The sequence below is a fragment of the Burkholderia sp. AcTa6-5 genome, from assembly GCF_017815075.1.
GTDB classification, from domain to species: Bacteria; Pseudomonadota; Gammaproteobacteria; order Burkholderiales; family Burkholderiaceae; genus Burkholderia; species Burkholderia sola.
Genome location: NZ_JAGIQE010000016.1, coordinates 122604 through 177522, shown reverse-complemented (window position 1 = coordinate 177522; position 54919 = coordinate 122604). Strand labels below are relative to the sequence as shown.

General features: G+C 64.3%; 58 protein-coding genes and 1 tRNA gene (2 of these 59 only partly in view). 24 read left to right on the top strand and 35 right to left on the bottom strand.

Annotated features, from left to right (window positions below):
* Positions 1 to 2024, top strand: partial view of a S8 family serine peptidase gene (locus J8I33_RS22015; protein ID WP_209939073.1) — the 3' portion only. The gene continues 211 nt to the left of window position 1, outside the view; only the last 2024 of its 2235 coding nucleotides appear in the window; its start codon lies off the left edge, out of view; it ends in the stop codon at positions 2022 to 2024.
* 196 nt (positions 2025 to 2220) lie between these two features.
* Complete coding sequence (locus tag J8I33_RS22010; RefSeq protein ID WP_185641117.1) at positions 2221 to 2388, top strand: hypothetical protein; 168 nt, start codon at positions 2221 to 2223, stop codon at positions 2386 to 2388.
* 9 nt (positions 2389 to 2397) lie between these two features.
* Here J8I33_RS22010 and J8I33_RS22005 read toward each other — a convergent pair whose 3' ends face one another.
* Genes J8I33_RS22005 through J8I33_RS21985 form a run of 5 tightly spaced genes read right to left on the bottom strand, consistent with a single transcriptional unit; the run spans position 2398 to position 7834 of the window.
* Entirely contained in the window at positions 2398 to 3504 is a 1107-nt protein-coding gene (locus J8I33_RS22005; RefSeq protein WP_124593951.1) for a glycosyltransferase, read from the bottom strand.
* A gap of 27 nt (positions 3505 to 3531) precedes the next feature.
* On the bottom strand, positions 3532 to 4554 hold the full coding sequence (galE, locus tag J8I33_RS22000; protein WP_209939072.1) for a UDP-glucose 4-epimerase GalE: 1023 nt from the start codon (positions 4552 to 4554) through the stop codon (positions 3532 to 3534).
* A 14-nt stretch (positions 4555 to 4568) separates the two neighbouring features.
* Positions 4569 to 5705, bottom strand: coding sequence for a glycosyltransferase family 4 protein (locus J8I33_RS21995; protein WP_209939071.1), 1137 nt, complete (start codon positions 5703 to 5705; stop codon positions 4569 to 4571).
* Between the two features lie 51 nt (positions 5706 to 5756).
* A complete protein-coding gene (locus J8I33_RS21990; protein ID WP_209939070.1) occupies positions 5757 to 6581 on the bottom strand; it encodes a glycosyltransferase in 825 nt (274 codons plus the stop codon).
* The gene (locus J8I33_RS21985) at positions 6578 to 7834 is read right to left on the bottom strand and encodes an oligosaccharide flippase family protein (RefSeq protein ID WP_209939069.1); all 1257 of its coding nucleotides are present in this window, start codon (positions 7832 to 7834) and stop codon (positions 6578 to 6580) included. The genes J8I33_RS21990 and J8I33_RS21985 overlap by 4 nt, the downstream gene beginning before the upstream one ends.
* Positions 7835 to 8081: 247 nt before the next feature.
* Between J8I33_RS21985 and J8I33_RS21980 the strand changes: the two genes are divergently transcribed.
* The 4 genes from J8I33_RS21980 to waaA all read left to right on the top strand — a co-directional run bounded on the left by J8I33_RS21980 (position 8082) and on the right by waaA (position 12954).
* Positions 8082 to 9476: a phosphomannomutase/phosphoglucomutase gene (locus J8I33_RS21980; RefSeq protein ID WP_089488217.1), complete on the top strand. Its 1395-nt coding sequence runs from the start codon at positions 8082 to 8084 to the stop codon at positions 9474 to 9476.
* Positions 9477 to 9603: 127 nt separating this feature from the next.
* Positions 9604 to 10647 carry a lipopolysaccharide heptosyltransferase I gene (gene waaC / locus J8I33_RS21975; protein WP_306427004.1) on the top strand — a complete coding sequence of 348 codons (1044 nt, stop codon included), beginning with the start codon at positions 9604 to 9606 and terminating at the stop codon, positions 10645 to 10647.
* 23 nt (positions 10648 to 10670) lie between these two features.
* Positions 10671 to 11555 (top strand): Kdo hydroxylase family protein, encoded by an 885-nt coding sequence (locus J8I33_RS21970; protein WP_006485119.1) that lies wholly within the window; start codon positions 10671 to 10673, stop codon positions 11553 to 11555.
* 37 nt (positions 11556 to 11592) lie between these two features.
* The gene (waaA, locus tag J8I33_RS21965; protein ID WP_089488218.1) at positions 11593 to 12954 is read left to right on the top strand and encodes a lipid IV(A) 3-deoxy-D-manno-octulosonic acid transferase; all 1362 of its coding nucleotides are present in this window, start codon (positions 11593 to 11595) and stop codon (positions 12952 to 12954) included.
* 63 nt (positions 12955 to 13017) lie between these two features.
* On the opposite strand, the gene ureG is transcribed toward waaA, so the two are convergent.
* From ureG to hemN, 16 genes are all read right to left on the bottom strand, one after another.
* Complete coding sequence (gene ureG, locus J8I33_RS21960; protein WP_050011650.1) at positions 13018 to 13665, bottom strand: urease accessory protein UreG; 648 nt, start codon at positions 13663 to 13665, stop codon at positions 13018 to 13020.
* Between the two features lie 16 nt (positions 13666 to 13681).
* On the bottom strand, positions 13682 to 14362 hold the full coding sequence (locus tag J8I33_RS21955) for an urease accessory UreF family protein (RefSeq protein WP_209926546.1): 681 nt from the start codon (positions 14360 to 14362) through the stop codon (positions 13682 to 13684).
* A complete protein-coding gene (ureE, locus tag J8I33_RS21950; protein WP_124593956.1) occupies positions 14349 to 14963 on the bottom strand; it encodes an urease accessory protein UreE in 615 nt (204 codons plus the stop codon). The genes J8I33_RS21955 and ureE overlap by 14 nt, the downstream gene beginning before the upstream one ends.
* A gap of 18 nt (positions 14964 to 14981) precedes the next feature.
* On the bottom strand, positions 14982 to 16688 hold the full coding sequence (gene ureC, locus J8I33_RS21945) for an urease subunit alpha (RefSeq protein ID WP_209939068.1): 1707 nt from the start codon (positions 16686 to 16688) through the stop codon (positions 14982 to 14984).
* 27 nt (positions 16689 to 16715) lie between these two features.
* Positions 16716 to 17021, bottom strand: a complete 306-nt coding sequence (locus J8I33_RS21940; protein WP_124638652.1) for an urease subunit beta — start codon at positions 17019 to 17021, stop codon at positions 16716 to 16718.
* An 8-nt stretch (positions 17022 to 17029) separates the two neighbouring features.
* Positions 17030 to 17332, bottom strand: a complete 303-nt coding sequence (ureA, locus tag J8I33_RS21935) for an urease subunit gamma (RefSeq protein ID WP_006406310.1) — start codon at positions 17330 to 17332, stop codon at positions 17030 to 17032.
* Between the two features lie 235 nt (positions 17333 to 17567).
* Positions 17568 to 18443, bottom strand: coding sequence for an urease accessory protein UreD (locus J8I33_RS21930; protein ID WP_209939067.1), 876 nt, complete (start codon positions 18441 to 18443; stop codon positions 17568 to 17570).
* 167 nt (positions 18444 to 18610) lie between these two features.
* Positions 18611 to 19303, bottom strand: a complete 693-nt coding sequence (gene urtE / locus J8I33_RS21925; protein WP_209939066.1) for an urea ABC transporter ATP-binding subunit UrtE — start codon at positions 19301 to 19303, stop codon at positions 18611 to 18613.
* A gap of 4 nt (positions 19304 to 19307) precedes the next feature.
* Positions 19308 to 20165 carry an urea ABC transporter ATP-binding protein UrtD gene (gene urtD, locus J8I33_RS21920; RefSeq protein WP_089488221.1) on the bottom strand — a complete coding sequence of 286 codons (858 nt, stop codon included), beginning with the start codon at positions 20163 to 20165 and terminating at the stop codon, positions 19308 to 19310.
* A complete protein-coding gene (gene urtC / locus J8I33_RS21915; protein WP_209939065.1) occupies positions 20162 to 21349 on the bottom strand; it encodes an urea ABC transporter permease subunit UrtC in 1188 nt (395 codons plus the stop codon). The genes urtD and urtC overlap by 4 nt, the downstream gene beginning before the upstream one ends.
* 1 nt (position 21350) lies before the next feature.
* A complete protein-coding gene (urtB, locus tag J8I33_RS21910) occupies positions 21351 to 22970 on the bottom strand; it encodes an urea ABC transporter permease subunit UrtB (RefSeq protein WP_124593960.1) in 1620 nt (539 codons plus the stop codon).
* 148 nt (positions 22971 to 23118) lie between these two features.
* Positions 23119 to 24426, bottom strand: a complete 1308-nt coding sequence (gene urtA / locus J8I33_RS21905) for an urea ABC transporter substrate-binding protein (RefSeq protein WP_050011640.1) — start codon at positions 24424 to 24426, stop codon at positions 23119 to 23121.
* 357 nt (positions 24427 to 24783) lie between these two features.
* Entirely contained in the window at positions 24784 to 25107 is a 324-nt protein-coding gene (locus J8I33_RS21900; protein ID WP_006476692.1) for a rhodanese-like domain-containing protein, read from the bottom strand.
* Between the two features lie 14 nt (positions 25108 to 25121).
* The gene (locus J8I33_RS21895; RefSeq protein WP_089488224.1) at positions 25122 to 25778 is read right to left on the bottom strand and encodes a protein-L-isoaspartate O-methyltransferase; all 657 of its coding nucleotides are present in this window, start codon (positions 25776 to 25778) and stop codon (positions 25122 to 25124) included.
* A 104-nt stretch (positions 25779 to 25882) separates the two neighbouring features.
* Complete coding sequence (locus tag J8I33_RS21890) at positions 25883 to 26140, bottom strand: hypothetical protein (RefSeq protein WP_006488573.1); 258 nt, start codon at positions 26138 to 26140, stop codon at positions 25883 to 25885.
* An 83-nt stretch (positions 26141 to 26223) separates the two neighbouring features.
* Positions 26224 to 27615: an oxygen-independent coproporphyrinogen III oxidase gene (gene hemN, locus J8I33_RS21885; protein ID WP_209939064.1), complete on the bottom strand. Its 1392-nt coding sequence runs from the start codon at positions 27613 to 27615 to the stop codon at positions 26224 to 26226.
* Positions 27616 to 27795: 180 nt separating this feature from the next.
* Here hemN and J8I33_RS21880 point away from each other — a divergent pair, with 180 nt between their 5' ends.
* The 3 genes from J8I33_RS21880 to J8I33_RS21870 all read left to right on the top strand — a co-directional run bounded on the left by J8I33_RS21880 (position 27796) and on the right by J8I33_RS21870 (position 29601).
* Positions 27796 to 28113: a YkgJ family cysteine cluster protein gene (locus J8I33_RS21880; RefSeq protein WP_050011805.1), complete on the top strand. Its 318-nt coding sequence runs from the start codon at positions 27796 to 27798 to the stop codon at positions 28111 to 28113.
* Positions 28110 to 28691, top strand: coding sequence for a DUF1439 domain-containing protein (locus J8I33_RS21875; RefSeq protein ID WP_209939063.1), 582 nt, complete (start codon positions 28110 to 28112; stop codon positions 28689 to 28691). Before J8I33_RS21880 ends, J8I33_RS21875 begins: the two co-directional genes overlap by 4 nt.
* Before the next feature lie 79 nt (positions 28692 to 28770).
* Positions 28771 to 29601 carry an undecaprenyl-diphosphate phosphatase gene (locus J8I33_RS21870; protein WP_124556089.1) on the top strand — a complete coding sequence of 277 codons (831 nt, stop codon included), beginning with the start codon at positions 28771 to 28773 and terminating at the stop codon, positions 29599 to 29601.
* A 106-nt stretch (positions 29602 to 29707) separates the two neighbouring features.
* Here the strand turns inward: J8I33_RS21870 and trmB are convergent, their stop codons facing one another.
* On the bottom strand, positions 29708 to 30484 hold the full coding sequence (gene trmB, locus J8I33_RS21865; RefSeq protein WP_209939062.1) for a tRNA (guanosine(46)-N7)-methyltransferase TrmB: 777 nt from the start codon (positions 30482 to 30484) through the stop codon (positions 29708 to 29710).
* A 138-nt stretch (positions 30485 to 30622) separates the two neighbouring features.
* Positions 30623 to 30697, bottom strand: a tRNA-Gly gene (locus J8I33_RS21860).
* A gap of 312 nt (positions 30698 to 31009) precedes the next feature.
* On the opposite strand from J8I33_RS21860, the gene J8I33_RS21855 reads away from it, so the two are divergent.
* Complete coding sequence (locus tag J8I33_RS21855; RefSeq protein ID WP_209939061.1) at positions 31010 to 32260, top strand: STAS-like domain-containing protein; 1251 nt, start codon at positions 31010 to 31012, stop codon at positions 32258 to 32260.
* 191 nt (positions 32261 to 32451) lie between these two features.
* Positions 32452 to 32991 (top strand): hypothetical protein, encoded by a 540-nt coding sequence (locus tag J8I33_RS21850; RefSeq protein ID WP_147956015.1) that lies wholly within the window; start codon positions 32452 to 32454, stop codon positions 32989 to 32991.
* A gap of 30 nt (positions 32992 to 33021) precedes the next feature.
* Here the strand turns inward: J8I33_RS21850 and J8I33_RS21845 are convergent, their stop codons facing one another.
* A complete protein-coding gene (locus J8I33_RS21845; RefSeq protein WP_209939060.1) occupies positions 33022 to 33873 on the bottom strand; it encodes a hypothetical protein in 852 nt (283 codons plus the stop codon).
* A 105-nt stretch (positions 33874 to 33978) separates the two neighbouring features.
* Here J8I33_RS21845 and J8I33_RS21840 point away from each other — a divergent pair, with 105 nt between their 5' ends.
* Positions 33979 to 34248, top strand: coding sequence for a hypothetical protein (locus J8I33_RS21840; RefSeq protein ID WP_209939059.1), 270 nt, complete (start codon positions 33979 to 33981; stop codon positions 34246 to 34248).
* Here the strand turns inward: J8I33_RS21840 and J8I33_RS34875 are convergent.
* Positions 34215 to 35435, bottom strand: a complete 1221-nt coding sequence (locus tag J8I33_RS34875; protein WP_348636023.1) for an HNH endonuclease signature motif containing protein — start codon at positions 35433 to 35435, stop codon at positions 34215 to 34217. The genes J8I33_RS21840 and J8I33_RS34875 overlap by 34 nt on opposite strands.
* A 29-nt stretch (positions 35436 to 35464) precedes the next feature.
* Positions 35465 to 35863 (bottom strand): helix-turn-helix transcriptional regulator, encoded by a 399-nt coding sequence (locus J8I33_RS21830; RefSeq protein ID WP_071810496.1) that lies wholly within the window; start codon positions 35861 to 35863, stop codon positions 35465 to 35467.
* Positions 35864 to 36077: 214 nt separating this feature from the next.
* On the opposite strand from J8I33_RS21830, the gene J8I33_RS21825 reads away from it, so the two are divergent.
* Genes J8I33_RS21825 through J8I33_RS21815 form a run of 3 tightly spaced genes read left to right on the top strand, consistent with a single transcriptional unit; the run spans position 36078 to position 37281 of the window.
* Positions 36078 to 36518 carry a MarR family transcriptional regulator gene (locus J8I33_RS21825; protein ID WP_245172280.1) on the top strand — a complete coding sequence of 147 codons (441 nt, stop codon included), beginning with the start codon at positions 36078 to 36080 and terminating at the stop codon, positions 36516 to 36518.
* Between the two features lie 53 nt (positions 36519 to 36571).
* Positions 36572 to 36922 (top strand): hypothetical protein, encoded by a 351-nt coding sequence (locus J8I33_RS21820; protein ID WP_209939057.1) that lies wholly within the window; start codon positions 36572 to 36574, stop codon positions 36920 to 36922.
* Positions 36922 to 37281: a hypothetical protein gene (locus J8I33_RS21815; RefSeq protein WP_209939056.1), complete on the top strand. Its 360-nt coding sequence runs from the start codon at positions 36922 to 36924 to the stop codon at positions 37279 to 37281. The genes J8I33_RS21820 and J8I33_RS21815 overlap by 1 nt, the downstream gene beginning before the upstream one ends.
* A gap of 115 nt (positions 37282 to 37396) precedes the next feature.
* On the opposite strand, the gene J8I33_RS21810 is transcribed toward J8I33_RS21815, so the two are convergent.
* On the bottom strand, positions 37397 to 38545 hold the full coding sequence (locus J8I33_RS21810) for a site-specific integrase (RefSeq protein ID WP_209939055.1): 1149 nt from the start codon (positions 38543 to 38545) through the stop codon (positions 37397 to 37399).
* Between the two features lie 762 nt (positions 38546 to 39307).
* Between J8I33_RS21810 and J8I33_RS21805 the strand changes: the two genes are divergently transcribed.
* Complete coding sequence (locus J8I33_RS21805) at positions 39308 to 42529, top strand: plasmid replication protein, CyRepA1 family (RefSeq protein ID WP_209939054.1); 3222 nt, start codon at positions 39308 to 39310, stop codon at positions 42527 to 42529.
* Between the two features lie 334 nt (positions 42530 to 42863).
* On the top strand, positions 42864 to 43172 hold the full coding sequence (locus J8I33_RS21800) for a hypothetical protein (protein WP_209939053.1): 309 nt from the start codon (positions 42864 to 42866) through the stop codon (positions 43170 to 43172).
* Between the two features lie 61 nt (positions 43173 to 43233).
* Here J8I33_RS21800 and J8I33_RS34770 read toward each other — a convergent pair whose 3' ends face one another.
* Entirely contained in the window at positions 43234 to 43368 is a 135-nt protein-coding gene (locus tag J8I33_RS34770; RefSeq protein ID WP_256100556.1) for a hypothetical protein, read from the bottom strand.
* 238 nt (positions 43369 to 43606) lie between these two features.
* Positions 43607 to 44335, bottom strand: coding sequence for a DUF5343 domain-containing protein (locus J8I33_RS21790; RefSeq protein WP_186068987.1), 729 nt, complete (start codon positions 44333 to 44335; stop codon positions 43607 to 43609).
* Between the two features lie 788 nt (positions 44336 to 45123).
* Between J8I33_RS21790 and J8I33_RS21785 the strand changes: the two genes are divergently transcribed.
* Both J8I33_RS21785 and J8I33_RS21780 read left to right on the top strand, forming a co-directional pair.
* Positions 45124 to 45468 (top strand): cupin domain-containing protein, encoded by a 345-nt coding sequence (locus J8I33_RS21785; RefSeq protein WP_027783759.1) that lies wholly within the window; start codon positions 45124 to 45126, stop codon positions 45466 to 45468.
* Between the two features lie 339 nt (positions 45469 to 45807).
* Positions 45808 to 46989 carry an enolase C-terminal domain-like protein gene (locus J8I33_RS21780; RefSeq protein WP_209939052.1) on the top strand — a complete coding sequence of 394 codons (1182 nt, stop codon included), beginning with the start codon at positions 45808 to 45810 and terminating at the stop codon, positions 46987 to 46989.
* A gap of 54 nt (positions 46990 to 47043) precedes the next feature.
* Here the strand turns inward: J8I33_RS21780 and J8I33_RS21775 are convergent, their stop codons facing one another.
* The 3 genes from J8I33_RS21775 to J8I33_RS21765 form a co-directional block, all read right to left on the bottom strand.
* Positions 47044 to 47586 (bottom strand): chromate transporter, encoded by a 543-nt coding sequence (locus J8I33_RS21775; protein WP_124556083.1) that lies wholly within the window; start codon positions 47584 to 47586, stop codon positions 47044 to 47046.
* Entirely contained in the window at positions 47583 to 48194 is a 612-nt protein-coding gene (locus tag J8I33_RS21770; RefSeq protein ID WP_209939051.1) for a chromate transporter, read from the bottom strand. Before J8I33_RS21770 ends, J8I33_RS21775 begins: the two co-directional genes overlap by 4 nt.
* A 127-nt stretch (positions 48195 to 48321) precedes the next feature.
* A complete protein-coding gene (locus J8I33_RS21765; protein WP_209939050.1) occupies positions 48322 to 49077 on the bottom strand; it encodes a DeoR/GlpR family DNA-binding transcription regulator in 756 nt (251 codons plus the stop codon).
* Between the two features lie 81 nt (positions 49078 to 49158).
* Here J8I33_RS21765 and J8I33_RS21760 point away from each other — a divergent pair, with 81 nt between their 5' ends.
* From J8I33_RS21760 to J8I33_RS21750, 3 genes are all read left to right on the top strand, one after another.
* A complete protein-coding gene (locus tag J8I33_RS21760; protein ID WP_089488230.1) occupies positions 49159 to 49758 on the top strand; it encodes an NUDIX domain-containing protein in 600 nt (199 codons plus the stop codon).
* Positions 49755 to 50135, top strand: a complete 381-nt coding sequence (locus tag J8I33_RS21755; RefSeq protein WP_209939049.1) for a DUF4406 domain-containing protein — start codon at positions 49755 to 49757, stop codon at positions 50133 to 50135. The genes J8I33_RS21760 and J8I33_RS21755 overlap by 4 nt, the downstream gene beginning before the upstream one ends.
* Positions 50136 to 50326: 191 nt before the next feature.
* Positions 50327 to 51196: a Sir2 family NAD-dependent protein deacetylase gene (locus J8I33_RS21750; protein WP_209939048.1), complete on the top strand. Its 870-nt coding sequence runs from the start codon at positions 50327 to 50329 to the stop codon at positions 51194 to 51196.
* Positions 51197 to 51239: 43 nt separating this feature from the next.
* Here the strand turns inward: J8I33_RS21750 and J8I33_RS21745 are convergent, their stop codons facing one another.
* Complete coding sequence (locus J8I33_RS21745; protein ID WP_209939047.1) at positions 51240 to 52451, bottom strand: S53 family peptidase; 1212 nt, start codon at positions 52449 to 52451, stop codon at positions 51240 to 51242.
* Positions 52452 to 52867: 416 nt separating this feature from the next.
* Here J8I33_RS21745 and crcB point away from each other — a divergent pair, with 416 nt between their 5' ends.
* Together crcB and J8I33_RS21735 are read left to right on the top strand one after the other, a co-directional pair.
* Positions 52868 to 53254, top strand: a complete 387-nt coding sequence (gene crcB, locus J8I33_RS21740) for a fluoride efflux transporter CrcB (protein ID WP_050011623.1) — start codon at positions 52868 to 52870, stop codon at positions 53252 to 53254.
* Between the two features lie 23 nt (positions 53255 to 53277).
* Entirely contained in the window at positions 53278 to 53628 is a 351-nt protein-coding gene (locus tag J8I33_RS21735; protein WP_050011622.1) for a DUF190 domain-containing protein, read from the top strand.
* Positions 53629 to 53641: 13 nt separating this feature from the next.
* Here J8I33_RS21735 and J8I33_RS21730 read toward each other — a convergent pair whose 3' ends face one another.
* Both J8I33_RS21730 and J8I33_RS21725 read right to left on the bottom strand, forming a co-directional pair.
* Positions 53642 to 54205, bottom strand: a complete 564-nt coding sequence (locus tag J8I33_RS21730; RefSeq protein WP_006488584.1) for a YggT family protein — start codon at positions 54203 to 54205, stop codon at positions 53642 to 53644.
* A 75-nt stretch (positions 54206 to 54280) separates the two neighbouring features.
* A protein-coding gene (locus J8I33_RS21725) for a DUF2520 domain-containing protein (RefSeq protein ID WP_209939046.1) crosses the window boundary here: on the bottom strand, positions 54281 to 54919 show its 3' portion. It continues 303 nt past the right edge of the window; 639 of the gene's 942 nt are visible here — the last part of the coding sequence; its start codon lies beyond the right edge, outside the window; the stop codon is at positions 54281 to 54283.

The window sequence follows — 54919 nt, the reverse complement described above, 5'->3', positions numbered from 1 at the left end:
TCCAGGCGCTGCCGGAAACTGCCGAGACTGACCGCTTCATCGTCAAATACAAGGAAGACTCGCGACTGCGTCGCGATGCAGCCAGCGTCGATGCACGCGTGAACGAACGCACGCGTTCGATGCGAATGCATGCACGCCACTCCCTCCGCCTGGCAACGGGTGCTGATGTGATCGTCACCGATCGCAAGCTGACTCGTGAGCAGGCAAAGTCATATATGCAGCAGATTCATACTGACCCGGAGGTGGAATATATCGAGCCGGATGTACGAATCTTCCCGCAAATGGCCCCCAACGACCCTGGGTACTCCAGGCAATTTGGTTACTGGGGCTCGCAAAGATCAGCAGGAGGAATCAATGCGGAAGAAGCCTGGGATATCGCCAACGGTGCTGGCATCACAATAGCTGAGCTCGATACTGGCATTGCCTTTCATGGAGACCTTGATGGCAATATCCTGGCCGGTACCGAAATCAGCCGGGGGCGCTTCAGCGGTGATGGGCGGGATCGCGGAGTCACGACGGAAAGCTGCCAGCCAAATTGGCATGGTACCCATGTCGCAGGAACACTGGCTGCCTCGACGAATAACGGGGCGGGTGTGGCCGGAACAGCGTGGGGCGCCAAAATTGTACCGGTGAAAGTTTTGCCTACATGCGGCTACGGCTATCTTTCAGATACGGCTACTGGTGTTATTTGGGCTTCTGGTGGCGTCGTTCCTGGCGCACCAGCCAATCAGCTTCCCGCTCAAGTCTTGAATTTGAGTCTTGGGGGCGTGGGCGTTTGCTCCCGTACCATGCAGGATGCTATCGATAGCGCGCTCAGCCGCGGCACCATTGCAGTTGTTGCCGCAGGGAATGCCGGAGCAGACGCGATGAGCCAAACGCCGGCAAACTGCAACGATGTGATCACTGTTGCAGCGCATAAATCAGATGGCGCTGTTGCATCGTTCTCTAACTGGGGCAATCGGATCGACATTTCTGCACCCGGACAGAACGTCTATTCAACGTGGAAAAGTGGAAGAGATGCTTCCGCAACCGATAGCTACGCGACGATGGATGGGACTTCCATGGCAACCCCTCACGTGGCAGGCGTGGTGGCACTGATGCAGTCGGTAGCGGCTCCCAGGCGCCTCACGGTCAACGAAGTCAAGAACATATTCAGAAGCACAGCCAGACCGTTCGCCGTGCAACCTCATAACCCCCAGGGCCCAGGAATTCTTGACGCAAGAATGGCGGTATTGGTCGCAAGGGATGCAGGCGCGTCTCAGAGTGGGGTTTTGAGTATTAACCAATCAGCATGCTCGCCATCTGGCAAGGTCTGCTTGGTTATGCAGGGTGATGGCAATCTCGTGCTCTACCCATCGACGGGGGGGCAGGCGCTTTGGGCGACTGGGACGCAAGGAACGGGAGCCACTCGCGCCGTAATGCAAGCCGATGGAAATCTTGCGCTGTACACCGCAGCGAACAAAGCTGTCTGGTCCACCCAGACGAACAACCCCGGCACTTTTCTTGCCGTACAAGATGATGGGAATGTTGTCGCCTACTGGCCTCGACCGATTTGGCATAGCCAGACCTCGGACCTTGCATCTGCCACAGGCGAAAACGCGGTCATTTTTGGTCCGGGAACTCAACTGACCGTGGGCCAATGCTATGCCGTCGGCGCATTCTGCTTGGTCTTCCAAGCGGACGGCAACCTTGTCTTGTACAAGAATCGCGCAAACGCTGTTTGGAATTCAGGCACATATGGAAGAGGGGCCGTTCGCGCAATCCTGCAACCGGATGGCAATCTGGTGATCTACAACAGCAGCGGCGTAGCGCTCTGGGCCACACACACGGCTGGAAATCCCAATGCATATCTTGCGTTGCAGGCCGATGGCAATTTGGTGATGTACTCCAATACGCCAGTATGGAGTCGCATGACCGGAAGCATGTCACCTGGGCCCGCCGCGCAACCATTGCCTCGCCCTGCGCGTTGCTATGATATTGGACAGTGCAACTCATCGACAATTTCCCCGTATGCGAGCCGTTAGCGGCGTCCTTGCCTAGCGATCGCTGCACCCTGACGCTACGTGTCCGCGTGGGCACGTAGCCATTTGCACAGGTGACGCCACTTGTGATCCGCTCTAGCAATCCTGGACACAAACGCGTGTTGGTGTTTGGGGGGCAATTGTCCCAATAGGAACGGAAGGTTGGCAATGAGCCGGCGAACAGCCGGTTCTGGAGACGATGGCCGCACTGGCGAATCATCATCCGGAGATTCGGGTGAATCCCGCATTGGTTCGTGCCAGCGAGGTACGCAAACCGATGGGTTCGACCGAACGGTTGAGCGGTGCGATAGGCGTACTTCAGATCGTTCCGCTCGAAGACACGCATCCGCTGGACGCGCCGGCATGACGGCGTCGCTCAGTGACTGTCCCGTTGCTTCCTCACCACCATCCACCGCGGCGCCCTGAACCTGACGATGCTGAGATAAAGCCACACATACGTCAGCGCGAACACCACGACAAAAACGAACAGATGCACGGTATGCCGCCAGAACAGCGTCGCCGGTATCACCGCGACGAGGCACAGCAACCACAGATAAGGTGACGTGAGCGAATTCCGCCGCGTCAGATCATGCGCGTGCTTCGTCCCGACGGCCCACCGCATCAGCCGCTTGTACACGAGCATATGCAGATGCACGCCATCCGGAATCCCCGGTGACATCCCGCGGATGAACTTCTTCCGGTAGATCGAGAAGCAGGTCTCGAAGATCGGATACATGAACAACAGCACCGGATACCAAGCGGACACTTCGCGATTGCGCATCACCAGCATGATCGCAAGCTCGGCAAGCATGAACCCGATGAAATACGCGCCGCCGTCGCCAAGAAAGATCAGCCCCGCCGGGAAATTCCACAGGAAGAAGCCGAGCACCGCGCCCATCATGATGATCGACGCGGACATCACGACCGGGTCGTTCACATGGAACGCGACATACGCGAGCGACGCGAACATCATGAAGCTGACCATCGACGCGAGCCCGTTGAACCCGTCGATGATGTTGATCGCGTTCGCGAGCGCCGCGACCGCGAGCACGGTGATGAATGCCGAGATGGCCACGTAGCCGAGCAGGAAATCGAGCGGCGGCACGCTGATGCGCTTGACCGCGATGCCCAGCAGCCAGAACGCCAGCGCGGCCGCGCCCATCGTGCAGAGCAGCCGTGCGCGCGGCGACACGCGCTTGGTCAGGTCTTCGACGAGGCCCGACAGGAACGCCGGCATCCCGCATGCGACGATCCCGAGAATGCTGCCGGCGATCGTCGGATAGCGCCGCGACACGAGCAGCGCGGCCACGACGACCCCGGCGAGGATCCCGATGCCCCCGACGCGCGGCACGGGCCGCACGTGGAATTTCTGCACGCCGGCCAGGTCGCTGTCGATCGAGAATTTCTCGTGAAGGTGCGCGTAGCGCACGATGAACAGCGTGACGAGCAAGGAGACGATGAAGCCGGACGCGAAGCTGAGCATGGGATCGCTCGAAAAATGGACAGCGGATTATACAAAACCGCGCGGGTTCCCCTCCTGCCATCGCCAGTGGTCGGCACACATTTCCTCGATGCCGAGCGTCGCGCGCCAGCCGATGATGTCGGCCGCGGCCTGCGGGTTCGCATAGCACTCGGCGATGTCGCCCGGGCGGCGCGCGACGAGTTCGTACGGCACCGGGCGGCCCGACGCGTTCTCGAACGCACGCACGACTTCCAGCACGCTGTAGCCCTGCCCGGTGCCGAGGTTCACGACGAAGCTCGCGTCGCGCTTCGCCAGTGCGTCGAGCGCGGCGATGTGCCCCTTCGCGAGATCGACGACGTGGATGTAGTCGCGCACGCCGGTGCCGTCCGGCGTCGGGTAATCCGAACCGAATACACGGAGCTTGTCCAGCTTGCCGACCGCGACCTGCGCGACGTACGGCATCAGGTTGTTCGGGATGCCGGCCGGATCCTCGCCGATCAGCCCGCTCGCGTGTGCGCCGACCGGGTTGAAGTAGCGCAGCGTCGCGATCCGCCACGACGGGTCCGAGACTTCGAGATCGCGCAGGATCTGCTCGGCGATCAGCTTCGACTGTCCGTACGGGTTCGTCGCGGACAGCGGGAACGATTCGTCGATCGGCGAGCGTTCGGGCACGCCGTACACGGTCGCGGACGAGCTGAACACGAACTGCCTGACGTTGCGCTCGCGCATGACCTTGAGCACGGCGAGCAGGCCGCCGATGTTGTTCTGGTAGTACTCGAGCGGCTTCGCGACCGATTCGCCGACGGCCTTGAGCGCCGCGAAGTGAATCGTGCCGGTGATCGGGTGCGCGTCGAATACCTTCGCGAGCGCGGCTTCGTCGCACACGTCGACCTGGTGGAACGCGGGCGTCTTGCCCGTGATCCGCTCGATGCGGCGCACGGATTCGGCCTTGCTGTTCACGAGGTTGTCGACGATCACGACGTCGTAGCCGTTGTCGAGCAGCTCGACGGCCGTGTGCGAGCCGATATAGCCCGCGCCGCCGGTAACGAGGATGGTGCCTTTAGCGGTCATGCTGATGCGCTCCTTCAGAGTGTGAATCCCGTCAACGAATGGATGGTCTCCCGGTAGCGTTCGACGACCTGCTGTTCGTCGAATTCCGCCGCGACCTTGTGCCGGCCGCTTGCGCCCATCGTCGCCCGGCCTTGCGGCCCGAGCGCGATCATGCGATTCATTTGCTCCGCGAGGCTCGCGCTGTCCCGCACGCGACACAGGAAGCCCGTTTCGCCGTCGGCGACGACGTCGCGGCAACCCGGCACGTCGGTCGCGACGATCGGGCGGCCCATCGCCGATGCTTCCATCAACGTGCGCGGCACGCCCTCTCGGTACGACGGCAGCACGACGCAATCGGCCGCCGCGATGTGCGGGCGCACGTCGTGCGCTTCGCCGAGATACTCGACGATGCCTTCGTCGACCCATGCGTCGACGTCCGCGCGACCGATCGCGCTCGGATTGTCGACGCCGAGCGGCCCGAGCAGCTGGAAGCGCGCGTTCGGAAAGCGTTCGCGCACGAGACGCGCGGCTTCCACGTATTCGCGTACGCCCTTGTCCCACAGCAGCCGGCCGATCAGGATGAAGACGGGCGCGTCGCCGCCCGGCAGCGGCACGGGCGAGAACTGTTCGAGATCGACGCCTTCGCCGTGCAGCAGCCGCGCGCGCTCGGGATGCGCGAGCAAGCGCTCGTCGGTGAAGGTCGCGAGATCGTCGCGATTGAGGAACCACACCTCGCGCGGGAAGCGGAACGCGAACCGGTACAGGCGCTTCGCGACGCTCGCCGCGCGGCTCTTCTGGATGAACACGTAGCCGAGGCCCGTCGTCACCGCGATCGACGGCACGCGCGCGAGCCACGCGGCCACCGAGCCGTAGATGTTCGGCTTGATCGTGTAGTGGAACACGAGATCGGGCCGCAGCGCGCGGTAGTGGCGCGCGAGCGCGGCGAGCGTGCCGAGATCCTCGCGCGGGCTCGTGCCTTTCGACGCGACGGCAAGCGCGACGTAACGGCAGCCCATCTGCTCGAGCAGCGGCACCGTGCGGTCGTGCGGCGCGATCACGACGACCTCGGCGCCGCGCGCGACGAGCGCACGGATCAGCCCGTGGCGATACGTATGGATCGCCCAGGCCGTGTTGCAGACGAGCGCGATGCGCAGCGGGGACGTGGTGGACATGAAAAAAAGAAAAAATAAAGCGTCGTAATTGCCGGGCGGGCCGGATGCGCGTCAGGCGGACGGCCGCGCGGCGAACAGCGTCTGCTTGATGCGCTGCAGCGTACGGTACGGCGTCACGAAATGCAGCAGGTTCTTGGCGAGGCCGGCCCAGTCGTACGGGTTCAGCACGTTGAAGTGGCGCAGCAGCAGCGTGAGCGTCGACACCAGCTGGCGTCGGCGTTTGGTCGCGCTGATCCCGCCCTCGTTAAGCTCGTAATACAGGCCGAGTTCCGGCAGGTTCGCGCAATCGTAGCGTTGCATTAACCGTAAAAAAAGATCGAGATCCTCGGCCGCGCGGTACTTCGCCCGATAGTTGCCGACTTCGCGCACGGCGTCGATGCGCAACATGACCGACGGATGCACGAGCGGCGAGCGCACGAAGCGCGTGCGGCGCAGCGTGCGCGGGTCGGCGGGCGGCGTCAGCATGAAGCGTGGCTCGCCGGCGCGCGACACGACCTGCGTCCACATGCCGACGCAGGCCACGCGCGGGTGGGCGCCGAGATAGGCGCGCTCTTTCGCCAAGCGCTGCGGCGCGGCGAGATCGCCCGCGTCGATGCGGGCCGCATAACGAAAGCCGCGTGCGGCGAGCGCGTCGATGCCGGCCGCCAGTGCGCGCTCGATGCCGCCGTTTTGCGGCATGCGCAGCACGTCGATCGACAGGCCCGGCAGGTCGGGCGCGACGATCGGCGGCGTGCTGCCGTCGTCAACGATCAGCACGTGCACGCGCGCATCCTCGCGAAACGACGCGAGGGTCCGGACGACGTCGTCGTGCCCGTTGTAGGCCGGCATCAGCACGGCCACGTCGTCGAGCAGGGGCGGGCAATCAGGGGACGTCATGTTCGCAGCTTGAAACGGATGTAATAAAAGTTGACGGCGGCAGCAGCCAGGTAGCCGGCCGCCAGTCCGACGAGCGCGCCGTACAGGCCGAGCCGCGGGATCGCGAACAGGTTGACGAGCGCGGCGATCGCCAGCGCGAGCAGCCATTTTGTGAGCAACACGAATTTTGCTTGATATTTGAGAACGATAAGATTGCCTATCGCCTCGATGCCGGCCGGCACGGACAACCAGACGGCCCAGCGGAAGATGTCGACCGATGCCTCGTAGCCGCGGCCGAACACCTTGCCGACGATCAGCGGGGCGGCCGCGTCGAGCACAAGCGCGCCGGCCGTCATCAGGCCGGCGGTCATCGCGATCAGCCGGACGATGTTGCGGCGCAGCCGCGCGACGTCCTGCACGCGGTAGACGAACGCGGGCGCGATGGTTTGCGCGAGCATCAGCGCGAGCGTGATCCAGTTCTCGTTGAGCTGCTGCGCGGCCGAATAGCGGCCGAGATCGGCGAACGACACGTGGCGCTCGAGCATCAGGCGGTCGAGTTTCAGGAACAGGTACATGCAGATGAGGCCGAGCCAGAACACGGTGCCGGCCGTTGCAAAGTGCCGGAACAGCGGTGTGTCGAACGTCCAGCCGAGCGTGCCGCCGTTACGATGGCGGTAGTACAGCAGCAGCGCGAGGCCGATCGCGGCGGCTTCCAGCGCCCACAGCCACGCGAAGCGGGCGGGGCCGGCGGCCGCGCGCACCAGCAGCCAGACGAGCAGCGCCTTCGCGAGCGCGGTGACCATGCTGGTGACGAGCTGCGGCTTGCTGTAGGTCATGCTCTGCAGCCACGCGTTGATCACGCCGACGAACGGCTCGCGAAACACCATCGTGACCGCGAGGCCCGCGAGCATCGCGCCGACCAGCGGGTCGAAGGCGCCCGCGGCGATCGCGATCCAGGTCGCGGCGAGCGCGGCGACCGACACGGCGATGCGCAGCACGAACGCGCTGCCGAGCACCGCGCCGAGCTGGGCGGGCGGGCGCTGGACGATGGTCGGGACGAGGATTTCCGCGCCGCACACCCAGGTGAGCGGCGCCAGTACCAGGAGAAGCGTATTCGCATACTGCCATTTGCCGAACACATCTGGCCCGAAATAACGGGCCAGCAGGCCGCTGATCGCGATCGCGACGCCGATCTGCGTGAGCCGTTCGAGCCCCAGCCAGACGAGGTTCGCGACGGCTTTCGCGACATCCGGGTTGCCGAAGCGCTTCAGCATGCGCGGCAGCGGCGGCGCGCGCGGGGGGCGGCCGGAAGCGGCGGGTGGGCGGCGGCGGGACGGCTAGGCATTAAAATGGGCGGTATGCGCGTCATCAAAACCCGCGATTATAAGTGGGATCGCGACCGCTCCAGCCGTTCCCGTTCCTTGTTTTGCGGGGCCGCCTGTATCATGCGCGGCACCGGCGAGAGGCGGCCAGCCAAGCCAGACAATTTTCCATGCACGCAACTGAGAGAGAAGAGAATCGATGATCTCCCAATCCATCTTCAAGGCATATGACATCCGTGGCGTGGTCGGCAAGACGCTCGACGTCGACACGGCGCGCGGGATCGGCCGCGCATTCGGCAGCGAAGTGCGTGCGCAGGGCGGCGATGCGGTCGTCGTCGCGCGCGACGGCCGCCTGTCCGGGCCGGAACTCGTCGGCGCGCTGGCCGACGGCCTGCGTGCGGCCGGGGTCGACGTCGTGGACGTCGGCATGGTGCCGACGCCGGTCGGCTATTTCGCGGCGAACGTGCCGCTCGCGCTGAAGGGCGGCGAGCGCCGCGTCGATTCGTGTATCGTCGTCACGGGCAGCCACAATCCGCCCGACTACAACGGCTTCAAGATGGTGCTGCGCGGCGCCGCGATCTACGGCGAGCAGATCCAGGCGCTGTATCGCCGCATCGTCGACGAGCGCTTCGAGACGGGCAGCGGCACCTATGAGGAAATCGACGTCGCCGATCAATACATCGCGCGCATCGTCGGCGACGTGAAGCTCGCGCGGCCGCTGAAGCTCGTGGTCGACGCCGGCAACGGCGTCGCCGGCCCGCTCGCGACGCGCCTGTTCAAGGCGCTCGGCTGCGAGCTCGTCGAGCGCTTCACCGACATCGACGGCACGTTCCCGAACCACCACCCCGATCCCGCCCACCCGGAAAACCTGCAGGACGTGATCCAGGCGCTGAAGGACACCGATGCGGAGCTCGGCTTCGCGTTCGACGGCGACGGCGACCGTCTGGGCGTCGTCACGAAGGACGGCCAGATCATCTATCCGGACCGCCAGCTGATGCTGTTCGCGGAAGAAGTGCTGTCGCGCAACCCGGGCGCCCAGATCATCTACGACGTGAAGTGCACGCGCCACCTCGCGCAGTGGGTGAAGTCGAAGGGCGGCGAGCCGCTGATGTGGAAGACGGGGCACTCGCTCGTGAAGGCGAAGCTGCGCGAGACGGGTGCGCCGCTCGCCGGCGAAATGAGCGGCCACGTGTTCTTCAAGGATCGCTGGTACGGCTTCGACGACGGCCTGTACACCGGCGCGCGCCTGCTCGAGATTCTCGCGAAGACGGCCGATCCGAGCGCGTTGCTCAACAGCCTGCCGGACGCGATGAGCACGCCCGAACTGCAGCTCTGGCTCGACGAAGGCGAGAATTTCCGCCTGATCGAGCAGTTGCAGAAAGAGGCGAAGTTCGACGGCGCCGACGAAGTCGTGACGATCGACGGCCTGCGTGTCGAGTACCCGGACGGCTTCGGCCTCGCGCGTTCGTCGAACACGACGCCGGTCGTCGTGATGCGCTTCGAAGCCGAGACGCAGGAAGGGCTCAAGCGTATCCAGGACGACTTCCGCCGCGTGCTGACGGCCGCGAAGCCGGACGTCAAACTGCCGTTCTGAGCGTTGGCGGCCAGCGGGCCGCCTCTCATGCGACGGCCCGTTCCTCGGCCGTGCTGGTCCCGAAAAGCGGCGCGCGCCCCAGGCGCGCGGCCGCTTTTTGTCTGTCCGGCCCTTCGGCCGGGATAAAATCCCCCCTTTATGTCTGTCGCCGGCTGTCAGCCGGCGTTTTTTCAGCGTGCAAAAGATCCTGATCGTGCGCGTGTCGTCGCTGGGCGACGTCGTGCACAACATGCCGGTGATCGCCGATATCCGGCGCCGCCATCCCGATGCGCAGATCGACTGGCTCGTCGAGGAAAGCTTCGTCGACCTCGTGCGGCTCGTCGACGGCGTGCGCAACGTGCTGCCGTTCTCGCTGCGCCGCTGGCGCAAGAAGCCGTTCTCGGGCGCGACGTGGCGCGAGATCCGCGCGTTTCGCCGGCGCCTCGCCGCCGAGCAGTACGACCTCGTGATCGACTGCCAGGGCCTCATCAAGACGGCGTGGGTCGCGAGCTGGGCGCGCGGCCCGCTCGTCGGGCTCGGCAACCGGACCGACGGCGCCGGCTACGAATGGCCGGTGCGCTTCTTCTACCGCAAGCGCGTGCCGATCGCGCCGCGCACGCACGTGGTCGAGCGCTCGCGTCAGCTCGTCGCGGCCGCGCTGGACGACCCGGCGCCGACCCCGGCCGATCCGGTCGAGTTCGGCCTCGACACGCGGGCGGCGGCGCTCGCGGTGGCCGCGCTCGGCCTGAACCTGCCGGTGCCGTACGTCGTGTTCGTCCACGCGACGTCGCGCGCCGACAAGCAGTGGCCGGACGCCGCATGGATCGAGCTCGGCCAGGCGCTCGTGCGGCGCGGCGCGTCGCTCGTGCTGCCGTGGGGCAACGACGCGGAACGCGCGACCAGCGAGCGGCTCGCGAAGGAATTCGGCGCGGCGGCGATCGTGCCGCCGAAGCTGTCGCTGCCGGCCGTGGTCGGGCTGATCGACGGCGCGGCCGCGACGGTCGGGGTTGATACAGGTCTGGTTCACATCGCGGCCGCGCTGAAGCGTCCGACGGTCGAACTGTACAATTTCGCGACGGCCTGGCGGACCGGCGGCTACTGGTCGCCGAACGTCGTCAATCTCGGCACGGCGGGGCAGCCCCCGTCGATCGCGCAGGTGAAGTCGACGCTCGCGGGCTTCGGTCTCCTGTAACGCTGTCCACACGCGAACCGATCATGAGCGAATCCCAGATCATCGAAGTCCCGTCCGCCGACTGGAGCGGACACAACCTGTCGGCGCCGCGCGAGCAGTTGCTCGCCGCGGTCGAGGAAGGCAAGGTGCTGTATTTCCCGCACCTGCGCTTCGCGATCGAAGGCGGCGAGGAAGCGCTGCTCGATCCGGCGCTCGCCGATCCGAAACGCAAGAACATCAGCCTCGCGCCGAACGGCGGCGCGCTCGCCGGCGTGCTCGGCGACAGCGTCACGCAGTCGGCCGTGCGCGCGCTCGTCGCGCGCTTCCAGCAGCAGGCCGGCACGCTCGTCGACGGCCTCTTTCCCGAATATCGCGGCAAGCTGCGCGTCGCGCCGACGAGCCTGCGGCTGATGCAGGTCGAAACGCGCCAGACGTCGTGGCGCAAGGACGACAGCCGCCTGCACGTCGACGCATTCCCGTCGCGGCCGAACTACGGCGAGCGGATCCTGCGCGTGTTCACGAACGTGAACCCGGCCGGCGCGCCGCGCGTGTGGCGCGTCGGCGAGCCGTTCGAGGACGTCGCGAAGCGCTTCCTGCCGAAGATCCGGCCGCAGTTCCCGGGCTCGGCGTGGTTGCTGAACCTGCTGCACGTGACGAAGTCGCCGCGCAGCGCATACGACCACCTGATGCTGAACCTGCACGACGGGATGAAGGCCGACCTCGATTACCAGAAGACGTGTCCACAGCAAACGATGCCGTTTCCGCCGGGCAGCGTGTGGATATGTTTCTCCGATCAGACTTCGCACGCTGTGATGTCCGGCCAGTTCATGCTCGAGCAGACCTTCTTCCTGCCGGTCGATGCGATGGTGCGCCGCGAGTGCGCGCCGCTCGGCATTCTCGAACGCCTGACGGGCAGGGCGCTGGTTTGAGCGCGCACCTGCTTCGACGTCACTCGAGGGCGGCCGCATGCTGAGGGCGATCTATCGCGCGCTGTGGTGGCTCGTCGCGCCGGCCGCCGTGATCCGGCTCTATGTGCGTTCGCGCAAGGAGCGCGGCTATCGCGAGCATATCGGCGAGCGCTTCGGCCACGTCGCGGGCCGTTCGCCGGACGATCGCGCGCCGCTGATCTGGGTGCATGCGGTGTCGGTCGGCGAGACGCGCGCCGCGCAGCCGCTGATCGATGCGCTGATGCACGCGCGCCCCGATGCGCGCATCCTGCTCACGCACATGACGCCGAGCGGCCGGGCGACGGGCGAACAGATCTTCGGCGATCGCGTGCTGCGCTGTTATCTGCCGTACGACATGCCGGGCGCGGTGCGGCGCTTCCTGCGCGCATGGCGGCCGACGCTCGGCCTCGTGATGGAAACCGAGGTGTGGCCGACGCTGATCGACGAGTGCCGCCGCGCGGACGTGCCGCTCGTGCTGACCAATGCGCGGATGTCCGCGCGTTCGTTCCGGCGCGCGGCGAAGTTCGGCACGGCGACGCGCGACGTGTTCGGCGGCTTCTCGCGCGTGCTCGCGCAGAGCCCGGCCGATGCGGAACGGCTGACGTCGCTCGGCGCCCGCAACGTGACCGTGCTCGGCAACCTGAAATTCGACATGACGACGCCGCCGGAACTCGCGGCGCGCGGCCATGCATGGCGCGACGCGATCGGCGCGCGGCCGGTGTGGGTCGCCGCCAGCACGCGCGAGAATGAAGAAGCGCTGGTGCTGCAGGCGTTCGCGGAAATGCGCACGCCCGGCGCGTTGCTGGTGCTCGTGCCGCGTCATCCGCAGCGTTTCGCCGAAGTCGAGGCGCTCGTCGCGCGCAGCGGGCTCAAGTGCGTGCGGCGCTCCGCCTGGGCGGCCGATGCGGCCGCGCTCGCGGCCGGCCGGCCGGCCGCCGAACCGTTGGCCGGCGACGTGACGGTGCTGCTCGGCGATTCGATGGGCGAGCTCGGCGCGTACTACGCGGCGGCCGACATCGCGTTCATCGGCGGCAGCCTGTTGCCGCTCGGCGGGCAGAACCTGATCGAGGCGTGTGCGGTCGGCGTGCCGGTGCTGATCGGGCCGCACGTGTTCAACTTCACGCAGGCGACCGCCGATGCGGTCGCGGCCGGTGCGGCGATGCAGGTCGCGGATCCGCTCGATCTCGCGCACGTGCTCGACGCGCTGTTCGCCGACAAGGCGCGGCGCATCGCGATGGGCGCGGCCGGCGCGGCGTTCGCGTCGCGTCACCGTGGCGCGACCGCGCGCACGGTCGACGTGCTCGCCGCGTTGCTGCCGGCCGGCGAAGCCGGTGCGCGTGCGCTGCCGGGTGGGCAGGACGCCTCTTCCGAAGACGAATAGACGAAGGGCGGCGCAAGGCCGCCCGCGCACGCATGGCGGCGACGTGAGCCGCCGCCATGCCGCTCACACCGTCAGCAAACCCTTCTTCTCGATGAACGCGATCACGTCCGCGACGCCGTCGAGCGCCTTCAGGTTCGTCATCACGTAAGGCCGCTCGCCGCGCATCTTCCGCGTGTCGGACGCCATCACGTCGAGATTCGCGCCGACCAGCGGCGCGAGGTCGGTCTTGTTGATCACGAGCAGGTCGGACTTCGTGATGCCGGGGCCGCCCTTGCGCGGAATCTTCTCGCCGCCGGCCACGTCGATCACGTAGATCGTCAGGTCCGACAGCTCGGGGCTGAAGGTCGCCGCGAGATTGTCGCCGCCGGACTCGATGAACACGATGTCGGCATCTGGGAAGCGCGACAGCATCCGGTCGACGGCTTCGAGGTTGATCGATGCATCCTCGCGGATCGCCGTGTGCGGGCAGCCGCCCGTCTCGACGCCCATGATGCGTTCCTCGGGCAGCGCGCCCGCGACCGTCAGCAGCCGCTGGTCTTCCTTCGTATAGATGTCGTTCGTGATCGCGACGAGGTCGTACTTGTCGCGCATCGCCTTGCACAGCATTTCGAGCAGCGTGGTCTTGCCGGAGCCGACGGGGCCGCCGATGCCGACGCGCAGCGGCGGCAGTTTCTTCGTGCGGCGGGCGGAGGAGGGAGCAGGTGCGTTCATGGTCGGGCGAAGAGGTTCAGGAGCGGAACAACCGCGAATACTGGGTTTCGTGCCGCGCGGACAGGATGCCAAGCTGCGGCGCGAACGTGTTGACGGCGTCGGGCGGCGTCGCGAGCGCACGGCGCACAGCGGCGTCGATCGCGCCGCGCAGCGCGACGATGATGCGTTGTCCGGCGAGCTGCCCGAGCGGCACGGCTTTCAGCGCGGCGGACGTCTGGTTCTCGACCCAGCCGAATGCATACGCGGCGAGCGTCGCGTCGGCACTGGCGTCGTGTGCGGCGGCCGCGTACGCGAACGCGGTCGGCAGCGCGATCGGCGACAGCGACGCGAGCGTCGCGCGGCGTGCGGCGTCGCCCCATTCGAGCGACGCGCACAGTTGCGCGAGCGACCAGCCCATCTGTTCGGTTTCGCGGCGCAGTTCGGCCGATTCGCGGCTCGCGACGAACCACGCGTTCTCGGCGGCGAGCGCGTGCGTGTCGTGCGCCTGCCAGCGGGCGAGCTGGTGCGCGAGGAACGGCAATTCGCCGTGCGCGAGCACGTCGGTCAGGCCGCTCGCGATCCAGTCGCGCGCGGAATCGGCGTCGCGGATCAGGTTCGCGTCGAGCGCGGCTTCAAGGCCCTGCGAATAGCTGTACGCGCCGATCGGTAGTGCGGGCGACGCGAGGTGCAGCAGCGCGACGAGTTCAGTGGTGGTCATGACCGTGGTGGCCGTGCGTGCAGCCGGGACCATGCTGATGGCCGTGATCGTGATCGTGATCGTGATCGTGCGAATGCGAATGTCCATGGTGTTCGCCGAACACCTGCTGCGCCAGCGCATAGTCCTCGGCGAACGTCGCGTCGTGCCCGTGCTTGTGGCCGCCGCCGTACGCGCCGGCTTCCGGCTGGAACGGCGCGCGCGCCTCTTCGACCTGCGTGCCGAGCCGGCGCAGCATGTCCGCGAGCACCGGATCGGCTTCGAGCTTCAGGTAGCCGTCGCCGATCTCGACCGGCGTATGGCGGTTGCCGAGATGGTAGGCGGCGCGCATCAGCGTGAGCGGATCGGCGGCGCGCACGAGCAGCACCGTTTCGGATGCCGCGGCGATACGCACGAGCGCGCCGTCGTCGGCGACGAGCACGTCGCCGTCGCGCAGCACGGTGCCGCGCGGCAGCAGGACCGCGACGTCCTCGCCGGTGTCGAGCGTCGCCGCGAGGCGGCTCTTGCAGCGGGCGTCATAGGCGAGCGTGAGCGTCGGCGCGCGCGCGACAAGCGACGCGGCGAGTTTCACGTTCGGGGCAATGCGTTTGTCGAGGGTGCGCATGACACTGAGGATTCCGGATCAGAACAGGAAATAGCGCTGCGCCATCGGCAGCACCGTCGCCGGTTCGCAGGTGAGCAACTGGCCGTCGGCGATCACGTCGTAGGTTTCCGGGTCGACGCTGATCGACGGACGCCATGCGTTGTGGATCATGTCGGCCTTCGTCACGTTGCGGCAGTTGCGCACCGGCACGATCCGCTTCGCGAGGCCGTAGCGCTCCGCGATGCCCGCATCGGCCGCCATCTGCGACACGAAGGTCAGCGACGTGCGCGCGAGCGCGCCGCCGCGCGTCGCGAACATCTCGCGGTAGTGGACCGGCTGCGGCGTCGGGATCGACGCGTTCGGGTCGCCCATCTGCGCGAGCGCGATCATCCCGCCCTTCAGGATCATCGACGGCTTGATCCCGAAGAACGCGGGCTCCCACAGCACGAGGTCGGCCCACTTGCCGGGCTCGATCGAGCCGACTTCATGCGCGATCCCGTGCGTGAGCGCCGGGTTGATCGTGTACTTCGCGACGTAGCGCTTCGCGCGGAAGTTATCGTTGCGCGCGGTGTCCTCCGGCAGCGCCCCGCGCTGCACTTTCATCTTGTGTGCGGTCTGCCACGTGCGGATGATCACTTCGCCGACGCGGCCCATCGCCTGCGAATCGGACGACAGCATCGACAGCGCGCCGAGATCGTGCAGGATGTCCTCGGCCGCGATCGTCTCGCGGCGAATGCGCGATTCGGCGAACGCGAGATCCTCGGCGATCGACGGATCGAGGTGATGGCACACCATCAGCATGTCGAGATGCTCGTCGAGCGTGTTGATCGTGTACGGGCGCGTCGGATTGGTCGACGACGGCAGCACGTTCATCTCGCCGCACACCTTCAGGATGTCGGGCGCATGGCCGCCGCCCGCGCCTTCGGTGTGGTACGTGTGGATCGTACGGCCCTTGAACGCGGCGACCGTCGATTCGACGAAGCCGGCCTCGTTCAGCGTGTCGGTGTGGATCGCGACCTGCGTGTCGGTGTCGTCGGCGACCGACAGGCAGTTGTCGATCGCGGCGGGCGTCGTGCCCCAGTCCTCGTGCAGCTTCAGGCCGATCGCGCCGGCCGCGATCTGCTCGACGAGCGGCTGCGGCAGGCTCGCATTGCCCTTGCCGAGGAAGCCGAGATTGATCGGCCAGCCGTCGGCCGCCTGCAGCATCCGCTCCATGTGCCACGGGCCCGGCGTGCAGGTCGTCGCGTTGGTGCCGGTGGCCGGCCCCGTGCCGCCGCCGAGCATCGTCGTGACGCCCGAGGCCAGCGCCTCGTCGATCTGCTGCGGGCTGATGAAGTGGATGTGCGTGTCGATGCCGCCCGCCGTCACGATCAGCCCTTCGCCGGCGATCACTTCGGTCGCGGCGCCGATCGGGATCGTCACGCCCGGCTGGATGTCGGGGTTGCCGGCCTTGCCGATCGCGGCGATGCGGCCGTGCTTGATCGCGATGTCGGCCTTCACGATGCCCCAGTGATCGAGGATCACCGCGTTCGTGATGACGGTATCGGGCACGTCGGCGGCCACGCGCTGCGACTGGCCCATCCCGTCGCGGATCACTTTCCCGCCGCCGAATTTCACTTCCTCGCCGTACGTGGTGAAGTCGCGTTCGATCTCGATCAGCAGTTCGGTATCCGCGAGCCGCACGCGGTCGCCCGTCGTCGGCCCGAACATTTCCGCGTACGCGCGGCGGCTCAAGCGTAGTGTCATGTTGCTGTTCCTGAAGAGCGGGGCGGCTTACAGCGGCCCCATCACCTTGCCCTGAAAACCGTAGACGGCGCGATCGCCCGCGAGTGCGACCAGCTCGACGGTGCGCGTCTGGCCCGGCTCGAAGCGCACGGCGGTGCCGGCCGCAATGTTCAGGCGAAAGCCGCGCGCGGCCACGCGATCGAACGACAGCGCGTCGTTGACTTCGAAGAAGTGGTAGTGCGAGCCGACCTGCACCGGGCGGTCGCCGGTGTTCGCGACGACGAGCGTCAGCGTTGCGCGGCCCGCGTTCAGTTCGTGTTCGCCGTCGTCGGTGAGGATTTCGCCGGGGATCATGCGGGGCCTCACGGAATCGGGTGGTGGACGGTCACGAGCTTCGTGCCGTCGGGGAAGGTCGCCTCGACCTGGATGTCGGGAATCATTTCGGGCACGCCGTCCATCACGTCGTCGCGCGTGAGCAGCGTCGTGCCGTAATGCATTACCTCGGCCACGGTCTTGCCGTCGCGCGCGGCTTCCATCAGCGCCGCAGTGATGAAGGCCACCGCCTCCGGATAGTTGAGCTTCAGGCCGCGTGCGCGACGGCGCTCGGCCAGCAGCGCCGCCGTGAAGATCAGCAGCTTGTCCTTCTCGCGGGGAGTCAGTTTCATGAAGGCAGACGTTCAGGAAAACGTAATTTTTATCGGTGCGCGCGCAACCGGGCAGGGGGCGGATCATCGTAGCACCGCGCTGTTTGGCGTGCGTCGTGTATCGACTATGTAAGCAGCAAGGTGCGTGCCATGTGCATCCGGCGTGCTGTCGTGCGCATTCGTGGTGCGCGATGCATGTACAGGGTGCGCGGTGTGGGGTGGCGTTGCGCCGAAACGGTGCGTGACGCGTGCGCGATCAGGTTTGCCAGAGACGCAGCGGCCGCGCGTCGACGCCGTGCACGATCGGTCGCAACTGCAGCCAGCAGTCGGTGAAGTGGCGCTGCAGCGCTTCCATCGACGTCGACAGCGCGCGGACCAGCACGACGCCGGGTGTCACGCAGGTCGCGCCCGCGCGCAGCGTCGCATCGAACGGCATCCGCGCGGCGAGCGATTCGGCGAGCGCGGCGTCGCACGCGGCGCCGGCGGCCCACAGCGTGCCGTATGCGGGAAAGCCGGCAAGACCCTGCAGCGCGCCGCGCAGCGGGTCGTGCGCATCGAGCAGCGCGCGCTCGGTCCACAGCGGCCGGCCGTCGGCATCGACGAGCGCCGATGTCGACACGATGCGTCCCGCCGACCAGGTTTCGCCGGCCGCCTGCCGGCCCAGTTGCGTCGCGTCCCAGCCGATTGCGCTCGCGCCTGCGCCGAGCGTCACCGTGAAGTCGAGTGCGGCGTGCGCCGCGTCGAAGAACAGGTTGTTCTGCGGCAGCCAGTCGAGTTTCGCGTGCGCGCCGACCGCGATGCCGATGCGCTGCGTCGCGTCGAGCCCGTTCGACTTGTACCACTTGGTCGCGCCGGGCGTCGTCAGCACCGCGTGCGTGCCGTCGCCGAGCGCGATGTCGATGTCGAGCCGGTCGCCGCCCGCGACGCCGCCCGGTGGGTGCACGATTACCGCGTGGCAGACCGCGTCGCCTTCCGGGTACAGCGGCCGCTGCACGCGCAACGGGCCGTCGTGCAGCCGGTGCGCGAGCGTCGTGCGCGCACTGTGCCGCTCGAAGCCGAGTTCGAGGCGGCCGCGCCACGACTTGGCGACGGCGGGGCGGGACAGCGGGGCGTGCGAATCGGGGGCGGACATCGGCGGCGAACGGGAAACGAGGAAGCGGGTGCGAAGAACGTGGATGCTACCGGAACAATAATGCAGATGCCGCGTTCGCAGGAAGTGCCGCGTGCGGGCGTCCCGCGAGTCGGCCGTACGTGTTTTCCCCGCCGTGCCTACCGCCGTGCCTACCGCCGTGCCTACCGTCACACCGCGATCAGCTCGCGCACGCCGTTCGCCTCCATGTCCCGCGCGTCCCCTCCCGCGACAATCTCACCGCGGCTCATCACCCAATATCGATCCGCGATCGAGCGTGCGAAATCGTAATACTGTTCGACGAGCAGCACGGTCATCTTCGATTCGTCGACGAGCTGGCGCAGCGTGCGCCCGATGTCCTGGATGATCGACGGCTGGATGCCTTCGGTCGGCTCGTCGAGGATCAGCAGCTGCGGCTCGCTCATCAGCGCGCGGCCGATCGCGAGCTGTTGCTGCTGACCGCCCGACAGGTCGCCGCCGCGCCGCGCACGCATGTCCTTCAGCACCGGGAACAGGTCGTAGATGCGATCGGGCACTTTCGACGGCGCCTTGCGGCTCGCCGCGCCCACGAGCAGGTTCTCCTCGACGGTGAGCCGCGGAAAGATGTCGCGGCCCTGCGGCACGTACGCGAGCCCGGCCGCGACGCGCGCATACGGCGGCAGTGCGCCGAGCGCGGTGCCGTGCCACGATACGCTGCCGCTTTTCGCGGCGACGACACCCATCAGGCAGCGCAGCAGCGTGCTCTTGCCGACGCCGTTGCGGCCGAGCAGCACGGTGAGCTTGCCGTCGTCGGCCGCGAGGTTCACGTTGCGCAGGATATGGCTGCCGCCGTAGTACTGGTTCAGCGCTTCGATTTTCAGCATCGCATCATCGTCCGAGGTAAGACTCGATCACCGCATCGTCGCGCTTGACCTGGTCGAGCGTGCCGTGCGCGAGCACCGCGCCTTCGGCCATCACCGTCACGCGCCCCGTGTCGCCCGCGAGCGCCGCGACGAACTCCATGTCGTGCTCGACGACCATCATCGAGCAGGTGCCGCGCAGCGTGTTCAGCAGCTCGGCGAGTTCCATCGTCTCGTGGTCGGTCATCCCGGCCGCCGGCTCGTCGAGCAGCAGCAGCGCGGGACGCTGCATCAGCAGCATGCCGATTTCGAGCCGCTGCTTCTGCCCGTGCGACAGCTCGCCAGCCGCGCGATACGCTTGGCTTTCGAGGCCGATCAGCGCGAGCGTTTCCTCGATCTTCGCCTGCGCGGTACGGTCGAGCCGCGCGCGCAGCGACGCGAGCCAGCCCTTGTCGGTCTGCATCGCGAGTTCGAGGTTTTCCCACACCGGATGCTGTTCGAACACGGTCGGCTTCTGGAACTTGCGGCCGATGCCCGCCCGCGCGATCTCGGGTTCGTTCATCCGCGCGAGGTCGATCGTCTGGCCCAGAAACACCTTGCCCGCATCGGGCCGCGTCTTGCCGGTGATGACGTCCATCATCGTCGTCTTGCCCGCGCCGTTCGGGCCGATCACGCAGCGCAGCTCGCCCACGTCGATCGCGAGCGACAATTTCTTCAGCGCGCGAAAGCCGTCGAAGCTCACCTCGATGTCCTCGAGATAGAGGATCGTGCCGTGCGACGTGTCGATGCCGGCCGGCACGACGCGCCCCATCGACGCGCTGCCGCTGACGGCGAGCAGCTCGTCCTCGGGCGGCGGCGTGAACTGATAGAGAGCCGTTCCGTTCATGCGCGTTTCCCCTTCGCGAGCACGGTTTCGACGAGGCCCATGATCCCGCGCGGCAGCAAGAGCGGCACGAGCACGAAGATCAGGCCGAGGAAGAACAGCCAGTATTCGGCGAAGTACGCGGTGAAGAAACTTTTCGCGCCGTTCACCGCGAACGCGCCGACGATCGGCCCGATCAGCGTGCCGCGCCCGCCCACCGCGACCCAGATCGCCATCTCGATCGAGTTGCCGGGCGACATCTCGCCGGGATTGATGATGCCGACCTGCGGCACGTACAGCGCGCCGGCGATGCCGCACAGCACGGCCGACACGGTCCACACGAACAGCTTGTACGCGAGCGGGCTGTAGCCGAGGAACATCAGCCGCGTCTCGCCGTCGCGCACCGCGGTCACCACGCGTCCGAGCTTGCTCGTGACGACCGCGCGCGCAGCGACGAACGCGAGCACGAGCGTCGCGAAGGTCAGCAGCAACAGCACCGTGCGCGTGCCCGGCGACGTGATCGAGAAGCCGGCGATGCGCTTGAAGTCGGTGAAGCCGTTGTTGCCGCCAAAGCCCGTCTCGTTGCGATAGAACAGCAGCATCGCGGCGAACGTCATGGCCTGCGTGATGATCGACAGGTACACGCCCTTCACGCGCGAGCGGAACGTGAAGAAGCCGAATACCCACGCGAGCACGGCCGGCACGAGCACGACGAGCGCGAGCGCCCACGCGAGATGCTGCGTGCCGCTCCAGTACCACGGCAACTGGTGCCAGTCGAGGAACACCATGAAGTCGGGCAGGTCGCTGCCGTACTTGCCTTCGCGGCCGATCTCGCGCATCAGGTACATGCCGATCGCATAGCCGCCGAGCGCGAAGAACAAGCCGTGGCCCAGGCTCAGGATTCCGCAGTAGCCCCACACGAGATCGAGCGCGAGCGCGGCGATCGCGTAGCACATCAGCTTGCCGGCGAGCGTCATCGTGTACGCGGACAGATGGAACGCGCTGGCTTCCGGCGCGACGAGCGCGGCGAGCGGCACGCCGACGCCGATCGCCACGCATAGCGCGACGAGCGCGAGCCACGCGCGACGCGAGAGCAGCGCGGGGCGGGGCGGCAGGCCGAGCGCGAAGCCGTCCGCCGCGCGCGCGCCGGCAGCGGGCTTCGACGTGTCGGCGACCGGGTTCGACATCGAATCGGTGTATGAAGTCACGTCAAGCCTCCGCGCTGCGGCCCTTCGGCGCGAACATGCCCTGCGGGCGTTTCTGGATGAACAGCACGATCATCACGAGCACCGCGATCTTCGCGAGCACGGCGCCCCAGAACGGTTCGATCGCCTTGCTCGCGAGGCCAAGCCCGAAACCGCCGAGCACGGTGCCGGCGATCTGCCCGACGCCGCCGAGCACGACGGCCATGAACGAATCGATGATGTAGTTCTGGCCGAGATCGGGGCCGACGTTGCCGATCTGCGACAGCGCGCAGCCGCCGAGGCCCGCGATGCCCGCGCCGAATGCGAACGCATACGCGTCGACGCGTGCGGTCTTCACGCCGACGCACGCTGCCATCCGGCGGTTCTGCGTGACCGCGCGCACGAACAGACCGAGCCGCGTCTTCGTCAGCACGGCCCACGCGACGAACACCACCGCGAGCGCGAACGCGAGGATCGCGAGCCGGTTGTACGGCAGGATCAGGTTCTGCATCACGGTGACGCCGCCGCTCATCCACGACGGGTTCACGACCTGCACGTTTTGCGCGCCGAACAGCATGCGGGTGGCCTGGATCAGGATCAGGCTCACGCCGAAGGTCGCGAGCAGCGTTTCGAGCGGGCGACCGTACAGGTGCCGCAGCACGAGCCGCTCGAGCACGATGCCGACGAGCGCGGCCACCGCGAACGACACCGGCACGGCGACGAGCGGATACCAGTCGAATGCGCCGGGCGCGTAGCGCTGGATCAGCGTCTGCACGACATAGGTTGCGTACGCACCGATCATCAGGAATTCGCCGTGCGCCATGTTGATCACGCCGATCAGCCCGTACGTGATCGCGAGGCCGAGCGCGGCGAGCAGCAGCACGCTGCCGAGCGACAGGCCGGCGAACACCGTGCCGACGATCTCGCCGCGGCGCTGCAGCGCGTGCAACGTATCGAGCCCTTGTTGCGCGGCGTCGCGCACGCGCGCGTCGGGTTCGGCGAAGCTGCCGTCGGCGTTCTTCGCGACGAGCGGGCGCAGTTGTTCGATCATGTCGAGATCGCTGCGCGCGGCCACCACCTGCGCGGCTTCGAGGCGTTTCGCCGGATCGGCATCGTGCAGCGCGGCGATCGCCCACAGTGCATCGAGACGGCGCTTCAACGCCGGATCGGTTTCCTTTGCGCGGGCGCGGTCGATCATCGGCTTGAGCGCCGGGTCGGGCGACTTCAGCAGCGCGTCGATCGCGTCGCGGCGCGTGGCCACGTCGGGCGACGCGAGCGCGAGGCCCGACAGCGCGCCGGCGATCTTCGTGCGCAGCAGGTTGTTCAGCATCACCGGCTGCGCATCGCCGGCCGGCGTCGCGGCATGCGTGAGCGCGTCGTGTGCGGTGTCGCCGGACTGGATCAGCAGGTGGCCGTCGCCGGTCGCGAGCGCATCGCCGCTCGACAGCGCGTTGAGCACCGCGACGGCGCGCGGATCGGTGTCGGCGGCGAGCCGTTCGATCGCGGCCGTCTTCGCGTCGAAGTCGTCGCCGGCGAGCGCGGCGGTGTCGGCCGCCGTCAGCGCGAACGCGGCGTGCGGCAGCAGGCCCGCGAGGGCGGCGCATGCCGCGATCGCGCGGGCGGCTCGGCGAAAGCGTGTAGGCATCGGGAAATCCTGTCGGGCGTGGGGGAGCGGAGCGGTGCGACGCTGCGTCGGCGCGGGCGATTCGTCACGGCAAGCGCGGCCGGCGCATCGGCAGCGGGCGGGCAAGCGTGCGGCACGTCGCACACGAAGCGCGACGCGCCGCACGGCATCACGCCAGCGCCGCGCGCTGCCGGCGCAGGAACGCCGGGATCGAGCTGACGACGTCCGGCTTGCCCTGGTTGCCCGCGATGAACGGGCTCCACGGCTGCGCGCGCACGGCCGTCTTCGTTTTCCACACGACGTTGAACTGCCCGTCGCCGCGGATCTCGCCGATCATCACCGGCTTGTGCAGGTGATGGTTGCCGTCCATCGCGAGCGTGAAGCCCGACGGCGCGGCCACCGTCTGGCCGATCATCGCGACGCGCACCTTGTCGACGTCGGTGCTCTTCGCCTTCTCGACGGCCTGCTTCCACATGTGGATGCCGACGTAGGTCGCTTCCATCGGATCGTTGGTCACGCGCTTCGCGCCGCCCGGCAGGTTGTTCGCCTTCACCCATGCGGCGAACTGGTCCTTGAACTTCGTGTTGGTCGGGTTCTTCACCGACATGAAGTAGTTCCACGCGGCAAGGTGGCCGACGAGCGGCTTCGTATCGATCCCGCGCAGCTCTTCCTCGCCGACCGAGAACGCGACGACCGGCACGTCGGTCGCCTTGATGCCCTGGTTGCCGAGTTCCTTGTAGAACGGCACGTTGGAATCGCCGTTGATCGTCGAGATCACGGTCGTCTTGCCGCCCTGCGCGAAGGTCTTGATGTTCGCGACGATGGTCTGGTAATCGCTGTGGCCGAACGGCGTGTAGACCTCCTGAATGTCGGCGTCCTTCACGCCCTTCGATTTCAGGAACGCGCGCAGGATCTTGTTGGTCGTGCGCGGATACACGTAGTCGGTGCCGAGCAGGAAGAAGCGCTTCGCGCCGCCGCCTTCCGCGCCCATCAGGTACTCGACGGCCGGAATCGCCTGCTGGTTCGGCGCGGCGCCCGTGTAGAACACGTTGCGCGACATTTCCTCGCCTTCATACTGCACCGGGTAGTAGAGCAGCCCGTTCAGCTCCTCGAACACCGGCAGCACGGACTTGCGCGATACCGACGTCCAGCAGCCGAACACGCAGGCGACCTTGTCCTGCGTGAGCAGCTGGCGCGCCTTCTCGGCGAACAGCGGCCAGTTCGACGCCGGGTCGACCACCACCGGTTCGAGCTTGCGACCCATCACGCCGCCGCTCTTGTTGATGTCGGCGATCGTCATCAGCGCGGTGTCCTTCAGCGACGTCTCCGAGATCGCCATCGTGCCCGACAGCGAATGCAGGATGCCGACCTTGATCGGGCCGGTGCCCGCATCGGCCGCGTGCGCGAACGGGCTCTTGCCCGCCAGCGCGAGCGCGCCGGCCATCGAACCGAACTTCAACAGACTGCGACGTTTCATCGGGATCCCCTTGTCGTGTTGGATGCGCGTGCGCCGTGGCGGCGCCGGCCATCGTGTAACGCAAGGCATGTGCCAGTCGCGCGGATGCACGGCCGGCGTGCCTGCGCGGGGCACGGGCGGGCACCAGCGGGCATCGGCGCGGTGCGGATGACGCGCCGTGCAGCATGCGCGGTCCGTTGCGGTGCAGACGCACGGGCACAAATGGTGCACGACGGTGCGGCGGCGTCGAAACGCAGGGAACCCGGGGGAGGAAAAGAGAAACGGGCGCGCAGTGCGCGCCCGTTCGGCGGATCGGTGCGGCCGGCGGCGGGGTGCCGGGCGGCGCGGCGGCGCATGATGCGCCGCGGGAAGGATCGATCAGTAGCGCGGCACGGACGGATCGACGTCGCGCGACCACGCGTCGATCCCGCCTTGCAGGTTGTACAGCTTCGTGAAGCCGCGCGATTCGAGGAACATCGCGACCTGCGCGCTGCGCATCCCGTGATGGCACACGCAGACGATTTCCGCTTCGTCGTCGAGCTCTTCGCTGCGCGCGGGAATCTGCTGCATCGGAATCGCCACGCTGCCGGCGATCTGCGCGGTCGCGATTTCCCACGGCTCGCGCACGTCGAGCACGACCGGCGCGGGGCGCGCCGTGTCGCCGAGCCATTCCGCGAGCATCGCGGGCGTCAGGATCTGCATGGAGGCTCCGCCGCTCAGAACTTGAAGCGCGACGGCTCGATCGCGTTGACGAGATGGTCGATGTACGTTTCGAACACGTCGGCGACGCGGTACTGCTTGTCGTCGATGCGTGTGATGATCTGCGCCTTCATCACCGGACGGCCGCCGACGAACGCCGACAGGCGGCCGCCGATCTTGAGCTGTTCGAGCATGTCCTGCGGCACGACCGGCAGGCCGCCCGCGACGCAGATCACGTCGTACGGCGCCTTCGCCGCCCAGCCGCGCGAGCCGTCGCCGAGCACGACTTCGGCGTTGGTGACGCCGTCGTTGCGCAGGTTGTCTTCCGCGAACTTCGCGATCGCCGGATCGATCTCGACGGCCGTCACGTGCTGCGCGCGATGCGCGAACAGCGCGGCCAGGTAGCCCGAGCCCGCGCCGATCACGAGCACGTTCTCGTGCTTCTTGACCGCCAGCTCCTGCAGCACGCGCGCTTCGACGCGCGGGAACAGCATCTTGCTCGCGCCGCCCGGCAGCGGCAGTTCGAGATCGGCGAACGCGAGATCGCGGTATTGGGCCGGCACGTAGTTTTCACGCTTGACGATCGACAGCAGGCCCAGGACATCCAGATCCAGCACGTCCCACGGACGGATCTGCTGTTCGATCATGTTGAAACGCGCGTTTTCGATATTCATGGTGTGGTCACGCAGCCAGGTCGGCCATCAGCGGGGATAGAGAAACTTCGTGATTGTACCAAACGGCACGGCCGCGAAGCCTTCCGGCGGCCTGCAACAGACCTTTACCCTTTGCTCTTCTTGATCTGCGCCTCGAACGCGAGGTCGAGCTTGCTCGCCTTGCGCGGTTTTTTGGGGCCAAATTCGTCGACGAACTTGACGAATTCGTCGAGCGGCAGCGGCTCGCAGCGCTTCTCGGCAGTGCCGCCCGAGCGGTCGACGAGATAGAACAGACCGCCCGCCATCGCGACGGCCGCGAATTGCGGGTTGCCGGAGCGGGTCTTCAGGCGTTCGACCGCGTGGGTCGCTTTGGTGGTGCGCATCTTGGGGGCTGGCGAAGCGGATGGAAGCCTCACACTGTATCAAACCGGTCGCCCGCGTGCGGCCGGCGCCCGCGTGAACCGCCCTAAACCGTGCGCGAGTAGCGCTGCCGCGACGTCTGGCCGAGGTACGCGTCGAACGCCATCGCGATGTTGCGCACGACCATCCGGCCGGCCGGATGGATCGTCAACCGGTCGTGCGCGATCGTCAGCAGCCCGTCGCGCTCGAACGGGCGCAGCGCGTCGAGCTCGCGCGCGAAATGATCGGCGAAGCGGATGCCGTGCGCGGCCTCGACGTGCGAGAACGGCAGTTCGAGGTTGCACATCAGTTGCGTGATCACGTCGCGGCGCAGCCGGTCGTCCGGCGTGAGGCGGACGCCGCGCGCGATCGGCAGCCGGCCCGCGTCGAGTGCAGCGCCGTACGCGGGCAGGTCCTTCGCGTTCTGCGCGTAGACGTCGCCGACCTTGCCGATCGACGACACGCCAAAGCCGATCAGGTCGGTATCCGCGCGCGTGCTGTAGCCCTGGAAATTGCGCTGCAGCGTGCCGTTGTGCTGCGCACGCACGAGTTCGTCGGACGGCCGCGCGAAGTGGTCCATCCCGATGTACACGTAGCCGGCCGACGTCAGCATGTCGATCGCGAGGCCGAGCAGCGCGACGCGCGCTTCCGGCGGCGGCAGCGTCGCATCGTCGATCTGCCGCTGCATCTTGAACAGGTGCGGCATGTGCGCGTAACCGAACACCGACAGGCGATCGGGCGCGAGCTCGATGATCGTCTCCAGCGTGCGTGCGAACACGGCGACCGTCTGGTGCGGCAGCCCGTAGATCAGGTCGACGCTCACCGAATGGAAGCCTGTCGCGCGTGCGGCGGCGAGCAGGTCGGCCGTCATCGCGCGCGGCTGGATGCGGTTGATCGCCTGCTGCACGACCGGGTCGAAATCCTGCACGCCGAGGCTCAGCCGATTGAAGCCGATCGTGCGCAGATGGACGAGCGTCGCCGGCGTGACCGTGCGCGGATCGATCTCGATCGAGAACTCGGCGTCGGCGTCCGGCGCGAGCGCGAAATGCTCGCGCGTGGCCGCCATCAGCTCGGCCGTTTCGTCGTCGGACAGGAAGGTCGGCGTGCCGCCGCCCCAGTGCAGTTGCGTGACGGGGCGCGACGGATCGAACAGCGCGGCCTGCAGCGCCATTTCGCGCTTGAGCTGGTCGAGATACGGGCGCGCACGGCGGCGGTTGTTGGTCGCGATCTTGTTGCAGCCGCAGTAGAAGCACGCGGTGTTGCAGAACGGGATGTGGAAGTACAGCGACAGGTCGCTCGACGAGGCGCCGGGGTCGCCGGCCGCGCGGACGTAGTCGGCCGGATCGAAATCCTCGCGGAACTGCAGCGCGGTCGGGTACGACGTATAGCGCGGCCCGTTCACGCCGTATTTCGTGAGCAAATCGGGACGGAACACCGGGTCGGCAGATCCAGAACGCATGGCGGTCTCGCGCTTTTTTAGATGGTTTCGAGTATAGGAACACGCGGTCGGGCTGCATTGTGTAATAACGTCGCAGCCGGCGATGGCACAATGCGGGGTGGGGCTGCCGGACGCCGCGTCCGGTTGCCGCATCGTTTTGGGTTGTTCGTTGTTCGTCGAGAGAGCCGAGTGTCCGTCGAAATGCCTGTCCGCGCGGCGCCCGCCGACGTCCCGCCGCCGCATGCGTGCCGCGAGGGCTGCGGCGCGTGCTGCATCGCGCCGTCGATTTCCAGCCCGATTCCGGGCATGCCCGACGGCAAGCCGGCGGGCGTGCGCTGCGTGCAGCTCGGCGACGACCTGCGCTGCATGATCTTCGGCCGGCCCGAGCGCCCCGCGTGCTGTGCCGGGCTGCAGCCGTCCGCCGACATGTGCGGCGCGTCGCGCGACGACGCGCTCGCGTGGCTCACGCGCCTCGAGGCCGCGACGCGGCCGGCGCATCCAGGAGAGAAATCAGCATGACCGTCCCTCACGCGCCCGGCCGGCGCCGTTTTCTCGCTGCCGCCATTGGCGCCGTCGGCGTGTGCGTATCGCTTGCCGCGTGCGCGTCGACGTTCCCGTTCATCCCCGATCACTACACGTTCTCGCGCGGCGACGTGCAGAAGGCCGTCGCGCGGAAGTTTCCTTACCAGAAGACGGTCGCCCAGGTCGTCGACGTGTCGCTCGCGAATCCGGCCGTCAACCTGCTGCCGGACCAGAACCGCGTCGCCGTGCAACTCGACGCGAACTTCGTGAGCCCGTTCCTGCGCGGGCCCGTCAGCGGCAAGTTCACCGTGTCGGGCCAGCTCGCGTACGACGCGCCGAGCCGCTCGGTCGTGCTGAAGGCGCCGGCCGTCGACAGCCTCGCGCTCGACGGCGACGCGCAGATGTACGCGCAGCAGGTGGGCGCGGCCGCCGGCCAGCTCGCGACGCAGCTGCTGACCAACTATCCGATCTACACGTTCAAGCCGGAACAACTGCAATTTGCCGGAGTGAACTACGAACCCGGTACAATTACGATCCTTACAAACGGCATACGCGTGGCGATCGTCGAAAAGTGACGACGGGGCGCGCACGGCCGGGTGGGCCGCGCGCGCAAGAGTGGCCTTTTCTTTCGACCATTTCGGAGTTGGGCCACGGATGGACTGGATCCTGATCTGCAAGGCATTGATCCTCGGCGTCGTCGAGGGGCTGACGGAATTCCTGCCGGTGTCGAGCACCGGTCACCTGATCGTCGCGGGCAGCTTCCTGAATTTCAACGATTCGCACGCGAAGACGTTCGACGTCGTGATCCAGTTCGGCGCGATCCTCGCGGTCTGCTGGGAATACCGGCAGCGGATCGTGTCCGTCGTGTCCGGGCTGCCGAGCCGGCCCGATGCGCAGCGCTTCACGCTGAACGTCGTGATCGCGACGATTCCCGCGATCGCGCTCGGCCTCCTGTTCGAGAAGAAGATCAAGGCCGTGCTGTTCTCGCCGGTGCCCGTCGCGTTCGCGCTCGTCGTGGGCGGCGCGATCATCCTGTGGGCCGAGGCGCGGCAGCGCGAACGCGGCGAGCCGCCGCGCGTGATGTCGGTCGACGCGCTGACGCCGCTCGACGCGCTCAAGGTCGGACTCGCGCAGTGCTTCGCGCTGGTGCCCGGCATGTCGCGCTCGGGCTCGACGATCATCGGCGGGATGCTGTTCGGTCTCGACCGACGCGTGGCTACCGAATTCTCGTTCTTCCTCGCGATTCCGATCATCTTCGGCGCGACGCTCTACGAAACCGTGAAGGACTGGCAGGCGTTTACCGTCGATTCGCTCGGCCTGTTCGTACTCGGGCTCGTGTCGGCGTTCGTCAGCGCGTTCGTGTGCGTGCGCTGGCTGTTGCGCTACGTCGCGACGCACGATTTCACGGTGTTCGCGTGGTACCGGATCGCGTTCGGGCTGTTCGTGTTGCTGGTGGGTTACAGCGGGTGGCTGAACTGGGCGTGATGCCGATCGGGCGATCAGCGCGCGTCAAATGAAAAAGACCGATCGGCAGATGCCGGTCGGTCTTTTTATTGTGCGGAAGACGGCGGGGCCGTCGCAGCGACTGGGCTCAGCCCGCGCGCTTGCGGAACACCAGATCCCACACGCCGTGGCCGAGCCGCAGCCCGCGCCGTTCGAACTTCGTCACCGGGCGGTAGTCGGGGCGCGGTGCGTAGTCGGCGGCCGTGTTTTCGAGCGTCGGCTCCGCGCCGAGCACCTCGAGCATCTGCTCCGCGTAGTTCTGCCAGTCGGTCGCGCAGTGAATGTACGCGCCGGGTTTCAGACGCGACGCGAGATGCGCGACGAGCGGCGGCTGGATCAGCCGGCGCTTGTGGTGGCGCGCCTTGTGCCACGGATCGGGAAAGAAGATGTGCACGCCGTCGAGGCTTTCCGGCGCGATCATGTGCTCGAGCACCTCGACCGCGTCGTGCTGGATGATGCGGATGTTCGTCAGATCCTGCTCGCCGATCAGCTTCAGCAGCGCGCCGACGCCCGGCTCGTGCACCTCGACGCCGAGGAAATCGTCGCCGGGGCGGTGCGCGGCGATTTCCGCGGTCGACGCGCCCATCCCGAAACCGATCTCGAGAATGCGCGGTGCGCTGCGGCCGAAGATCGCATCCCAGTCGGGCAGCGCCGGCGCATACGGGACCACGAAGCGCGGGCCGAATTCGTCGAGCGCGCGGCGCTGGCCGGTCGACACGCGGCCGGCGCGCGTCACGAAGCTGCGGATGCGGCGGCGGTGCAGCGGGTTGACTTCGTCGGCGCCTTCGGCGGCTTGATCGGCTTCGTCGGGAATGGCGTCGTCGTGCGGCGGCAGGCCGGCTTCGTTCGGATCGTCGTGCATCATCGGTACTGAGAAAGGCTCGGTTGCGGGCGAGGGCCCGTTGCGCGGCAGTGCGCCGGATGAACCGGCACATGGTACAAAAAAGCCGCCTTCGACGAGGGAAGAGGCGGCTCATGCGCAGGCTGCGATGCAGCCGGAAAGTGGAGCGGGCGATGGGAATCGAACCCACGTCATCAGCTTGGGAAGCTGAGGTAATGGCCATTATACGACGCCCGCAGAACGCGCAATTGTACAGGGGGTTGAGTGGGGATGGCAAGCGGGGAGTTTTGGCGGCTGGCATCGAAACTGACATCGCTCGATGCTGGAGCGGTGGCGTCGCTGGCGACGATGCCGGTTCGAGTTCGAGGGCAAATATGGTCGACGTTGGGAGCCCGCTCACGAAAAGGTCCCCTTCCCCCGCTGAATGCACGGTGATGCAATGTATCTCGCGGGCTATACGATATGATCTGATCTGTGTTGGGTGGTAACTTAACCCAAGCTTGTCGGCATGATTGGTGGTCTTACCTTGCCTCCATACAAACATAGAACATGTCTACTTATAGAAAAACGGTATACGCGGCAGGCCCATTGGGGGCTGATGACTATAAACGGGTGCTTGCGGCAATTCACAGTGCGGCTAATGAGCAGCAGTATCGTGATATTGAACTTGACTTCAGAAGATGCACTGCCGCTTATGCCAGCGGTGTTTTGCCGATAATTTCGTACGTTCGTGCTCTAAACGCTAGCCACGTCGATTTTTCTTTAACTTTACCAGAGAGTGAGTCCGTTGCTCGCCGATTTAGAGCGTCAGGATGGGCGCACTTTCTTGAGCCTCGTCGATATGAACTGCCGCGCCGGTCAGCTCTCACGTCAGTGCCAGCTCTCGCTTTTACCACAAGTGAGCAGCAGCAGGACAGCGTGAATGAGATCATTGATAGTGTGCTGAGTTCTGTTGAGGGAATAGGGCGCCAAGATTTTGCAGCCGTCGAGTGGGCACTTAATGAGATAACCGACAACGTTCTAAATCACTCCCAGTCAACATGTGGTGGGATCGTGCAACTGACTCGTCATCGACTGCGGCGCCACGCAATCGAGTTCACGGTCTGCGACCCAGGGCTCGGCGTTGCTCATACGCTCAGAGCGGCGCGACCTAATATCAGCTCGGATATCGATGCGTTAGAGGAAGCAGTTAAAGAGGGTGTGACTAGAAATGCCGTGACGAATCAGGGGAATGGCTTGTTCGGATCATTTGAGATATGTCGAATCAGCCGAGGTTCTTTCAGATTGCATTCAAATCTGGGGCGACTTGAGCTCTTGAACGGTGCAGTCTCCTATAGAAAGGATAATATTCCATTTTCCGGAACTCTGGTAGACGTGACGATTGATGTCAGCGACCGCGGGGTTTTAGATCAAGCTCTAAAATTCAGGGGTTCCGTACATAAGCCATCTGACATCATCGAGTACAAGTATGAGGCCGATGATTTAAAGGCAATTAGATTTCAAATGGCGGAGGAAGTGCGCTCCTTCGCATCTCGAGCGGGGGGGAAACCCGTTAAGATAAAATTGAAGAACCTAGTTGATATGTGCGAGGGGCAGAGGCTCGTTCTCGATTTTTCCGGCGTCAGTGTGATCTCTAGCAGCTTTGCCGACGAAGTGTTCGGCATGCTGTTCTTGGAGTTGGGGCCGATGAAATTCATGTCAACGATTGCCTTTGTAAACGAGTCATCTACCGTTCGCGGTTTGATCGACAGAGCCATAACGCTGCGTGCTCAACAGGGACTCAGTGCGAACCTACCGTGACAGACAGGGTTATACGCGTTGGGGGGCTTTGATGTGTCGGCCCGACGAGCAATCCGGATGCGGACGGTCAAACGATCGCAATTATCCGAACCTTATCGGTGCAGCGATACGACTCGGGCCGGTGGGCACGATGACGAAGACGGTACCGTAGCTCCATCCGCCCGGGCGGTCCGACAACCTTGAGAGGCAACATGTCAAGAGATCTCTTCGCAGCCGACATAGACGCAAAGCTTGAGCAATTCCATTTAGCTTTCGACCGTAGGGCTGATCTTCTGATGGCGGTTCTTCGCGGGCACATGATGGTCGAAGAACGACTGCACGATATCATCTCTGCGGGTGTCGCGAACTACGTCAGGCCTACTGCCGAGAACGACATCTTCAGTTTCGGTACTGCGGCAAAGCTCGCGCATGCAATTGTGGGCACCGCTGCCGATGCCAATTTTTGGAAGGGCATTACATCCTTGAACTCCCTTCGTAATGCTCTCGGACACCGAGACCAGCCCGTGCGCCTCGATAAGCTCCTGACTAAGTTCTTCGAAGATACTGAACTGGCGGCCGCTCATCTATTCAAGGGACGCGACATTACGTATAGGCATGCAGGGGAGACCGAGGAAACCACCGCTGTTGCCATACGATTACGCTGCATGGCGCTATGGGCCATCCTCGGAGTCCATGCAGACAATCTCGCGAGAGATTTGGATGCTGCACTGATGTCCCGACGACCAAGATAAAAGACTCTTCACGCCGTCAGCGGCGACAGCTTAGTCGTCTGACACGCGTTGAACAACCTCGTTCATTGAGTAGTGCACAAACTGTTTGCCAAGTTCGGTCAGAACGTATTGCTTGCTTCCCTCGAACGCGGACTCGATCGTCGCGTTAGCTGGGCCTGTCTGCCTACGCGCCGTCTGCTTGCGTAGGAACTGCCCGTCAGCGTTGGTCTCCCGCGCCTGGCGGATGACTCCACCCGTACTGAGATCGCGGATCAGCAGTTTGTACAGGTCCGCTTCTGCGGAATCTTCGCGAACGAGATCGCCGTAAATCGCAGACCAGATGTCGAATCTCGTTGAGCCTGGATTTGTGTATATTTCACGAATTACCGCCAGATGCGACTCGTGATAGGTATCTAACCAATCGATGAAGAGCCGAATCACATCATCTGAGCAGAGCCGTGTTCCAGCAGCATTCGTGACGAGATTCGCCACGTAGCGTCGCTTTTCCTCCGTGTCAGCCTTGTCCCACGCGCGGAACGCCTTGCGGACGATGTCGAGATATTCCTCGCTCGCCAGACGTTCGTGGATTTCCTCGCCAATCGCCTCGAACCGCCGACCAATTTCCTGCATGGTCGCGCTCAGCATTTCCATCTTGGCTTGATGTTGCTCTAGCCATTGAGTCTGAAGAGTCGATGTTCGCAAGCCGGATTCTTCGGCCTTAACGCTAGCTAGCGCGCTGATGAATCCGCCGACCCAAGGAATACTGCCGAGTGCCGCCAGAGCGAATTTCTCGAGAATTCGTCGTTTCGTGCTCGGATTCAGTTTTTCGAGCTCGGTTCGGATCTGGTCAACGGCTGAATCAGTTGGGCTTACGTCATTACCGGGATTGCCATCCGCATTCATTGCCGCCCCCGCATGATATTGACGTAGGCCGATTGTACATCGGTGAGGGGGCTTGATTGTTGCCGCCCAGTTGCCGGAGACCGCGAATCAGGAGACGGTGGCGGCATGAATGACACTCAACACATCAACGATTTCCCGCCGCTGACCATCGACCAGATTCGCGATCTGACTACTGCAGTTCGAGAAGATTTCGGCGGCGACCTCTCGCGAGCAGCTTTCACGGAGAAACTGCTGTTGCTTCTCGAAGACGTTCCAGGGTTCGAGGCGGGTCAGGTGGATGCGAGGCTCATCGAATCTGCGTGGGCGATATACAGCGGTCGCCCGTCCGAACTCTCACGCTGCTACTCACGTACCAGCTCAGTCACTTTTCCATAGAGCGTTTCTCGGTATGCGCGAGCGTCTTTCGAAAAGTGCAGTCGTCGATGGCAGTTCGGGCAAACGGCGACTGCATTCGTCACCGTATCCGACCCGCCATCCGCGAGCTTGCGGAGGTGATGAACTTCGAGAAACGGACCATTTGCCCCCGAAAATGGCGCGGGTTGGTCGCAAGCCTCACAATTGTCCTTCGCTCGCTTAAGCACCCATGCTTTGACCTTGAGGTCGCGCACGAAGCTGGTGGTCGTTGATGTTGCTGTGCCAGGAGCTTTATTACCATCTGGCCGTTCCTCCAGCGTCTTGCGAATCTCTGCGATGGTTACCGCTTCGGCAGCCCGAGGCAATTCCTGTCGACCTTCCAACTTGCCGATGAGGGCTTCTATCTGCCCGGCGACCCGTACGCCAACATTTGTTGCCGGTGGGAGGCCCGGTATCCAATCGCGCCCCATGAGTTCAAGAACGTAGGAAATGTTCCGCATCCTGTATTCGCACGATTTTTCGGATCGACCAATTTGCGCGGCGAGATCTCGGTAGACCTGTCGTTTCACAACCGGACGAGCGTCTCGGAAGCGACGGGCCATGTCCAAGTAGGCTGCTACCGAGGCTTCCAATTCTGACTCGGACCAGCCGCCTTCTGGCGGTTCGCCCGACGCCGCACCTCCATTCATATCAAGAGAGCCATGACTGGGCTTGGCTAGTTGATCAATGTCGATTTCTTTCGTTTCGCACGCGATTTTGTTGCGTGGCACCAAGCGAAGCCATATCGCCTTTCCGTCTACGGACTCCCTGATTTCGGGGCAGTCAAACAGCTGAGAGCTTGCACATCTTCCCGAGTCGACATCCTTCAAGATTCCGACAACGGGCACATGTTGCTCGAAGGCGAGATCTATCCGCCGCATGTGAGCGACATGCGTTGGCCTCGAGATTTTCGATGGCGCGTTGGGCATGCAATACCAATAGGTACCGGTAGCCCGATCCTTACAGACCGCAACATCGCCCTTGATGCGCTTACCTTGGCGATCCTTTTCGCTGTGGTAGTTCCATATGGTCGTCAGGAGACGTGAAGCCTTCCCTTTTGCAGCTTCTTCGGCTGAAACATCGAACTTGGACCACTGGTATCCTGGTCGTTGTGCTCCAAGTTCGATAAATGCTTCGTCATGTGATTTGTCGAAGAGGGTTGACGTCACGCTGCTGTCTCCAGTTGCAGATAGTTCGGCTACTTGACTCGTTTGTTCTTTGCCGGACGTTTGGCCTTTAGCATGTCGGTGAACTGCCGAACGAAATTCACGACGAGTTCCCGCTCGGCGCTATCCAATCCATCGAGCGCATCCGCGATCATCGCCAGTTGGTCGTCCGGCCGTTTCGATCCGCGCTGCAATAGCTGATCTACTGAGCAGTCTAACGCGTCACTAAGCTGCTGGAGCCGATGCAAGGTCGGCATCCTCGTGCCGCGCTCCCATCGGCTGATCGCCTCCTGTTCCAGATCGATCATCTCCGCGAGCTTGGCCTGAGTCAGACCGCGGGCGCGTCGTTGTTCGGCAATAGCGGTCCCGACACGAGCAGCAAGCAGCGCGTCTTGGGCATCGTCGGGGGGTGAGGTAGGGCGGGTAGTCATAGGACGATATGGTCGTCTTCATTCCGATTGCGATGAACAACCATATTGGAATGTTATATTCCAATATGGTTGAATTTGTCGAGAGGTTGACGTATCGTGCAGTGGATGCCTGAGCGGTCGGGGATGACAACGAACGCCGTCAGGCAAGCGATCAATCCAGAAAAATCAACGAACTATGACCACAAACAATTCGCTTTCTCGGTTTCACGCTTTCATGGCAGCCTATGACGGTTGCCGTGCTTCGGCACTCGCAAGTGCGTTGCAGATAACGCCGATGGCCGCGCGAGCGCTCGGCCTGATCAATACATTTCCCGGCATGACCCTGCACGAGTTGAGTTGCATTCTCGGCGGCAGTCAGGCACAAGTGATTGGGGCGGCGTTCGACCTGAAGCACTTCGGCTACATCGACATGACCGATGAGCAAAACGACAATCGGCGGTGCGTGCTCCGGCCCATCCGAGACAAGATGTTCGGCTTCGACGGCTATCAACGGCTCGTGAACAATCTGGCGACGGACGCCGGAATCGCCGATCGTCTGACGGCGTTGCTGCCGCTGTATCAGGACGTGTTGATGAAAGCCTTGGAAGAACTGCAGGGCGACGCGCAGAGCGTCCAATATCAGGCGCAACGGCGGATACTGGCGCGGGTTGTCTAATCAACGCCGACGGCCTTTGACCTCGACGCGATAAACGCCGGTCGAGGTTCGCTATGGAATTTGAGAAGGTGTTCGCAGGAAGGTCATGGCCGGAAGTACGAGGACGAATCGGCGTCATGTCGGTCGATTCGCTCGACCGGCAATGGGTGCTTGTTGCCGAAGAATGCGGCTATCTCATCGCGAAGTCGAGGGACGGAAAGGCTGGGTTGCTCGGCCGCATGTGCAAGCGCGACGACGGCAAGTTTTGCATCGAAGTCATCGTGCGCGCCAAGATCGAAAACAATGAGCTTCGTCACTACGAGTTCTGGTATGGCGACGCGGCTGACGAGCTACGTTATGCCCGGCGCCTCCGCGAGTTGATTTCTGGCAACATTCGCGGCCCCGAGCGGGACGGCGATCGATAATGCTTCGACCGGCGAAGGAAGACTTCCAACGATGGAGCGGGACCGGGTTTGCGTTCTTCGGAACCTACCTGCATCCGAATCCGCGCTGGTACAAATACGTCTGGCAGATATGGACGCCGGACTCGCCGCTCGAAGGTCCGGAGTTCTTCCAGCATGGCCCACGCTACTGCACAGCGCGGTTTCATGAGGCGCAGGTGCGGTTGTTAGGCACAGGCGTCTCGGGGTTCATCTACAACCGACAGTTACCGCGTCGCGGGCTCGGCAAACCGTTCGATCTGACGCATCCCCGATGGGCAAATCGGGAATGGGCACCAGCATGGGAAGATGATCCCGATCCCGAGTGGAATGGCCACAAGTAATCGGATGCCGGCTTCCGGGATCCTCGGCCTCGAGAATCCCGGTTTTGTACGCCTTTAATAAGACATGGAAAGTGCCCTAAATTCGGAGCACGTTGAGGGCGGCACACCCCACGATTCATGCGGGATTGAGCAGTAGCGAGTCGATGACTTTTACGGCCTTCCGGCTCGCGTCGTTCGGGCTGAGGTGCGCGTAACGCTGCGTCATCTTCGGATCGCTGTGACCGAGCAGCACCGACACCTCATAGAGACTGACGCCCGCTTTGACGAGTTTGCTTGCGAACGTATGTCGGAGCGTGTGCAAGGTGACGCGCCCACCGCGCTCCTTGACGAGAACGGGATCGTTGAGGCCAGCGCGCTCAATCGCCTTCTTGATCGACTTCGTGCTGTAGCCGCGTTCGTTGCCGGTGCGATCTTCGAACACATAGCGCTGCCCCGTTCGGCGTTCTTCCCACCGACGACGAAGGATCGCTTCGAGTCGCGATGTCATGTGCAGCACGTCCTCGTTCCGAACCTTGCTCCGATAGAGGCTGATCGTGCTGGCGTCGATGTTGATCGCCGACCACGGAATGTTCGCGACCTCCGAGTAGCGACATGCCGTATCGAGCAGGAAAACCGTGATGTCGTAGTTATCCTGCATATTCCGCGTCATCTCGGGTGTCAGCGGTTTAGACGCGTTTATACGCGTTCTAAGCCGCTCCGGATCGAGCTCGCGCAATAACGCCGACTCGTCGTTAGAATCCAGATATCGAAGTCTATACGAAGTCCTAAGCTCTGGAAAAACGATCTCGCGACTGACTTTGAATCCGAGCTTTGCCATCTCGTTGATGGTCGCGCGTAGCAATCCGATTTCATGCTTGATCGTCGCCGGCTTGTCGCCTTCGGCCTTGCGCTTCGCAACGAGAAGATCGAAATCGCGCGTCGTCAGTTCATGCAGCAGCGTATCAGGCGACATGCCATAGCAGGGGAGCTTGGCCTTCGTCCGCGGATGAAGTTTATAGCCGAGCGTCTTCCGAACGATCGAGCACATGTTCCGGTGATAGGAAGTTTCTCTTCGTGCCTCGACATATTGTTCCAGCGCATCCTTGAGCGTGATGGGCTGCGCATCCCCGAGATACTGCTCGGCGTGGGCTCGATTGCGCATTTCGCGTTCGACCTGAGCGGCCTTCGTCTTGTTCGGCGTCCCGGTCGAGCCGAAGAATTTCTTGCCCTGAATCTGGAACTGGTAGTACCAGTTCTTGCTGTTGTTTCGACGGATAAGCGTCATGGCGTTGCTCCTTACGAATTGTAATTGATGAGCAACACCATCCGGGCTGAGACGGGGTATGACAACAGCTTTCGCCCACGCCGCCGAACATATTTCCGGGATGGCGGCAGCCAACGACCGACGCCGAGTGCATCGATCATCGGTCGTCGCAGATAAGACGCCCCCTTATCAACACAAAAAAATGACTTATCCATATTCAATGAACACCCCGCGCATTGGTCGAATAGGATGGTCGCGCCGATTGGGCGATGTGAAAGGTAAATGAAATTATTGGGTGGAACCATCGTTGTTGGTGACGTTGATTCTCGGTCGTCGCAGATAAGTCGCCGCTTTAACAGCACAGAGAAAACACTGACCTACAAATCATTGAACATCCGGCGCGCTTGTCTGACGGTGCGGTCCAGACCAGTGATTTGACAATCAGGGGCTGGATCATGTAGTCTGCTTCCTTGGCTCGAGGAGTGAGCAAGCGGCGGACATTTCGCGCTTCGGTTGTGGAAACAGACACGATACGGACGCGGGATCCATTACCCATCCAGCAACGGGAAAGACTAGAACCGTACGTTGCTCTAGGTTCTCTCAGGAACCTGGCCCAGTGTGAAACTGGGCGGTTGGGAAAGATAGTGCACTCGGACCAGTTGCACCGAACGATTTCCAGATCGTGCGGCGTAGCTGGTCGGTGGTTCCTATCTCACGTTTGCTCCTCTGCTTGAAGCCCGGAACCATTAGCCAAATCTTTCATTTTCATTATGGAGATTTGTAATGGTTCGAAAAGAAGTCCGTTCTGCGTCCCAGCCGCGTCAAATTGCCGTCGAAACAAGCGACGCGCATGATTCCAGTTCGCCCATCTCCGTATCCAGCATTGCGACGCTGAAGGTCGCGATCAATCGGCACGTCAAGAACAAGATTGTTCCCGGTCATGACATAGGCTGGTCGCACGCCACCTATAAGTTCGTGAATCGCGAGCTTGCCCCCGAGGAATTCATTGGCGAGGTGATGTCGGGATTCGCTTTCTGTGCTTGGCTGAAGGGGCCTCGGAAGTCCAAGAACTTCGAGTGCATGCAGGTGCTGGCGGTCGATATCGATTGCGGGTTGACCATCGACGAAGTGCTCGTGCATCCGTTCTTCCAGAAATTCGGCTGGTTCATCTATACGACGCCGAGCCATCGCCCGGACGCGCACCGGTTCCGGATTGTGTTCTTGATGGAGAAGCCGGTCGAGACTGAGCAGCGGATGAAGCTGGCCTATACCGGCATCGTTCGTATGTTCGGGGGCGACCGTTCCTGCACGGACGCGAGTCGTTTGTTCTACGGATCGGAAAACTGCGAGGTCCATCGCGTTGATCGCGTGCTCCCGTTGGAGCAGGTCGAGTATGTGATTGAGCTGGGTGAGAACGAGATTCACAATGACGGGCGCGCGATCTCTGCGGATGGTCTTGCCAATAGCCGGTCATCGGTCGCGCTCGATAGCAACGAGATGATCACGACCGATGGCGACGGAACCTACCTGCTTCATGAGTTGAAACGGGGAGTACGTGTTTTTTGTCCTCGTCACGTGGACAAGCATGCAAGCGCATTCGTCGTGACTTCGAAGGCTGGGCAGAACGGTGTATATTGCAGCGCCTGTGCGCAAACCTTTTGGCCGCAATGGAATCGCCGGTCGCATCTCCACGAGTATGATTTTTACTCGTTCGAAGACGGACTGATTGAGATCGATTACGAGGAGCAGCAGCATCCGTCGGAATGGCTCGATGACGACGCCCCCGCCGAATATCACGAAATGCCGGATCCGAAATCGGTGTTCACGCGTGATTCGCGCTATCTGGATGAAGCCAGTTTCCCGGAACTTGGTGATGGGGTGAATGGAATTCGGAGTCCGAAGGGAACGGGAAAAACGCAATGGTTGGAGCGGGCTGTACAGCAGTACAAAGCACAAGGGAAGTCGGTGCTGTTGATCGTGCACCGCCAGGCCTTGGCGGAATCACTCGCGGACCGGTTGAAGATGCATTGCTATCTCAAAAAACTGGAATACTTTCAGGACCGGACCGCAATTCTCAGGTACTGCGTGGTGTGCCTGGACAGTCTGAGCCATTATCTGAACGCTAGTCGTAACAAGTACGACGTAGTGCTAATTGACGAGAGCGAACAGGTCTTTTCGCATGTGTTGTCGAGTACGTTGGCGGGCAAGCGGAAGCCTTGCTTCGAGAAGCTGCATCTCTATATTCGCCGGGCGAAACAGGTAGTGTTGTGTGATGCCGATTTGGGATGGTTGACCTTCAATGTCACAGCACTGCTTCGGGACGATAAGGGTCCTGTGCGTTTTTACGTCAATCGCTTCCGTAAGAATCTGGACCCGGCGCAGCCGAGGCATGTTGTGCATCTCTACAACAGCGATGCGACATTGACCGACTATACGATTTCGGTCGTTGGGGGCGGCGGGAAGCAATTCATCGCGTGCAATTCTAAGGATCGGGCGAAGGCGCTCAAGAGGCTGCTGCACCAGCGTTTTGGGGATCAGATCAGGATCGTGATCATTACGTCGGATAACTCCACCACAGAAGAGGGTCGCAATTTCATCGCGACGATCAAGGAGACGTCGGCCAGGTACGACGTGCTGATTGTGTCTCCATCTGTCGGTACAGGCGTGGACATCAATATTCCCGATGAGCTGCCTCAATTTACCCACGTGATCGGCTTCTTTGAAGCAGCTGTCACGACGCATTTCGAAATGGACCAGCAACTCGCACGGGTGCGCAACATGCATGAACAGCATGTGTGGATTTCCTCTGCCCGCCTGTATCTGGAATACGAAGTCGATGCGATCCGGCAGAGCATTTTGTCGAGGGGGGAATTGCCCGAAGTTCTGAAGGGGTTTGACTGGCATGGGCGTCCGGAATATCACGAGAATGACAAGTTGATCGAGGTCTACGCCCAGGTGAAGTCCATGCGCCATGCTTCGCTGAATAATGTACGCGAGCACTTCATCGAATTGAAGAAGCGCGAAGGATGGGAGATTCGTGAAGCCGAGCACGAACTTACACTTGATCCCAAGAAGTTGCAGAAGGAGTACTACGGGGCGAAGAAGCTGGTCGTAGTCGAGGAGTTCATGGCGATCGCGTCAGCTGGCAGTATCTCCCGCAAGCGCTACCATGAACTGTGCGATAAGCAGACCGTGACCATCAACGAGAAGGCACAGATCGCTCGGCACCAGATCGAGCAGTTCTATGGTGTGAAGGAGGTTACGGTCGATCTGGCGCGGCTGGATAACCGTGGGCGTTTTCGTGAATGCGTGTGGTTCTATTCGGTATTCTTTGCCAACAAGTACCAACGGAACCAGTTTGCCTTGTATGAGCAAGGTGTGTCGGTAACGGAGCGCGATGATTACGTCAGGAAGTGCAAGCTGCTGAAGACGCTGCTTCGTGCTGCTGGGGTGCTGGACGAGAATGGGCAATTGGATACGTTTGCCGAGTTCGAATCGAGGACGCTCGGCGCATTCATCGATGCCGTTGAATTGCACGTCCAGCAAATTGGGTTGGTACTTCAGGCACGTGTTCGCGATGATTTGCGGGACAAGCCAATGCTCCAGCTGAAGGGCTTCCTGAAGATGCTTGGTCTCGATACCACGAAGACGAGCAAGTACGAAGGAGTGAAGAAGATTTACAAGTACATGCTCGATCTGGAGTCGATTGAGTTGATGGAAGGGTATCGGAAGAGCTTCGTGAAAAGGATGACCGAGGTTCGGGTCCAGCAAAATCTGCTCGATGGCGGAAATATGATGGTCGTGACCGAGACGCCCGAAAAGCCGAGGCGGATGAAGTTTGTGCACGTCGATGCGAAGCCAGCGAAGAAGTGGGAAGAGCTCACTCCTCGTCAGCGTCGTCAAGAATTGCTTAAGACGCCGAGGACGCCCAAGCCTCAGCCGATCGAACCGAATCCGTTCGATAGGGACGAGGGCATCATCCCGCTCAAACCCATCGACGACTGATCAGTGATTCGGATAACGCGCCGCGATGTTCAATGATTTGTAGATCAGTGTTTTTTCTGTGTTGATAAAGCGGCGACTTATCTGCTAGAAGGACAGGGCCGACCACGAGTCGGCCCTACGGCAGAATCTAGGAAAGCTGATGATCGAGCTAGGAAATCCCCGGTAGATCAAGGGGATAGGGGAGGCGCAGGCGAGGGTGACGTGAAAACTGTCACTGTTCCTCGTCGGATTTCGCGGTGGTCGCCGTCGCGTCGGTCGAGGTTGCTCGCTCGCTGTTGTCTCGAAGGGCTGCCTGCTGGACCCTGGACGCACGTTCAACGAATGGAGTGCGATCGTGGTCGATCAGAAGCAAAGTGCAACGAGCAAGGACGAGAAAGCGGGCAAGACGGTTGCCGGTGATCAGAAGCCGGTGACTCCGGCAGCCAGTTCGACAGGAAATGATCCCGCAGCGAATGCGGCACAGGCTACGCCGACGAAGATGGAGTTGGCGACAGAAATCTACAAGCGGATGCGGACCGTCAAGGATGTGACCCGGAAGGACATCATCGAGAAGTTCATCGCCGAGGTGAAGCTGACGAAGGCCGGTGCAAGCACGTACTATCAGATGATCAAGGACAAGCACGAGCCACAGGGTAAGAAGTGATGCCCTTCCGCTAGCAAAAAGAAGCGGGCTCCCTTGGGAGCCCGAATCGTTTCGTTGTTGATCAGTCGAAGTTGAAACTCAACTGACCGGGTGCGGACCGCCAGTGCGAGCACACATGTTCCAGATTGCCGAAGCGAATCCGGGTGTAGTTACGCACGAAGACGGTCTTTGCCTGCTCGTGAGCGAGGTTGGGCATAAACCCCTCCATGTAAGGAGGTTGAAAGCGATTCTTGCCCCCAGCTCCCTTGTCGCGTAGACTACAAGGGTTATCGGCAGATAACTGTGGGTGACAGAGGCACGCCTTAACGCGCTGTCTTCTGCTCGCCGGCGCCCCCAACGTTTCGATTTCCTGGCAGAGATCAAGGTGTTGGGGGCGTTGTTTTTTCCGGCCCGGCTACTGCGAGCTATGTAACCGGGGCCGAATCATCTTCTTTTCATTCTTTCCCTTCGGGCTTAAAGCCCTTCCAGCGTTGGATGTAAGCCCCGAGCATCGTTTGCAGCATTGCCCAATCGTCAGCATCTAGGCCGGCTGGCACAATGATTTTCGCAGTGGACTTGCCGGGCAGAGGAATCGAAAAAACCTCGAGTCCAGGGGCAACCTCATCCGTCGAGTCGATCGCCTTCCCCGCGCTGACCTGGGATTCGTCGGTGCCGACCTTGCCTTTCTTCCCCCTCGTGCCGCCATTGGTGCCCTTCGGTGCTGCGGGCGCCTTGACGTGCGGAGACACTGGAATTCCATATTCCTTGGCTGCGGAGAGGAAAAACGCGATGGTCTTCGTGAGGGTGCTTCCGTTGATTCCCCACGTCTTGAACTTTTCCATCACTTGACCTGAGCTGGCATGGCTCAAATCAAATTCGGGGTCATCGAACAAGAAGCCATACGACTCGCGAAAGATCTTGTTAAGCGGCTCCTTACGCGCATCGTCGTCGGCTAAGACAATGCTTTTGAAGTGATCTTTGGGTTTTCCGGTGTCGTCAATGAGCCCAAGAAAACGAAGGGCCGAGATCGTGCCGGATTGCTGAGAGCCGGATGCTTTGGGCATCAACGTCTTGTCGATGCGCATCGGGACGGTGCCCATATCCCGCAGTTGGTTCAAAAACGAAGTGAGCGAGATGTGCGAGATAACAGGGGGCGTCGCAACTTTCTCTTTGCTGCTGGCCATGATTCATCCTGCGGAGTCATCGATGGCACAAATGTACCACTAATCCTGCTGCTGTCAAATGCCCTGTTGCAGAGATATTTCCGAAGATGTATCTGGCGTGAATTCGCGTGAATCGGAATGAATCAGAGTGAATCAGAGTGAATAGGCGATGTTGCTGCGTTCTCGCAAACGTTTGTGGTTTGCATAACACATTGATTTTATTGAAATTTTCGTTTTGTTGGTGTGGTGATCTGTCTGCAAGGGGATCTTGCTCTGCTTTCGGCGTGTTCCCGGTGTGTGGCTTGAGACTATGGTCGGCGTAGTCGTCGGATTGGTGCGTGGTGTCGCGCGTGCACGTCATTTCGTGCAGTGGGGTGGGGGAGCTCAGCTGGAACGCATCAATGGATGCGTGCACGACAAGTCAGCCTGACTTGCAGCTTCTTGAAATTATAGCTGGGGTGAAAACTGGCATCGCAGTGAAGTCCGCATGAACAGCGGTTCTTCGTGGAGCCGGGAGAAATTATGACGTGAGAATGCGCGTAGACAGTGGCTCTGATTAACGCGCCGGGGCTTGGGAAGCTGAGGTAATGGCCATTATACGACGCCCGCAGAACTGGCGATTCTACAGGGGTTCGGGTGGGGATGGCAAGCGGGGCGTCTGGGCCGCCGGTATCGAAACTGCTGCGGCCCGACTGGCCTGCCAGCCAATGTCGAAAATGGACGAGTCGGTGTCGGAAGCGTACAAGCCCTGGTAAAGCTTTCGAACTAACGTGACAGGCCTCTCATACGATCGTCAGTCTGGAGCCGACATGTCCGATTTCATCACCGTTCTGCGCAAAACCTGCCCGACGCCTGTTCTCGATGCGACCAAGTGGAAGCGCATCGGCGGCGATCCGCACACCGTGAACCTCAACGCGTACGTCTCGAAGGACGGCAGCAAGATCATGGGCACCTGGATCTGCACGCCGGGCAAGTTCGAGGTGAACTACGAAAAATGGGAGTACTGCCACTTCCTCGATGGCTACTGCATCATCACGCCGGAAGGCGAGGAGCCGGTGCATCTGAAGGCCGGCGACGTGTTCGTGATCGAGCCCGGCATGAAAGGGACGTGGGAAGTGGTCGAGACGGTGCGCAAGTACTTCGTCTTCGCCTGAGCGGGCGGTCGATTCTATCCAACCCCTGCATACCGTCATCGCCCCACGTCTTCGCGGTTCACGAAGCCGGGAGGGGCGAGCGAGGATTCCGGTTCAATAAAAGTCGTCCCGGGTTCGGAAACAGCGCGCTGAGGGCAGCCACAGGCTTGGCGCGCTTCGTTATCCAGCCGCAATCCATGACGAATTGAACGCACGGTTGTCCGGCGACGACACGATGACGCTCGCCACCGGTCCTGCACACCGTCACGCAAACCCCTAAGATGCAGCGATCCGCCCACCGCTTCCGCTGCAGCGCATGAACCTTCCGCCTGCGCCGGACGCCCCTCCGGAGCCCCGACCATGCGCATCACCGCGATCCACGAACGCGCGATTCCCGTATCCCGCTATGCCGATCCGGCGATTCCGTCCGGCGGCCTGACGACGAGCGTCGTCGCGGTCGTTACCGACGTCGTGCGCGACGGCCGCCCGGTGACGGGCTACGGCTACGCGTCGATCGGCCGCTTCGCGCAGGGCGGCCTGATCCGCGAACGGTTCGCGCCGCGCCTGCTGGCTGCCGCCGACTCACTCGCCGACGAAGCCGGCACGAACCTCGACCCGTTCCGCGCATGGCGCGCGATGATGGCCGGCGAGAAGCCGGGCGGGCACGGCGAACGCTGCGTCGCGGTCGGCACGCTGGACATGGCGATCTGGGACGCCGCCGCGAAGATCGCAGACCTGCCGCTGCATCGCTTCCTCGCCGATCGTCTCGGACGCACGCCGCAGTCGCGCGTGCGCGTCTACGCGGGTGGCGGCTACCGCTATCCACATGACGATCTCGCGCGCCTGTCGGACGAGATGCGCCGGATCGTCGATCTCGGCTACACGCACGCGAAGATCAAGATCGGCGGCGCGGATTTCGAGCAGGACCGGCGCCGCATCGACGCCGCGGCCGCACAGCTCGCCAGCCCTTCGCATCTCGCAGTCGACGCGATGAACACGTACGACGCGACGACGGCCTACGAGGCGGCGAACATGCTTGCGCCGTTCGATCTCTGGTGGTTCGAGGACATCTGCGATCCGCTCGACCTGCCGCTCCAGGCAGACGTCGCCACGCGATACGCATCGCCGATCGCGGCAGGCGAAGCGCTGTTCTCGCTCGCGGAAGCGAAGCTGCTCGACCGTTACGGCGGCCTGCGTGCCGACCGCGACGTGCTGGTGTTCGATCCCGTGCACAGCTACGGGCTGTCGGGCTATCTGCAGATCGTCGATCACTTCGTGTCGCGCGGCTGGCGGCGCGACGCGTTCTGGCCGCACGCCGGTCATCTGTTCTCGCTGCACGTCGTCGCGGCGCTCGGGCTCGGCGGGGCGGAAGTCAGCCCGCTCGCATTCCATCCGTTCAGCGGACTGGCCGATGGCGAAATCGTCGACGCGGGATACGCACGCGTGCCGCAGGCGCCGGGTATCGGGTTCGAGCTGCATGCCCATGCGTACGACGTATTTCACGCGGTATCGGAATCGGTGCCGGTGTTCCGCGGTGTCTAGGCGTCAGGCCGTACAGGCGCCCAGGCAACGTCGCGCGGTGGCGGCGGCGCCGCGCTACACGCCGCCGAGCGCGTGCACGCCGACGAGCAGCAGCGCGCCGATCGCGATCAGCACCAGCGCATGAACGCGCGTGTACATCACGCACAGCGTCGACGCCGCCGCGATCGCGCGAGCGGCCCAGCCGCCGTCGAGCGCCTGCACCAGCACCCACGCCGACGCGACGATCATGCCGGCCGCGACCGGGCGCAGGCCGGTTTCGAGCGCGATTTGCCAGCGCGCGCCCCGGTGTCGCCGCCATAGATGCGCGACGCCGTAGATCAGGAGCGCGGTCGGGCCGAACAGCGCGAGCGTCGCGATCACCGCACCCCAGAAACCGGCCACCTGCCAGCCGATCAGCGTCGCCAGCAGCGAGCCGGGGCCCGGCGCCATCCGTGCGATCGCGAAGTCGTTCAAGAATTGCGTGGCGCTCATCCAGTGATGCACGTCGACGACTTGCCGCTGGATATCCGCGATGACCGCCTGCCCGCCGCCGATCGTCGCGATCGACAGCGGCGCGAACACGCCGAACAGCGCTGTGTAACGCGCGGACGCGTTCATCGTGCATCGCTCCCGGCCGGCGCGGCGGCTGCACGGCGGTATTCGAGCGCGACGCTCAGCGTGCCGCCGATCAGCACGGTCCACACGAGCGGCCAGTGCAGCACCGTCACCGACACGAACGTGAGCGTCGTCACCGCGAACGGCAGCACGCGGCGCGGCAGCCGGCGCACCGCGGTGATCGCCATCGAGATCGACAGCCCGATCGCCGCGGCCGCCGCGCCGGCGAGCGCGACATGCGTGAGCGGAAAGCGCGTGAGCGTCGAGAACGCGACGCCGAACAGCACGATCAGCACGGCCGGCGGCGCGATGATGCCGGTGAAGCCGGCCACCGCGCCGCGCCATCCGGCGAGCCGGTAGCCGATCCAGATCGCGAGATTCTTCACGTTGACGCCCGGTAACGCCTGCGACAGCGAGAGACCGTTGAGGAACGCTTCTTCATCGAGCCAGCGTCGCTCGTGGACGAAATCGCGCATCATCCGCCCGCTGAGCCCGCCGCCGAAGCTGGTCAGGCCGATCTCCGCGAACGCGATGAACAGCGCGAGGACGTCCGGCGGCGGTGCGTCGCCTGCGGGCGGTGTCGTGGGAGTCGTGGCGGGGGATGAGGGCATCGGGGGGCACGTGGCGATCGGGCGATCGCCCATGTTAGCAAGCGGTGCCTGTCAGCACGCTGACATGGGCGCGACGACGCACCATCCCCTCCCCACAACCGATTCGACGCAGCCGGGCCACCGTGCACTACGCGCGCACCACCGTCACACCCGCGGCCTCGATCGGCTTCGTCAGCGCGGCGTCGGTTTCCTTTTCGACGACGATCGTCTGCGCCAGCGTGATGTCGCCGATCACGAACTGCGATGCCGCGCGCAATTTCGACTGCGACGCGAGCACGACCGTCTCGGCCGCGCGTTCGGCCAGCGCGCGCTTGATCGCCGCTTCCTCGAAATCGCCGGTGCTCAGGCCGGCGACCGGATGCACGCCCGTGACGCCCATGAAATACAGGTCCGCATGAATGCGCGCGATGCCTTCCATCGCCGCCGCACCGACCGCGACGATCGAATGCTTGTAGAGCCGCCCGCCGATCAGGATCACGTCGATCGACGGATGCGCGGCGAGCGCCACCGCGACGCTCGGGCTGTGCGTGACGATCGTCGCGCGCAGGTCGGCCGGCAACTGGCTGACGAGGAGCGCCGAGGTCGTGCCGCCATCGACGATCGCCACCTGCCCGGGCGCGATCATCTGCGCGGCCCGCCGTGCGATGCGCCGCTTCTCCGTGGTTTCGAGCGCCTCGCGCTGCGCGAACGGCGCGACGGCCGGCGACGCCGGCAGCGCGCCGCCATGCACGCGCTGCAACAGCCCGTCGGCCGCGAGCTCGCGCAGGTCGCGGCGCACCGTGTCTTCGGACACGCCGAATTGCACGCTCAGCTCGGCGGCCAGCACCTGGCCGTCGCGCGCGAGCGCGTCGAGGATCGCCTTCTTCCGTTGCGTCGTCAGCATCGTGTTTGCACGAAAATTCTTGAAATTGCACGAATGTGCACGTTACCATGGGCGCCGTCCTTTGTCGAACCGGAGGCTGCAATGGCTGCAACGCGGGAGCGGGTGCGCATCGTCGATACGACGGTGCTGTCCGACGACTGGTATGTGCTGCGCAAGGTGACGTTCGATTTCCTGCGCCGCGACGGCACGTGGCAGCGCCTGAGCCGCGAGACCTACGACCGCGGCAACGGCGCGACGATCCTGCTGCGTCATGCCGAAACGGGCGACGTGCTGCTGACGCGCCAGTTCCGGATGCCGGCGTTCGTGAGCGGACACGACGGCATGCTGCTCGAAGCGGCCGCCGGCCTGCTCGACGACGAAACGCCCGAGGCGCGCATCCGCGCAGAGGCCGAGGAGGAGACCGGCTATCGCGTGCGCGGCGTGCGCAAGGTGTTCGAGGCGTTCATGAGCCCGGGTTCCGTGACGGAGAAGCTGCATTTCTTCGTCGGCGAATACGATGCGTCGCTGCGCACCGGCGCGGGTGGCGGCGTCGCGGAAGAGGGCGAGGATCTGGAGGTCGTCGAGATGCCGCTGCGGGCGGCGCTGGACGCGGTCGAGCGCGGCGAGATCGTCGACGCGAAGACGATCATGCTGCTGCAGTACGTCGCGCTGCGGGAAACCGCCGGCGCACGCGCCGCATGACGCCGCGGCTCGTGCTGATCGCCGGCCCGTATCGCAGCGGCACGGACGGCGACCCCGCGCGCATCGCCGCGAACCTGCACCGGCTGGAAGCGGCGGCGCTCGCCGTGTATCGCCGCGGGCACGTGCCGATGATCGGCGAATGGGTGTCGTTGCCGCTCGCGGCCGCGGCCGGGTCGACGCAACTGGGCGACGCGATCGGCGAAACGTTCCTGTATCCGGCCGCGCACCGGCTGCTGCGACGCTGCGATGCGGTACTGCGCATCGATGGTGCGTCGCGCGGGGCGGATGCGGACGTCGCGCTCGCGCGGCAACTCGGCAAGCCGGTCTATTTCGCGGGCGACGAGATCCCGGTTGCACACGACGAATCGGCTCGCTGAGCAAGCATGGGCGCCGCGTCGCGGTATCGCCGGTGCGGCGCTTGCGGACGGCGGGCCATTGCATTGCCGGTCGCCGCACGTGCGCAGCGCTACACAGTTGCGTCGCCGATGCGGCGCGACGCCCGAACCGGCGTATGAGCGTATGATCGCCAGGCCACTCGCGCAACGTTCGACGCCACCGCTTTCCCATCATGCCGCTTTCCGGTCCCGCAGATCTCGCCGACTCCGCCGCCGCGCCGCTTCCCGCCGAGCTCGTCGCGTCCGCCGTCGCCGCGCTCGCGCGCGCCGACGCATTGCTCGTCACGGCTGGCGCGGGCATCGGCGTCGATTCCGGGTTGCCCGATTTTCGCGGCACGGACGGCTTCTGGCGCGCGTATCCGGCGCTGCGCCACGAGCGTTTCGAATTCCACGAGATCGCGTCGCCGCACGCGTTTCGTGCGCGTGCGGCGCTCGCGTGGGGCTTCTACGGGCACCGTCTCGCGCTCTACCGCGCGACGGCGCCGCATGCGGGCTTCGCGATCCTGCGCCGCTGGATCGACGCGATGCCGAACGGCGGCTTCGTGCTGACGAGCAACGTCGACGGCCAGTTCCAGAAGGCCGGCTTCGATCCGGCGCGCATCGTCGAGATCCACGGCTCGATTCATGCGATGCAGTGCCTGCGCCCGTGCACAGACGCCACGTGGGACGCGGCGCCGTTCGTGCCGGAGGTCGACGAAGCGACGTGCCGCCTCGTGGGCGACATGCCGCGCTGCCCGCACTGCGGCGGTCTCGCGCGGCCCAACATCCTGATGTTCGGCGACACCGGCTGGCTCGGTGCGCGCTACGACGTGCAGGAACGCGCGCTCGAAGAGTGGATTGCGCAGGCCGGGCGCGTCGCTGTGGTGGAGATCGGCGCGGGCACCGCGATTCCGACCGTGCGCTTGCTGAGCGAACGGCTCGGCGCCGACATGATCCGCATCAACGCGCGCGACGCGCATGCGCGCCGGGCGGACGTGATCGGGCTGAAGGGCGGTGCGCTGGCGACGCTGAACGCGCTCGACCGCGCGTGGCGCGGCGGCTGAGCCGCGCGCCGCGTACCCTGGGCGGATCGGCCGAAGCGCGCGATTACGGCCGCGCGACGAGCGCCTGCACGAGCGCTGGCGCGATCGGCGAACCGAGGCCCGTCACGTAGTCGTAGCCGCCCGCCGCGCTGCAGACGCTGCCGCAATTGCCGTTGGACCCGGTCGTCACGTCGTGGAAGTCGCTGCCGTACGCGGTTTTGCCGACCGCATAGAGCGTGTCGTAGGCGCCGCTCAACGATGCCTTGCCGGCCGCCGTGCGCAGCGAATTCGCGATCGCGACGAGCGCCGCCCATTGCGGCGCGCCCGCGCTCGTGCCGCCGACCTGGAACCAGCCGGCCTGCCCCTGATAGGTGACCGAGTCGTACACCGCGAAACCGCTGGACGGATTCGCGTCGTAACCGACATCCGGCACGCCGCGCTTGCCGGCCACCGGAATCGGCCACGCGGTCTGGCCGGCCGGCTCGGCTTCGACGCTGCTCACACCGCCGCCGCTGCCGCTCCACGCCGTCTCGCCGATGTAATTGCCGGCCGTATCGGACGACAGCGTCGTGCCGCCGACGGACACCACGTAAGGCGACGCGGCCGGGTATTCGGTGCCGGTGCCGCTGTCGCCGGACGACGCGACGAACGTCACGCCCGGTACGTTGAAGTGGCTGTCGAAGCCGGTCTCGCTGCTGAATTCGTTGCCGCCGAAACTCATCGACACGACCGACGCACCGCGCTTGACCGCGACGTCGACCGCGGCCATCAGGTCGCTGAAGCTGGCCGATGCCGCCTCGACGAGCACGATCTTCGCCTTCGGCGCGATCGCATGCACCCATTCGACGTCGAGCGAGATCTCGAGCGACCAGCCTGCATTGGGCTTGGGCCGCGCACCGTGGGCATACACCTTGGTGAAACAGCCGTTCGACGACGTGCAGGCCGGCAGCGAGAACGCAGTGCTGAACACGCCGAGATCGGCTTCGATCTTCGGGTCGTCGTACGCGTCGACGATCGCGACGACCATCCCGTCGCCCTGGTTCGCGATCGCGTCGAACCCGTAGGCATGCCGCGCGAGCGCCGGCGTGAGGCCGGCGATCGTGGCGGTGCTTGCGCGTGGCTTCGTGTGGAACGGCGGGCGCGCGAATCCTTTCGGTGCGCGGTTGCCTTCGACGTAGGACGGCGGCCCGTTGCCGTCGGCGAGCGCGACGCCCGACGCGAGCAGCGACGCGCACAGCGCCGGGATCAACATGGATGACAGGCGGATATTGTTCATTTTTCGAGTCTCCATGTCGATGGAGTAGGGTGGCGAAACAATTCTACGAAATCGACGACGATAACGACATCGAATATCGACTGGATACGGGAATGTCTGATAAGGGAAAGTACGTGGAACCTCGATGGGACAAGCGTTGTGCAGGGTTAACCTGTGCGCACGATCGAACTGCTTTATCGGTTTTTAAACAGCTGATAAATAATCGGCAAATTAAAAATCGGTTTGTAATGTCGGATGTAATTGTCCGGTAAATATCCACGACGGCGCGCGCAGGGAAATCGTGAAACGCGTCATGCGAACGCGACACGCTCCGCCGTCTGCCTGCACGGCCCGTCGGCATTGCCGGCGCGGCGCGATTCCGCATACAGTTCAGCGTAGCCGCGTGCGCCGCGTGGCGTCGTCCGTGAGAGGTGCCCTTGTTCTATTCGATCGTCGCGATCTTCGTCGGCGCCGGCCTCGGCGCGTTGCTGCGCTGGTTCCTGAGTCTCGCGCTCAACGCGGTCTTTCCCGCGGTGCCGCTCGGCACGCTCGTGTCGAACCTGCTCGGCGGCTACGTGATCGGCATGGCCGCCGTCGTATTCACCGTTCGCGTCGGGTTGCCGCCCGAATGGCGGCTATTCGTGATCACGGGCTTTCTCGGCGGCCTCACGACGTTCTCGACCTATTCGGTCGAAGTGATGACGCACGCGCTCGACGGCGAATTCGGATGGGCGTTGGCGGTGGCTGTCCTACACTTGACTGGATCGTTCGCGCTGACGGCGCTCGGCATGTGGACCGCGCGCGCGTGGCTCGCGGCGGCCTGAGCGGGCCGCCATCGGAGGGAGCGATGGACAGGGTCTTTTTGCGCTTCTACGTGCACGAGCAGCACCGGCTGCACTGGAAGCCGCTGTGGGAATGGCTGCTGGAAGAGGCGAACCGGATGGGCGTCGCGGGCGGTTCCGCGTTTCGCGCGATGGCAGGTTTCGGCCAGCATCGCGTGCTGCACGAGGATCGCTTCTTCGAACTGCAGGGTTCGCTCGCGATCGAGGTCGAATTCGTCGTCACCGAGGACGAGGCGCAGCGGCTGCTCGAGCGGCTGTCGCACGAGAAAGTGCGCGTGTGCTACGCGATGATGCCCGCGCAGTTCGGCGTGATCGACACGCTCGGCGCACCGCCGGCGCAGGGGCCGGCAGCGTAGGTGTCGCGCCGGATCAGATGCCGAACATCGTCAGCGACACGGCGGCGCGCGTGACGATCATCAGCAGCACCTGCACGATCACGAACAGCAGGATCGGCGACAGGTCGATGCCGCCCAGGTTCGGGATCACGCGGCGCAGCGGGTTCAGGAACGGCGCGGTGAGCTGGTAGAGGATCGGCATTGCCGGCGAGCGCGGGTTGAGCCACGACAGCAGCGCCATCAGGATCGTCATCCAGATCACGAGGTTGAGCGCCCACTTCACGACGGTGAGCAGCGCGACCACGACGAGCGTCGCGATCACGGCGGCCGGATCGAAGCCGGCCATCACGACCATCAGCACGACATAGACGAGCGCGGTGAGCAGTGCGGCGACGACGCTGGCCCAGTCGATGCCGCGTACGCCCGCGATCACGCGGCGCAGCGGCAGCACGAGCCAGTTGGTCGCCTGCAGCACGGCTTGCGTGACGGGGTTGTACGGCGGCACGCGGACGGCCTGCATCCAGACGCGCAGAATCAGCGCGGCGCCGAATAGCGTGAAGACGGTATTGAGCAGAAAACGGGCGATCTCGCCGAACATCGTTGGCATCCTTTTTATACAGTCAGTAGCGTGCGGCCGCCAACGCCGGTTGGCGGCGCATCGGCCGACACCTTATCACGCCTCGTCGCGCGACGGGGAGGGGGGCGCGGCGGGGTGGGCGGCCATCCGCGCCAGCGAGGTTTCGACGGCTTCGGCCAGCGCCGGCAGCGATGCCGGCGGCGGCGCGCGCTTCGCCGCGAGCGCGACCGCGCGGCGCGTCAGCAGCGCGTACAGCATCGCGTGATCGCCGCCGCGCGCTTCGAGCAGCGCGAGCTGGCGCTCGACGATGGCCGTGTCGCCGCGCGATACCGGCCCGGCCAGCGCATTCGCGAGCCCCTTGTCGCGCGCGGTCTCGATCGTGCCGGTGAGCATCGGCAACAGCGCGCGCAGCGCGGCGTCCTCGTCGAAACCGAGGCCGCGCCACAGCTCGACCGCTTCCGACAGCCCGCACAGCGCGAAGCTCGCCGCGTAGTGGGCGGCCGCGTGATACAGCATCCGGCCGCCGGCCGGAATCGACAGCGGATGACAGCCGAGTGCGGCGGCAAGTCGCAGCAGCGTCGCATGCAGCGCACCGTCCGCTTCGATCGTGACCGAGCAGCCGTCGATGCGCGCGAGGTCGGCGTCGGTGCCGCCGAACAGATAGAGCGGATGGAAGCCGCCGGTGGCCGCGCCTTGCTGCTTCGCCGGATCGAGCAGCGCGACCGGCGATGCGCC

Bases quoted from the DNA above. Each gene is read 5' to 3' on its own strand.
- J8I33_RS22010 (WP_185641117.1), top strand. From the start codon at position 2,221: ATGGCCGCACTGGCGAATCATCATCCGGAGATTCGGGTGAATCCCGCA.
- J8I33_RS22005 (WP_124593951.1), bottom strand. From the start codon at position 3,504: ATGCTCAGCTTCGCGTCCGGCTTCATCGTCTCCTTGCTCGTCACGCTG.
- galE (WP_209939072.1), bottom strand. From the start codon at position 4,554: ATGACCGCTAAAGGCACCATCCTCGTTACCGGCGGCGCGGGCTATATC.
- J8I33_RS21995 (WP_209939071.1), bottom strand. From the start codon at position 5,705: ATGTCCACCACGTCCCCGCTGCGCATCGCGCTCGTCTGCAACACGGCC.
- J8I33_RS21990 (WP_209939070.1), bottom strand. From the start codon at position 6,581: ATGACGTCCCCTGATTGCCCGCCCCTGCTCGACGACGTGGCCGTGCTG.
- J8I33_RS21985 (WP_209939069.1), bottom strand. From the start codon at position 7,834: ATGCTGAAGCGCTTCGGCAACCCGGATGTCGCGAAAGCCGTCGCGAAC.
- J8I33_RS21980 (WP_089488217.1), top strand. From the start codon at position 8,082: ATGATCTCCCAATCCATCTTCAAGGCATATGACATCCGTGGCGTGGTC.
- J8I33_RS21970 (WP_006485119.1), top strand. From the start codon at position 10,671: ATGAGCGAATCCCAGATCATCGAAGTCCCGTCCGCCGACTGGAGCGGA.
- waaA (WP_089488218.1), top strand. From the start codon at position 11,593: ATGCTGAGGGCGATCTATCGCGCGCTGTGGTGGCTCGTCGCGCCGGCC.
- ureG (WP_050011650.1), bottom strand. From the start codon at position 13,665: ATGAACGCACCTGCTCCCTCCTCCGCCCGCCGCACGAAGAAACTGCCG.
- J8I33_RS21955 (WP_209926546.1), bottom strand. From the start codon at position 14,362: ATGACCACCACTGAACTCGTCGCGCTGCTGCACCTCGCGTCGCCCGCA.
- ureE (WP_124593956.1), bottom strand. From the start codon at position 14,963: ATGCGCACCCTCGACAAACGCATTGCCCCGAACGTGAAACTCGCCGCG.
- ureC (WP_209939068.1), bottom strand. From the start codon at position 16,688: ATGACACTACGCTTGAGCCGCCGCGCGTACGCGGAAATGTTCGGGCCG.
- J8I33_RS21940 (WP_124638652.1), bottom strand. From the start codon at position 17,021: ATGATCCCCGGCGAAATCCTCACCGACGACGGCGAACACGAACTGAAC.
- ureA (WP_006406310.1), bottom strand. From the start codon at position 17,332: ATGAAACTGACTCCCCGCGAGAAGGACAAGCTGCTGATCTTCACGGCG.
- J8I33_RS21930 (WP_209939067.1), bottom strand. From the start codon at position 18,443: ATGTCCGCCCCCGATTCGCACGCCCCGCTGTCCCGCCCCGCCGTCGCC.
- urtE (WP_209939066.1), bottom strand. From the start codon at position 19,303: ATGCTGAAAATCGAAGCGCTGAACCAGTACTACGGCGGCAGCCATATC.
- urtD (WP_089488221.1), bottom strand. From the start codon at position 20,165: ATGAACGGAACGGCTCTCTATCAGTTCACGCCGCCGCCCGAGGACGAG.
- urtB (WP_124593960.1), bottom strand. From the start codon at position 22,970: ATGCCTACACGCTTTCGCCGAGCCGCCCGCGCGATCGCGGCATGCGCC.
- urtA (WP_050011640.1), bottom strand. From the start codon at position 24,426: ATGAAACGTCGCAGTCTGTTGAAGTTCGGTTCGATGGCCGGCGCGCTC.
- J8I33_RS21900 (WP_006476692.1), bottom strand. From the start codon at position 25,107: ATGCAGATCCTGACGCCCGCGATGCTCGCGGAATGGCTCGGCGACACG.
- J8I33_RS21895 (WP_089488224.1), bottom strand. From the start codon at position 25,778: ATGAATATCGAAAACGCGCGTTTCAACATGATCGAACAGCAGATCCGT.
- J8I33_RS21890 (WP_006488573.1), bottom strand. From the start codon at position 26,140: ATGCGCACCACCAAAGCGACCCACGCGGTCGAACGCCTGAAGACCCGC.
- hemN (WP_209939064.1), bottom strand. From the start codon at position 27,615: ATGCGTTCTGGATCTGCCGACCCGGTGTTCCGTCCCGATTTGCTCACG.
- J8I33_RS21880 (WP_050011805.1), top strand. From the start codon at position 27,796: ATGCCTGTCCGCGCGGCGCCCGCCGACGTCCCGCCGCCGCATGCGTGC.
- J8I33_RS21875 (WP_209939063.1), top strand. From the start codon at position 28,110: ATGACCGTCCCTCACGCGCCCGGCCGGCGCCGTTTTCTCGCTGCCGCC.
- J8I33_RS21870 (WP_124556089.1), top strand. From the start codon at position 28,771: ATGGACTGGATCCTGATCTGCAAGGCATTGATCCTCGGCGTCGTCGAG.
- trmB (WP_209939062.1), bottom strand. From the start codon at position 30,484: ATGATGCACGACGATCCGAACGAAGCCGGCCTGCCGCCGCACGACGAC.
- J8I33_RS21855 (WP_209939061.1), top strand. From the start codon at position 31,010: ATGTCTACTTATAGAAAAACGGTATACGCGGCAGGCCCATTGGGGGCT.
- J8I33_RS21850 (WP_147956015.1), top strand. From the start codon at position 32,452: ATGTCAAGAGATCTCTTCGCAGCCGACATAGACGCAAAGCTTGAGCAA.
- J8I33_RS21845 (WP_209939060.1), bottom strand. From the start codon at position 33,873: ATGAATGCGGATGGCAATCCCGGTAATGACGTAAGCCCAACTGATTCA.
- J8I33_RS21840 (WP_209939059.1), top strand. From the start codon at position 33,979: ATGAATGACACTCAACACATCAACGATTTCCCGCCGCTGACCATCGAC.
- J8I33_RS21830 (WP_071810496.1), bottom strand. From the start codon at position 35,863: ATGACTACCCGCCCTACCTCACCCCCCGACGATGCCCAAGACGCGCTG.
- J8I33_RS21825 (WP_245172280.1), top strand. From the start codon at position 36,078: ATGGCAGCCTATGACGGTTGCCGTGCTTCGGCACTCGCAAGTGCGTTG.
- J8I33_RS21820 (WP_209939057.1), top strand. From the start codon at position 36,572: ATGGAATTTGAGAAGGTGTTCGCAGGAAGGTCATGGCCGGAAGTACGA.
- J8I33_RS21815 (WP_209939056.1), top strand. From the start codon at position 36,922: ATGCTTCGACCGGCGAAGGAAGACTTCCAACGATGGAGCGGGACCGGG.
- J8I33_RS21810 (WP_209939055.1), bottom strand. From the start codon at position 38,545: ATGACGCTTATCCGTCGAAACAACAGCAAGAACTGGTACTACCAGTTC.
- J8I33_RS21805 (WP_209939054.1), top strand. From the start codon at position 39,308: ATGGTTCGAAAAGAAGTCCGTTCTGCGTCCCAGCCGCGTCAAATTGCC.
- J8I33_RS34770 (WP_256100556.1), bottom strand. From the start codon at position 43,368: ATGCCCAACCTCGCTCACGAGCAGGCAAAGACCGTCTTCGTGCGTAAC.
- J8I33_RS21790 (WP_186068987.1), bottom strand. From the start codon at position 44,335: ATGGCCAGCAGCAAAGAGAAAGTTGCGACGCCCCCTGTTATCTCGCAC.
- J8I33_RS21785 (WP_027783759.1), top strand. From the start codon at position 45,124: ATGTCCGATTTCATCACCGTTCTGCGCAAAACCTGCCCGACGCCTGTT.
- J8I33_RS21780 (WP_209939052.1), top strand. From the start codon at position 45,808: ATGCGCATCACCGCGATCCACGAACGCGCGATTCCCGTATCCCGCTAT.
- J8I33_RS21775 (WP_124556083.1), bottom strand. From the start codon at position 47,586: ATGAACGCGTCCGCGCGTTACACAGCGCTGTTCGGCGTGTTCGCGCCG.
- J8I33_RS21770 (WP_209939051.1), bottom strand. From the start codon at position 48,194: ATGCCCTCATCCCCCGCCACGACTCCCACGACACCGCCCGCAGGCGAC.
- J8I33_RS21765 (WP_209939050.1), bottom strand. From the start codon at position 49,077: ATGCTGACGACGCAACGGAAGAAGGCGATCCTCGACGCGCTCGCGCGC.
- J8I33_RS21760 (WP_089488230.1), top strand. From the start codon at position 49,159: ATGGCTGCAACGCGGGAGCGGGTGCGCATCGTCGATACGACGGTGCTG.
- J8I33_RS21755 (WP_209939049.1), top strand. From the start codon at position 49,755: ATGACGCCGCGGCTCGTGCTGATCGCCGGCCCGTATCGCAGCGGCACG.
- J8I33_RS21750 (WP_209939048.1), top strand. From the start codon at position 50,327: ATGCCGCTTTCCGGTCCCGCAGATCTCGCCGACTCCGCCGCCGCGCCG.
- J8I33_RS21745 (WP_209939047.1), bottom strand. From the start codon at position 52,451: ATGAACAATATCCGCCTGTCATCCATGTTGATCCCGGCGCTGTGCGCG.
- J8I33_RS21735 (WP_050011622.1), top strand. From the start codon at position 53,278: ATGGACAGGGTCTTTTTGCGCTTCTACGTGCACGAGCAGCACCGGCTG.
- J8I33_RS21730 (WP_006488584.1), bottom strand. From the start codon at position 54,205: ATGTTCGGCGAGATCGCCCGTTTTCTGCTCAATACCGTCTTCACGCTA.